The 57,671-nt window shown below is 56.1% G+C and carries 51 protein-coding genes (1 of these 51 running past the window's edge); 33 read left to right on the top strand and 18 right to left on the bottom strand.

The features are described from left to right. Positions 1 to 196, bottom strand: partial view of a 3-mercaptopyruvate sulfurtransferase gene (gene sseA / locus GV764_RS20580; RefSeq protein WP_161661848.1) — the beginning only. 650 nt of this gene lie to the left of the window's left edge; the window shows 196 of its 846 coding nt (coding positions 1-196); it begins with the start codon at positions 194 to 196; its stop codon lies off the left edge, out of view. Between the two features lie 220 nt (positions 197 to 416). Here sseA and GV764_RS20575 point away from each other — a divergent pair, with 220 nt between their 5' ends. The 11 genes from GV764_RS20575 to GV764_RS20525 all read left to right on the top strand — a co-directional run bounded on the left by GV764_RS20575 (position 417) and on the right by GV764_RS20525 (position 17,256). Beyond that, entirely contained in the window at positions 417 to 5,381 is a 4,965-nt protein-coding gene (locus GV764_RS20575) for an alpha-2-macroglobulin family protein (RefSeq protein ID WP_161661846.1), read from the top strand. A 10-nt stretch (positions 5,382 to 5,391) separates the two neighbouring features. Continuing rightward, a complete protein-coding gene (gene pbpC, locus GV764_RS20570; RefSeq protein ID WP_161661844.1) occupies positions 5,392 to 7,713 on the top strand; it encodes a peptidoglycan glycosyltransferase PbpC in 2,322 nt (773 codons plus the stop codon). A gap of 161 nt (positions 7,714 to 7,874) precedes the next feature. After that, complete coding sequence (gene ndk / locus GV764_RS20565) at positions 7,875 to 8,306, top strand: nucleoside-diphosphate kinase (protein WP_125294119.1); 432 nt, start codon at positions 7,875 to 7,877, stop codon at positions 8,304 to 8,306. A gap of 162 nt (positions 8,307 to 8,468) precedes the next feature. After that, positions 8,469 to 9,635: a dual-specificity RNA methyltransferase RlmN gene (rlmN, locus tag GV764_RS20560; RefSeq protein ID WP_161661842.1), complete on the top strand. Its 1,167-nt coding sequence runs from the start codon at positions 8,469 to 8,471 to the stop codon at positions 9,633 to 9,635. 376 nt (positions 9,636 to 10,011) lie between these two features. After that, a complete protein-coding gene (rodZ, locus tag GV764_RS20555) occupies positions 10,012 to 11,031 on the top strand; it encodes a cytoskeleton protein RodZ (RefSeq protein WP_161661840.1) in 1,020 nt (339 codons plus the stop codon). A gap of 27 nt (positions 11,032 to 11,058) precedes the next feature. After that, a complete protein-coding gene (gene ispG / locus GV764_RS20550; RefSeq protein WP_161661839.1) occupies positions 11,059 to 12,174 on the top strand; it encodes a flavodoxin-dependent (E)-4-hydroxy-3-methylbut-2-enyl-diphosphate synthase in 1,116 nt (371 codons plus the stop codon). A gap of 105 nt (positions 12,175 to 12,279) precedes the next feature. Then, complete coding sequence (gene hisS, locus GV764_RS20545; protein ID WP_161661837.1) at positions 12,280 to 13,554, top strand: histidine--tRNA ligase; 1,275 nt, start codon at positions 12,280 to 12,282, stop codon at positions 13,552 to 13,554. Positions 13,555 to 13,589: 35 nt separating this feature from the next. Beyond that, positions 13,590 to 14,210, top strand: coding sequence for a YfgM family protein (locus GV764_RS20540; RefSeq protein ID WP_161661835.1), 621 nt, complete (start codon positions 13,590 to 13,592; stop codon positions 14,208 to 14,210). Between the two features lie 10 nt (positions 14,211 to 14,220). Then, positions 14,221 to 15,402, top strand: a complete 1,182-nt coding sequence (bamB, locus tag GV764_RS20535; protein WP_161661833.1) for an outer membrane protein assembly factor BamB — start codon at positions 14,221 to 14,223, stop codon at positions 15,400 to 15,402. 121 nt (positions 15,403 to 15,523) lie between these two features. Next, positions 15,524 to 16,996: a ribosome biogenesis GTPase Der gene (gene der, locus GV764_RS20530; protein ID WP_161661831.1), complete on the top strand. Its 1,473-nt coding sequence runs from the start codon at positions 15,524 to 15,526 to the stop codon at positions 16,994 to 16,996. Between the two features lie 44 nt (positions 16,997 to 17,040). Then, positions 17,041 to 17,256, top strand: coding sequence for a zinc ribbon domain-containing protein (locus GV764_RS20525; protein WP_161661829.1), 216 nt, complete (start codon positions 17,041 to 17,043; stop codon positions 17,254 to 17,256). Positions 17,257 to 17,260: 4 nt separating this feature from the next. Here the strand turns inward: GV764_RS20525 and xseA are convergent, their stop codons facing one another. Then, positions 17,261 to 18,643: an exodeoxyribonuclease VII large subunit gene (gene xseA, locus GV764_RS20520; RefSeq protein WP_161661827.1), complete on the bottom strand. Its 1,383-nt coding sequence runs from the start codon at positions 18,641 to 18,643 to the stop codon at positions 17,261 to 17,263. Positions 18,644 to 18,812: 169 nt separating this feature from the next. On the opposite strand from xseA, the gene guaB reads away from it, so the two are divergent. The 4 genes from guaB to GV764_RS20500 all read left to right on the top strand — a co-directional run bounded on the left by guaB (position 18,813) and on the right by GV764_RS20500 (position 23,957). Then, complete coding sequence (gene guaB, locus GV764_RS20515) at positions 18,813 to 20,279, top strand: IMP dehydrogenase (protein WP_161661825.1); 1,467 nt, start codon at positions 18,813 to 18,815, stop codon at positions 20,277 to 20,279. Positions 20,280 to 20,347: 68 nt separating this feature from the next. Next, the gene (gene guaA / locus GV764_RS20510; RefSeq protein WP_161661824.1) at positions 20,348 to 21,925 is read left to right on the top strand and encodes a glutamine-hydrolyzing GMP synthase; all 1,578 of its coding nucleotides are present in this window, start codon (positions 20,348 to 20,350) and stop codon (positions 21,923 to 21,925) included. 307 nt (positions 21,926 to 22,232) lie between these two features. Further along, complete coding sequence (locus tag GV764_RS20505) at positions 22,233 to 23,441, top strand: tyrosine-type recombinase/integrase (protein WP_161661821.1); 1,209 nt, start codon at positions 22,233 to 22,235, stop codon at positions 23,439 to 23,441. Positions 23,442 to 23,726: 285 nt separating this feature from the next. Next, positions 23,727 to 23,957, top strand: a complete 231-nt coding sequence (locus GV764_RS20500; protein ID WP_000410046.1) for a helix-turn-helix transcriptional regulator — start codon at positions 23,727 to 23,729, stop codon at positions 23,955 to 23,957. 424 nt (positions 23,958 to 24,381) lie between these two features. Here the strand turns inward: GV764_RS20500 and trbL are convergent, their stop codons facing one another. The 4 genes from trbL to GV764_RS20475 all read right to left on the bottom strand — a co-directional run bounded on the left by trbL (position 24,382) and on the right by GV764_RS20475 (position 27,382). After that, the gene (trbL, locus tag GV764_RS20490) at positions 24,382 to 25,698 is read right to left on the bottom strand and encodes a P-type conjugative transfer protein TrbL (protein WP_236651918.1); all 1,317 of its coding nucleotides are present in this window, start codon (positions 25,696 to 25,698) and stop codon (positions 24,382 to 24,384) included. Between the two features lie 187 nt (positions 25,699 to 25,885). Further along, positions 25,886 to 26,677 (bottom strand): P-type conjugative transfer protein TrbJ, encoded by a 792-nt coding sequence (gene trbJ / locus GV764_RS20485; RefSeq protein WP_045325993.1) that lies wholly within the window; start codon positions 26,675 to 26,677, stop codon positions 25,886 to 25,888. A 268-nt stretch (positions 26,678 to 26,945) separates the two neighbouring features. Further along, positions 26,946 to 27,170 (bottom strand): hypothetical protein, encoded by a 225-nt coding sequence (locus GV764_RS20480; RefSeq protein ID WP_045325992.1) that lies wholly within the window; start codon positions 27,168 to 27,170, stop codon positions 26,946 to 26,948. A gap of 2 nt (positions 27,171 to 27,172) precedes the next feature. Further along, on the bottom strand, positions 27,173 to 27,382 hold the full coding sequence (locus GV764_RS20475) for a TraC family protein (RefSeq protein WP_000101767.1): 210 nt from the start codon (positions 27,380 to 27,382) through the stop codon (positions 27,173 to 27,175). Positions 27,383 to 27,868: 486 nt separating this feature from the next. Between GV764_RS20475 and GV764_RS20470 the strand changes: the two genes are divergently transcribed. The 7 genes from GV764_RS20470 to GV764_RS20440 all read left to right on the top strand — a co-directional run bounded on the left by GV764_RS20470 (position 27,869) and on the right by GV764_RS20440 (position 32,953). Then, the gene (locus GV764_RS20470; protein ID WP_161661819.1) at positions 27,869 to 28,243 is read left to right on the top strand and encodes a plasmid mobilization protein; all 375 of its coding nucleotides are present in this window, start codon (positions 27,869 to 27,871) and stop codon (positions 28,241 to 28,243) included. A gap of 168 nt (positions 28,244 to 28,411) precedes the next feature. Further along, the gene (locus GV764_RS20465) at positions 28,412 to 28,723 is read left to right on the top strand and encodes an addiction module antidote protein (protein WP_161661817.1); all 312 of its coding nucleotides are present in this window, start codon (positions 28,412 to 28,414) and stop codon (positions 28,721 to 28,723) included. A gap of 106 nt (positions 28,724 to 28,829) precedes the next feature. Next, complete coding sequence (locus tag GV764_RS22260) at positions 28,830 to 29,069, top strand: type I toxin-antitoxin system ptaRNA1 family toxin (protein WP_032195649.1); 240 nt, start codon at positions 28,830 to 28,832, stop codon at positions 29,067 to 29,069. Positions 29,070 to 29,292: 223 nt separating this feature from the next. Next, a complete protein-coding gene (locus GV764_RS20455) occupies positions 29,293 to 29,868 on the top strand; it encodes a recombinase family protein (protein ID WP_109554998.1) in 576 nt (191 codons plus the stop codon). 12 nt (positions 29,869 to 29,880) lie between these two features. Further along, positions 29,881 to 32,037: a DEAD/DEAH box helicase gene (locus GV764_RS20450; protein WP_032195647.1), complete on the top strand. Its 2,157-nt coding sequence runs from the start codon at positions 29,881 to 29,883 to the stop codon at positions 32,035 to 32,037. A gap of 3 nt (positions 32,038 to 32,040) precedes the next feature. After that, the gene (locus tag GV764_RS20445; RefSeq protein WP_032195646.1) at positions 32,041 to 32,709 is read left to right on the top strand and encodes a DUF2290 domain-containing protein; all 669 of its coding nucleotides are present in this window, start codon (positions 32,041 to 32,043) and stop codon (positions 32,707 to 32,709) included. A gap of 16 nt (positions 32,710 to 32,725) precedes the next feature. Further along, complete coding sequence (locus tag GV764_RS20440) at positions 32,726 to 32,953, top strand: hypothetical protein (protein ID WP_032195645.1); 228 nt, start codon at positions 32,726 to 32,728, stop codon at positions 32,951 to 32,953. Positions 32,954 to 33,557: 604 nt separating this feature from the next. Here the strand turns inward: GV764_RS20440 and GV764_RS20435 are convergent. Continuing rightward, positions 33,558 to 33,749: a YfgG family protein gene (locus GV764_RS20435; RefSeq protein ID WP_161661815.1), complete on the bottom strand. Its 192-nt coding sequence runs from the start codon at positions 33,747 to 33,749 to the stop codon at positions 33,558 to 33,560. 352 nt (positions 33,750 to 34,101) lie between these two features. On the opposite strand from GV764_RS20435, the gene GV764_RS20430 reads away from it, so the two are divergent. Next, on the top strand, positions 34,102 to 36,339 hold the full coding sequence (locus GV764_RS20430; protein ID WP_161661813.1) for a bifunctional diguanylate cyclase/phosphodiesterase: 2,238 nt from the start codon (positions 34,102 to 34,104) through the stop codon (positions 36,337 to 36,339). Here the strand turns inward: GV764_RS20430 and ppx are convergent. The 4 genes from ppx to purM form a co-directional block, all read right to left on the bottom strand. After that, positions 36,336 to 37,883 (bottom strand): exopolyphosphatase, encoded by a 1,548-nt coding sequence (gene ppx / locus GV764_RS20425; protein WP_161661811.1) that lies wholly within the window; start codon positions 37,881 to 37,883, stop codon positions 36,336 to 36,338. The genes GV764_RS20430 and ppx overlap by 4 nt on opposite strands. A gap of 3 nt (positions 37,884 to 37,886) precedes the next feature. Next, positions 37,887 to 39,947 carry a polyphosphate kinase 1 gene (gene ppk1 / locus GV764_RS20420; protein ID WP_161661809.1) on the bottom strand — a complete coding sequence of 687 codons (2,061 nt, stop codon included), beginning with the start codon at positions 39,945 to 39,947 and terminating at the stop codon, positions 37,887 to 37,889. A gap of 223 nt (positions 39,948 to 40,170) precedes the next feature. Beyond that, a complete protein-coding gene (gene purN, locus GV764_RS20415) occupies positions 40,171 to 40,812 on the bottom strand; it encodes a phosphoribosylglycinamide formyltransferase (RefSeq protein WP_161661807.1) in 642 nt (213 codons plus the stop codon). Then, positions 40,812 to 41,849: a phosphoribosylformylglycinamidine cyclo-ligase gene (purM, locus tag GV764_RS20410; RefSeq protein WP_161661805.1), complete on the bottom strand. Its 1,038-nt coding sequence runs from the start codon at positions 41,847 to 41,849 to the stop codon at positions 40,812 to 40,814. The genes purN and purM overlap by 1 nt, the downstream gene beginning before the upstream one ends. Positions 41,850 to 42,072: 223 nt before the next feature. On the opposite strand from purM, the gene upp reads away from it, so the two are divergent. The 3 genes from upp to GV764_RS20395 all read left to right on the top strand — a co-directional run bounded on the left by upp (position 42,073) and on the right by GV764_RS20395 (position 44,891). Continuing rightward, the gene (gene upp / locus GV764_RS20405; RefSeq protein WP_002463640.1) at positions 42,073 to 42,699 is read left to right on the top strand and encodes a uracil phosphoribosyltransferase; all 627 of its coding nucleotides are present in this window, start codon (positions 42,073 to 42,075) and stop codon (positions 42,697 to 42,699) included. Positions 42,700 to 42,805: 106 nt separating this feature from the next. Further along, positions 42,806 to 44,092 (top strand): uracil permease, encoded by a 1,287-nt coding sequence (gene uraA, locus GV764_RS20400; protein WP_161661803.1) that lies wholly within the window; start codon positions 42,806 to 42,808, stop codon positions 44,090 to 44,092. A 97-nt stretch (positions 44,093 to 44,189) separates the two neighbouring features. Further along, on the top strand, positions 44,190 to 44,891 hold the full coding sequence (locus GV764_RS20395; protein ID WP_236651919.1) for a DnaA inactivator Hda: 702 nt from the start codon (positions 44,190 to 44,192) through the stop codon (positions 44,889 to 44,891). A 32-nt stretch (positions 44,892 to 44,923) separates the two neighbouring features. Here GV764_RS20395 and arsC read toward each other — a convergent pair whose 3' ends face one another. Further along, a complete protein-coding gene (gene arsC / locus GV764_RS20390; protein WP_161661801.1) occupies positions 44,924 to 45,280 on the bottom strand; it encodes an arsenate reductase (glutaredoxin) in 357 nt (118 codons plus the stop codon). Between the two features lie 11 nt (positions 45,281 to 45,291). Next, positions 45,292 to 46,755 (bottom strand): beta-barrel assembly-enhancing protease, encoded by a 1,464-nt coding sequence (gene bepA, locus GV764_RS20385; RefSeq protein ID WP_161661800.1) that lies wholly within the window; start codon positions 46,753 to 46,755, stop codon positions 45,292 to 45,294. 209 nt (positions 46,756 to 46,964) lie between these two features. Here bepA and GV764_RS20380 point away from each other — a divergent pair, with 209 nt between their 5' ends. Next, a complete protein-coding gene (locus tag GV764_RS20380) occupies positions 46,965 to 48,032 on the top strand; it encodes an AI-2E family transporter (protein WP_125294141.1) in 1,068 nt (355 codons plus the stop codon). 50 nt (positions 48,033 to 48,082) lie between these two features. Here GV764_RS20380 and bcp read toward each other — a convergent pair whose 3' ends face one another. After that, a complete protein-coding gene (bcp, locus tag GV764_RS20375) occupies positions 48,083 to 48,553 on the bottom strand; it encodes a thioredoxin-dependent thiol peroxidase (RefSeq protein WP_161661798.1) in 471 nt (156 codons plus the stop codon). After that, entirely contained in the window at positions 48,553 to 49,125 is a 573-nt protein-coding gene (locus tag GV764_RS20370) for a glycine cleavage system transcriptional repressor (protein WP_201743287.1), read from the bottom strand. The genes bcp and GV764_RS20370 overlap by 1 nt, the downstream gene beginning before the upstream one ends. Before the next feature lie 145 nt (positions 49,126 to 49,270). Here GV764_RS20370 and dapA point away from each other — a divergent pair, with 145 nt between their 5' ends. From dapA to ypfH, 6 genes are all read left to right on the top strand, one after another. Continuing rightward, complete coding sequence (gene dapA, locus GV764_RS20365) at positions 49,271 to 50,149, top strand: 4-hydroxy-tetrahydrodipicolinate synthase (protein ID WP_125294144.1); 879 nt, start codon at positions 49,271 to 49,273, stop codon at positions 50,147 to 50,149. A 16-nt stretch (positions 50,150 to 50,165) separates the two neighbouring features. Beyond that, complete coding sequence (gene bamC / locus GV764_RS20360) at positions 50,166 to 51,200, top strand: outer membrane protein assembly factor BamC (RefSeq protein WP_161661794.1); 1,035 nt, start codon at positions 50,166 to 50,168, stop codon at positions 51,198 to 51,200. A gap of 116 nt (positions 51,201 to 51,316) precedes the next feature. Continuing rightward, entirely contained in the window at positions 51,317 to 52,030 is a 714-nt protein-coding gene (gene purC, locus GV764_RS20355) for a phosphoribosylaminoimidazolesuccinocarboxamide synthase (RefSeq protein ID WP_125294146.1), read from the top strand. Positions 52,031 to 52,162: 132 nt separating this feature from the next. After that, the gene (ypfJ, locus tag GV764_RS20350) at positions 52,163 to 53,026 is read left to right on the top strand and encodes a KPN_02809 family neutral zinc metallopeptidase (protein WP_161661793.1); all 864 of its coding nucleotides are present in this window, start codon (positions 52,163 to 52,165) and stop codon (positions 53,024 to 53,026) included. 26 nt (positions 53,027 to 53,052) lie between these two features. Then, entirely contained in the window at positions 53,053 to 55,077 is a 2,025-nt protein-coding gene (locus GV764_RS20345) for a GNAT family N-acetyltransferase (RefSeq protein ID WP_161661791.1), read from the top strand. Positions 55,078 to 55,149: 72 nt separating this feature from the next. Continuing rightward, entirely contained in the window at positions 55,150 to 55,848 is a 699-nt protein-coding gene (ypfH, locus tag GV764_RS20340; RefSeq protein WP_161661789.1) for an esterase, read from the top strand. A 40-nt stretch (positions 55,849 to 55,888) separates the two neighbouring features. Here the strand turns inward: ypfH and GV764_RS20335 are convergent, their stop codons facing one another. Genes GV764_RS20335 through GV764_RS20325 form a run of 3 tightly spaced genes read right to left on the bottom strand, consistent with a single transcriptional unit; the run spans position 55,889 to position 57,592 of the window. After that, positions 55,889 to 56,080 carry a YpfN family protein gene (locus GV764_RS20335; RefSeq protein ID WP_125294150.1) on the bottom strand — a complete coding sequence of 64 codons (192 nt, stop codon included), beginning with the start codon at positions 56,078 to 56,080 and terminating at the stop codon, positions 55,889 to 55,891. 23 nt (positions 56,081 to 56,103) lie between these two features. After that, a complete protein-coding gene (dapE, locus tag GV764_RS20330; RefSeq protein WP_161661787.1) occupies positions 56,104 to 57,231 on the bottom strand; it encodes a succinyl-diaminopimelate desuccinylase in 1,128 nt (375 codons plus the stop codon). Between the two features lie 4 nt (positions 57,232 to 57,235). Continuing rightward, entirely contained in the window at positions 57,236 to 57,592 is a 357-nt protein-coding gene (locus GV764_RS20325; RefSeq protein ID WP_161661785.1) for an ArsC family reductase, read from the bottom strand. Positions 57,593 to 57,671: the final 79 nt, after the last annotated feature.

The raw sequence follows: 57,671 nt of genomic DNA, 5'->3' as shown, positions 1-57,671 counted from the left end.
GCAAGGGGCTGGTGCGATCGGACAGCGCTTCGATATCAAAAAACAGCGCGCCGGGCAGATGCTCCGCGCGGTATTCGCCCGCCACGTCGCGCTGCTGCTGGCCGGGAGGGGCCATGCGCGCATCAAGAATTTGAATTTCTGGATCGGAAAGGTGCTCAGCGAGCCAGTCGCCCGCAACAAAAAAAGAGGTGGACATGGAGCCTCCGTGTCAGTGCTGAGAGGGCAAATTGTCGGTGTTTTTAGTGTGTGTCACAAGCGGCCACCTCTCAAGTCGCGATACGAGTCCCGTAATAGCACTATAATTCTGAAAATCTGCCGTTTGCTACGTGGTCGACATTCTTGCTTTGTATTCACGCCGCGAACGCATAATACTTGCTTCCTCACAACAGGAAGGCCGAAAGGCCAGGGATTCGAGAATGATACGAGCACGCCACGCCGCGCTTGCGGCAGCCTTATTAGCCATGCTGGCAATGGCAGGTTGCGATGATAAACCGGGTGAAAAGGCAAGCGAGCCTGAGCCCGCGCCCGCTCAACAATCGCAGGCCGCAACCACCGTCGCCGCCAAACCCGACAGCGCGAAACTGGCCCAGCTTGCCGGGCAAAGCGCCGGGAAACCGTTAACGCTGATTGACGCCTCCGAAGTCCAGCTGGACGGCGCGGCGACGCTGGTGCTGACGTTTTCGGTTCCTCTCGATCCCAACCAGGATTTCTCCCGCACCGTGCATCTGGTGGATAAAAAGAACGGCAAAGTGGATGGCGCCTGGGAGCTGGCCCCTAATCTGAAAGAACTGCGGATGCGCCATCTGGAGCCGAGCCGCACCCTGCTGGTAAGCGTGGACAGCGAGCTGAAAGCGCTCAATGAAGCCACTTTCGGCATCAACTGGGAAAAGACCCTTGAAACCCGCGATATCGAACCGAGCGTCGGTTTCGCCAGCCGGGGCTCGCTGCTGCCCACCAAAGTGGTGCAGGGCCTGCCGGTGATGGCGCTGAATATCGATAACGTGGACGTGAATTTCTTCCGCATTAAGCCAGAATCGCTTGCCTCGTTCGTCAGCCAGTGGGAGTACCGTAATTCGCTGACCAACTGGGAATCAGACAAACTGCTGCAACTGGCGGACCTGGTGTATACCGGCCGTTTCGACCTGAACCCGGCACGCAATACGCGTGAAAAACTGCTGCTGCCGCTGGGGGACATCAAACCGCTCCAGCAGCCTGGCGTCTATCTCGCCGTGATGAATCAGGCCGGGCGTTACAACTACAGCAATGCCGCCACGTTGTTTACGTTAAGCGATGTCGGCGTGTCGCTGCATCGCTTCCATAACCGTCTCGACATCTTCACCCAGAGCCTGGAAAACGGCGCACCCCAGGGCAGCGTCGACATTCAGTTGCTGAGCGAGAAAGGCCAGACCCTGGCGCAGGCGAAAACCGACGGCGACGGCCATGCGACGCTGGAGACGCCGAAAGACGCCGCGCTGGTGCTGGCGCGTAACGGCGAACAGACCACGCTGCTGGATCTCAAACTCCCGGCGCTGGATCTCTCTGAGTTCGATATCGTCGGCGAAGCAGGGTATGCGCGACAGTTCTTTATGTTCGGCCCGCGCGATCTGTATCGCCCGGGCGAAACGGTGATCTTCAACGGTCTGCTGCGCGACGGCGACGGTAAACCGGTTGATGACCAGCCGATCAAGCTGGAAGTGGTAAAACCCGACGGCCAGGTGGCGCGGACCCAGGTGGTGCAATCGCGCAACGGGCTGTACCAGTTTAGCTGGCCGCTGGCCCAGACCGCCGCCACGGGCAACTGGTCAGTGGTCGCCCATCTCGGCGATAACCAGCCGCGCGGCTGGCGTTTCCAGGTCGAAGATTTTATGCCGGAGCGTATGGCGCTAACCTTAACGCCGCAGAAAACGCCGATTTCCCCGAAAGATCCGCTTAATATCCCGGTGGAAGGCCACTATCTCTACGGCGCGCCGGCGTCCGGCAATGCGTTACAGGGCCAGATTTTCCTGCGTCCGCTGCGCGAAGCGGTCGCCACGCTGCCGGGTTTTGAATTCGGCGATATCGCCGAAGAAAACCTCAGCCGTAGCCTGGATGAAGTACAGTTGACCCTGGATGAACAAGGGCATAACGAGGTGACGCTCGACAGCCAGTGGCAGGATGCGCGCTCGCCGTTGAAAGTGATTTTGCAGGCCAGCCTGCTGGAGTCCGGCGGACGCCCGATTACCCGTCGCGCCGAACAGCCGGTATGGCCTGCCGCCAGTCTGCCGGGCATCCGTCCGCAGTTTGCCGCTAAAGCCGTGTACGACTATCGCAGCGACACCACGGTGAATCAGCCGATGGTGGATGAAGGCAGCCAGGCCGGGTTCGACATCGTCTATGCCGATGCCCAGGGCCAGAAGCTGGCGGTGAATGATTTGCAGGTGCGGTTAATCCGCGAGCGCCGCGACTATTTCTGGAACTGGTCGGAAGGCGACGGCTGGCAGTCCCAGTTCGATCAAAAAGATCTGGTGGAAGGCGAACAGTCGCTGAATCTGGCTGCAGGTGAAACCGGCAAAGTGAGTTTTCCGGTGGACTGGGGCTCTTATCGCCTGGAGGTGAAAGCGCCGAATGACACCGTCAGTAGCATCCGCTTCTGGGCAGGCTACAGCTGGCAGGACAACAGCGACGGCAGCGGCTCGCCGCGCCCGGATCGCGTGACGCTGAAGCTGGATAAACCGTCCTACAAGCCTGGCGACACCATCAAACTGCATATCGCCGCGCCTGCCGCCGGTAAAGGCTACGCAATGATTGAATCCAGCGACGGCCCGCTGTGGTGGCAGGCTATCGACGTGCCGGAAGGCGGCATGGACCTCGACATTCCGGTGGATAAAAAATGGCATCGCCACGATCTCTACGTCAGCACGCTGGTGATCCGCCCCGGCGACAAGTCCAAATCCGCGACCCCGAAACGCGCCGTCGGTATTTTGCATCTGCCGTTGGGTGATGAAAACCGTCGTCTGGCGGTGACGCTGGATGCCCCGGCAAAAATGCGCCCGGACCGCAATCTGGACGTGAAGCTGAAGGTGAAACCTGATGCGCAGGGCAATATCCCGGCGCAGGTTAACGTGCTGGTTTCCGCCGTGGACAGCGGGGTGCTGAATATCACCGATTACCGTACCCCGGATCCGTGGGAGGCGTTTTTCGGCAAAAAAGCGTATGGCGCGGATATCTACGATATCTACGGCCAGGTGATTGAAGGGCAGGGACGGCTGGCGGCGCTGCGTTTTGGCGGCGACGGCGATGAACTGAATCGCGGCGGCAAACCGCCGGTTAACCACGTGACCATCGTGGCGCAACAGGCGCAGCCGGTAGTGCTTAACGATAAAGGTGAAGGTACGGTTCAGTTGCCGATTGGTGATTTCAACGGTGAACTGCGGGTGATGGCCCAGGCCTGGACGGCGGACAGCTTTGGCAGCAGCGAGGCAAAAACTCTCGTCGCCGCGCCGCTGATTGCCGACATCAGCATGCCGCGCTTCCTGGCGGGCGGCGATGAATCGCGGCTGGCGCTGGACGTCAGCAACCTGACCGATACGCCGCAAAACCTCACCGTTTCCCTCTCTGCCAGCGGGCTGGTTTCGCTGCTGGACACCCCCGAGCTGAAAGTCAGCCTCAACGCCGGGGCGCGTAAAACGCTGTTTATTCCGGTGCGCGCCCTTGAAGGCTTCGGCGATGGCGAAATCAACGCCCAAATCAGCGGCCTGAACGTGCCGGGGGAAACCTTCGCGCCGTCGCAAAAACAGTGGAAAATCGGCGTGCGTCCGGCGTTCCCGTCGCAAACTGTTAACAGCGGGGTGATGCTTAACCCGGGCGAAAGCTGGCAGGTTCCGGCGTCGCATATCGACGGCTTCTCACCGGGTACGCTGGAAGGACGTCTGCTGCTGAGCGGCCGTCCGCCGCTTAACCTGGCGCGCTATATCAGCGAGCTGAAAGCCTATCCTTACGGTTGCCTGGAGCAAACCACCAGCGGTCTGTTCCCGTCGCTGTACACCAGCGCGGCGCAGCTTAACGCGCTGGGCATCAAGGGCGAAAGCGACGAGCAGCGCCGCACGGCGATTGATGTCGGCATCGCCCGCCTGCTGGAAATGCAGCGTGAGGACGGTGGGTTCAGCCTGTGGGATAAAACCGGTCCGGAAGAGTACTGGGGTACGGCTTATGTCACCGATTTCCTGATGCGGGCAACCGAGCAGGGTTATAGCGTGCCAGCGGATGCGCTGGAGCGCGCCAACAACCGCCTGCTGCGCTATTTGCAGGATCCGAGCCTGATGGCGCTGCGTTACAGTGATAACAGCGCCGCCAGCAAGTTCGCGGTGCAGGCCTATGCAGGGCTGGTGCTGGCGCGGCAGCAAAAAGCGCCGCTCGGGGCACTGCGCGAACTGTGGAACAAACATAACGCCGCCAGTTCCGGCCTGCCGCTGGTACAGCTTGGCGTGGCGTTGAAGTTGATGGGCGACGCGTCCCGTTCCCGTGAAGCGATTAACGCGGGTCTGGCGACACCGCGTAACGACCGCGCTCAGTGGATTGGCGACTACGGCAGCGAGTTACGCGACAGCGCGCTGGTGCTCAACCTGCTGGAAGAGAACCAACTGATGGCGCAGCAGCAGGCGGGATTACTGCAAACCCTGTCCGATCAGGCTTACGGCCAGCGCTGGTTATCGACGCAGGAGAGCAATGCGCTGTTCCTGGCTGGTCGCAGCTGGCAAAACCAGCCCGCCGCCTGGCAGGTGCAAAGCTCGCTGTCCGGCGAACCGTTGCAGGGTGATAAAGCCCAGGCGTTTACTCTGAATGCCGATAAACTCGCGGCGCTGCATCTGACCAACACCAGCGACAGCCCGGTGTGGGTGCGGCTCGACAGCGTGGGCTATCCGCAAAGCGCGCCCCAGCAATCCGGCAAGGTGCTGAGAATTGAACGTCACTTCATTGCCAGCGATGGCACCACCAAATCGCTCGATAATCTGCGCAGCGGCGAACTGGTGCTGGTGTGGCTGGATGTCTATGCCAGCAAAACCGTGCCGGACGCGCTGGTAGTGGATCTGCTGCCTGCGGGCCTGGAGCTGGAAAACCAGAATCTGGCTAACGCCAGCGCCAGTCTGGGTGAAACCGGCGGCGCGGTCAGCGATCTGGTGAGCCGGATGCAGCAGCAGGATATTCAGCATGTGGAGTTCCGCGATGACCGCTTTGTCGCGGCGCTGCCGGTGAACGAAGGCGAACACGCCACGCTGGTCTATCTGGCGCGCGCGGTGACGCCGGGTAAATACACGGTGCCGGTGCCGCAGGTAGAATCGATGTACGTGCCCGCATGGCGAGCGACCGGCAGAAGTGCAGGGACGTTAACCATCGCACCGTGAGCAAGCTTTTGTGATCGTCTCAAAACTAAAAAAATGCGCCTGCGTGATTGCAGGCGCATTACTGTTATTCGCGCTGGCGCTGTGGGCGGCGGACCGCATTTGGCCGCTGCCGCTCAAAGAGGTGAACCCCGCCCGGGTGGTGGTAACCGAAGCGGGCACGCCGCTGTGGCGCTTTGCCGATGATGAAGGCATCTGGCGCTATCCCGTCACAATCGAAGATGTTTCCCCCCGCTATCTGGATGCGCTGATCCACTATGAGGATCGCTGGTTCTGGAAGCATCCGGGTATCAATCCGTTTTCTGTTGCGCGCGCCGCCTGGCAGGGCGTCACCGCCGGACGCGTGGTGTCCGGCGGCAGTACGCTCACCATGCAGGTCGCCCGGCTGATTGAGCCGCATCCCCGCACCTTTCTGGGTAAAACGCGTCAGGTGTGGCGCGCCATGCAGCTGGAATGGCACCTGTCGAAACGCGAAATTCTCACGCTCTATCTCAACCGCGCGCCGTTCGGCGGCACGCTTCAGGGCGTTGGCGCAGCAAGCTGGGCTTACTTCGGTAAATCACCCGCCTCGCTGACGCCTGCCGAAGCGGCGTTACTGGCGGTGCTCCCGCAAGCGCCGAGCCGCCTGCGTCCTGACCGCTGGCCCGAACGCGCCCAGGCATCGCGCGATAAAGTGCTGCGCCGTCTGGCGCAGTATCATGTCTGGCCGCAAAAAGAGGTAACAGAAGCGCTGGAAGAGCCGGTCTGGCTGGCGCCGCGCCAGATGCCACAGCTTGCGCCCCTGCTGGCGCGCTATCTGGCGGCGCGCAGCCGCGAGACTAAAATCGTTACCACCTTAGACGCGGGCCTTCAGCGCCAGCTGGAAGAACTGGCGTTGAACTGGAAACCCCGCCTGCCGCCGCGCGGCTCGCTGGCGATCCTGGTGGTGGATGCCAGCACCATGAAGGTGCGCGGCTGGGTGGGTTCAGCGGATATCGCCGATGTGAACCGCTTCGGGCATGTGGATATGGTGCTTGCCAGCCGCTCGCCGGGATCGGTGCTTAAACCTTTTGTCTACGGACTGGCGCTGGACGAGGCGCTGATCCATCCCGCCTCGCTGTTGCAGGACGTGCCGCGCCGGTTTGGGGATTATCGTCCCGGCAACTTTGACAGCGGCTTTAACGGCCCGGTCAGCATGAGCGACGCGCTGGTGCGTTCGCTGAATCTCCCGGCGGTGCAGGTGCTGGAGGCCTATGGCCCGAAGCGTTTCGCCGCGAAATTGCGCAACGTGGGTCTGACCTTAACCTTGCCCGGGGGCGCGGAGCCGAACCTGTCGATTATCCTCGGCGGCGCCGGGGCGCGCTTATACGACATCGTCGCCGCCTACAGCGCCTTTATGCGTCAGGGCAGGGCGGCGCAGCTGCGATTAACGCCGAATGATGCGCTTGAAGATCGCCCGCTGATGTCGCCGGGTGCGGCATGGATTATCCGCCGTATTCTGGCGGGCGAGGCCCAGCCGCTGCCCGACAGCGCGCTGCCGCTGGTTGTGCCGTTCGGCTGGAAAACCGGCACCAGCTATGGCTATCGCGATGCCTGGGCGGTGGGTATGAGCCCGCGCTATATCATTGGCGTCTGGACAGGTCGACCGGACGGTACGCCGGTGCCGGGGCAATCAGGCTTCGCCAGCGCGGTGCCGCTGCTGAATCAGGTGAATAATCTGGTACAGGCCAGTTCCGCATTACAGCAAGCCCGATTACCTGTCGATCCGCGCCCGGCGTCGGTCACTGCAGGGACTATTTGCTGGCCCGGCGGGCAACAGCTTCCGGCAGGGGATAGCAACTGTCGCCGCCGCCTGGCGACCTGGCTGTTGGACGACAGCCAGCCGCCGACGTTGCTGGCGCAGGGGCAGGAGCGCATGACCGGAACCCAGTATCCGCTGTGGGTGAACAGTAAAGGGCAGCGCGTCGCCGCCGATTGTCCGGAGGCCCATGCCGAAACCCTGATTATGTGGCCGCTGCCGCTGGAACCCTGGCTGCCCGTCGCTGAACGACGCGCCGCGCGTCTGCCTGCCGCCTCGACGACGTGCCCGCCGTTAACCCGCGACGGCGCGACGCCGCTGCTGCTCACCGGGGTGCGCGACGGCGGCATTATCAAACGCGTGCCGGGGCAAAGCCGTTTACCGCTGCGGTTAACGACGCAGGGCGGCGAGGGGCCGCGCTGGTGGTTTTTAAACGGCGAAGTGCAATCAGGGCATGGGGACGTGTTGACGCTGGAGATCGATAAAGCCGATGACTATCAGGTGCTGGTGATGGATGAGTTCGGGCAAACCGCCGTGGCCCGTTTTACTGTCCAGTAGTGTACAACCTGCTGACGCAATGGCATTGTGTTGCGAGCTGTCGCACTATTTTAAAAAAATGTTACTTATTCCCATAGGCAATACGCGGGATGCTCATTATAATCGCCGCCAATTCGAAAGCCGGGTTTCCGGCGTAAACAGAACAACATACAGAGGTTATCATGGCTATTGAACGTACTTTTTCCATCATCAAGCCGAACGCGGTGGCAAAAAACGTTATTGGCAACATCTTTGCTCGTTTTGAAACAGCAGGCCTGAAAATTGTTGGCACCAAAATGCTGCACCTGTCTTCCGAAAAAGCAGGCGGTTTCTATGCTGAACATCAGGGCAAACCGTTCTTTGATGGCCTGGTGGCCTTTATGACCTCCGGCCCGATCGTTGTGACCGTGCTGGAAGGTGAAGACGCAGTGCGTCGTCACCGTGAAATCCTTGGCGCCACCAACCCGGCGAACGCGCTGGCAGGCACCCTGCGCGCAGATTACGCGGACAGCCTGACCGAAAACGGCACCCACGGTTCCGATTCTGTTGAATCCGCAGAGCGCGAAATCGCTTACTTCTTCGGTGAAGGCGAAGTGTGCCCGCGCACCCGCTAATCACGCCGCGAAAGTTTATTTTTGTGATGCCGCTTACAGTCGTGGCATCACGACGCTGAAGTTTGTACAATACTGCGCCCCGGGACGAGCCAACGTTCCGGGGCGCTTCTTTTTTCAACCCACCATGGGCCATAACGTGTAACAACGAGGCCGGAAACTATTATGTCTGAGCAAATTGTCACTTCCGAAACGTCGGTAACCGTCGTTTCAGCTAAATCAGAAAAAACCAACCTGTTGGATCTCAATCGTCAGCAACTGCGTGAATTCTTTGCCAGTCTTGGCGAAAAACCGTTCCGCGCCGATCAGGTGATGAAGTGGATGTATCACTATTGCTGCGATGATTTTGATGAGATGACGGATATCAACAAAGTCCTGCGCAACAAGCTGAAAGAGATCGCCGAAATCCGCGCGCCGGAAGTCGCCGAAGAGCAGCGTTCCGCAGACGGCACCATCAAATGGGCGATTAAAATCGCCGATCAGCTGGTGGAAACCGTGTATATCCCGGAAGAAGACCGCGCCACGCTGTGCGTTTCCTCTCAGGTCGGCTGCGCGCTGGAGTGCAAATTCTGCTCAACCGCTCAGCAGGGCTTTAACCGTAACCTGCGCGTGTCGGAAATTATCGGCCAGGTGTGGCGTGCGGCAAAAATTATCGGCGCGCAGAAGAAAACCGGCGTGCGCCCTATCACCAACGTGGTGATGATGGGTATGGGCGAGCCGCTGCTCAACCTGACCAACGTGGTGCCCGCCATGGAAATCATGCTGGATGATTTCGGTTTCGGGCTGTCGAAGCGCCGCGTCACGCTCTCCACCTCCGGCGTGGTTCCGGCGCTGGATAAGCTCGGCGATATGATTGATGTGGCACTGGCCATCTCCCTGCATGCTCCCACCGATGAAATTCGCGACCAGATCATGCCGATCAACAAGAAGTACAACATCGAGACGTTCCTGGCGGCGGTACGCCGCTATCTGGAAAAATCTAACGCCAATCAGGGGCGCGTAACGGTGGAATATGTTTTGTTGGATCATATCAACGACGGCACTGAACATGCACATCAGCTGGCGGAATGCCTGAAAGATACGCCCTGCAAGATCAACCTGATCCCGTGGAACCCGTTCCCGGGCGCGCCGTATGGACGCAGCTCCAACAGCCGTATCGATCGTTTCTCCAAAGTATTAATGGAGTACGGGTTTACCACCATCGTGCGTAAAACCCGCGGCGACGATATCGACGCGGCCTGCGGACAGCTGGCGGGAGAAGTGATCGACCGCACTAAACGTACGATGCGTAAGCGTATGCAAGGTGAACCTATTGAGGTGAAAGCAGTCTGACTGGCATCGATGTCTGGTTTGCAACCGGCAAATTGGGCACGGGCTACAAAAGGCGCGTTTTTACCCGAACGTGAAGAAACGTATTCTCTCAATAATTACGGTGCGTTTCTTCTCGCTTTAAGGCAGTATGTAGCGTCTCAACAACAGTTTAGACACGCATCAATTCTGGATTGCGTCGTCAGCCACGGACAGTTGGTCAAAAGGTGTCTATGTTTAACTGACCAAACGGCATTCTTGAGTCGGCATTGTGAAGCCATGTCGTCCAGCCAGGGCGAATGCTGAGCGTTGCAGCCTTAAAAGATTGATTTCGCGGTGCGGGTAGGGTGACCTGCCAGCGCCTGGTTCCTTACTTAAACAGTTCCAGCAGTTGTAGCGAATGAATACTGAAGCCACTCACGATCACAATGCACCACAAACCACCGGCGAACGTCTGCGTTCGGCGCGTGAACAACTCGGTCTTAGCCAGCAAGTCGTGGCAGAACGTTTATGCCTGAAAGTATCGACTGTCCGCGATATCGAAGAGGACAAAGCGCCCGCTGAACTGGCGGCGACTTTCTTGCGTGGCTACATCCGCTCTTATGCACGTCTGGTGCATATTCCCGAAGAGGAACTGCTGCCGATGCTGGCGCAGCAGGCACCGGTGAAAACCGCGAAAGTGGCGCCGATGCAAGGTTACGCCCTGGGCAAACGCCGTAAAAAACGCGATGGCTGGCTGATGAGCGTCACCTGGCTGGTGTTGTTCGTCGTGGTCGGCCTGACGGGCGCCTGGTGGTGGCAGAACCACAAGGCCCAGCAGGAAGAGATCACCACTATGGCCGATCAGTCCACGGCGGAGTTGAACGCCAATCCGTCTGCCGGGCAGGCCGTGCCGCTGTCGACCGAATCCGCGGCGAACGATGATGCCGCCGCGGCGCTTGCCAATAACGACAGCCAACCGGCGACCGCCCCTGCGGAAGTGAATACTGATAACGGCGTGGCGACCACCCCCGCGCCGGACGCGTCGCAAAACGCGGTCGTTTCGCCGAGCCAGGCAAATGTCGATACCGCCACCGCCGCGCCGGTTACGCCGCCGACTGCCACTGATAGCGCCAGCGCGCTGCCGGTTGACCAGGCGGCGACGGCTCCTGCCGCCGATTCCAATGCGCTGGTGATGAATTTTACCGCCGATTGCTGGTTAGAAGTCACCGACGCTACCGGTAAAAAACTGTTCAGCGGCCTGCAGCGTAAAGACGCCAGCCTGAACTTAGCGGGCCAGGCACCGTATAAATTAAAAATCGGCGCGCCTGCCGCGGTACAAATCCAGTATCAGGGCAAACCGGTCGATTTAAGCCGTTTTATCAGAACCAACCAGGTTGCGCGTTTGACCCTCAATGCCGAACAATCAGTAACGCAGTAAGCAGACGGGCAACGGGGGAGATTTTTCATGCATAATGAAGCGCCCATTAAGCGTAGAAAATCCAAACGGATCTACGTGGGCAATGTGCCGGTAGGCGACGGCGCGCCAATCGCCGTCCAGTCAATGACCAACACCCGCACCACAGATGTGGAAGCGACGGTCAATCAAATTAAAGCGCTTGAGCGCGTCGGGGCCGATATCGTTCGCGTGTCGGTTCCTACCATGGATGCCGCTGAAGCCTTCAAACTCATCAAGCAGCAAGTCAACGTGCCCCTGGTGGCCGATATCCACTTTGATTACCGTATCGCGCTGAAAGTGGCGGAATACGGCGTGGATTGCCTGCGCATCAATCCAGGCAACATCGGCAGCGAAGAACGTATTCGCAGCGTAGTTGACTGCGCGCGTGATAAAAACATCCCGATTCGCATCGGCGTTAACGCCGGATCGCTGGAAAAAGATCTCCAGGAAAAATACGGCGAACCGACGCCGCAGGCGCTGCTGGAATCTGCAATGCGTCACGTTGAGCACCTTCATCGCCTGAACTTCGATCAGTTCAAAGTGAGCGTGAAGGCCTCCGACGTCTTCCTGGCGGTGGAATCCTATCGACTGCTGGCGAAAGAAATTGAGCAGCCGCTGCATTTAGGCATCACCGAAGCGGGCGGCGCGCGCGCGGGCGCAGTGAAATCCGCCATTGGCCTGGGGCTGCTGCTGTCAGAAGGGATCGGCGATACCCTGCGTATCTCGCTGGCCGCCGATCCGGTGGAAGAGATCAAAGTCGGTTTCGATATTCTGAAATCGCTGCGTATCCGTTCGCGCGGAATTAACTTTATCGCTTGTCCAACCTGCTCGCGTCAGGAATTTGACGTGATCGGCACGGTGAATGCGCTGGAACAGCGTCTGGAAGACATCCTGACGCCGATGGATGTGTCGATTATCGGCTGCGTGGTCAACGGACCGGGCGAAGCGCTGGTCTCCACGCTGGGCGTCACCGGCGGCAACAAGAAAAGCGGCTTTTATGAAGACGGCTCGCGCAAAGATCGTCTCGATAATGACGATATGATCGCCCAGCTTGAAGCGAAGATCCGCGCCAAAGCCAGCATGCTGGACCAAAGCCGTCGCATTGATGTGCATCAGGAAAAATAGGGCAAGCCAGGCTTTCCCGTGTATGATTGAACCCGCTCGCCGCCTCGATTTTTCGGGTGCGGCCTGATTCCGGGTTCATTTTTTGTATTTAATAAGAGAATAAACGTGGCAAAGAACATTCAAGCCATCCGTGGCATGAACGATTACCTGCCGGGCGAAACCGCCATTTGGCAGCGTATTGAAGGCGCACTGAAACACGTGCTTGCCAGCTATGGCTACAGCGAAATCCGCTTGCCGATTGTAGAGCAGACCCCGTTATTCAAACGCGCTATCGGTGAAGTCACCGACGTGGTTGAAAAAGAGATGTATACCTTCGAAGACCGCAACGGCGATAGTCTGACGCTGCGTCCGGAAGGCACCGCGGGTTGCGTACGCGCCGGCATCGAGCATGGTCTGCTGTACAATCAAGAACAACGTCTGTGGTATGTCGGGCCGATGTTCCGCCACGAACGTCCGCAAAAAGGGCGTTATCGCCAGTTCCATCAGTTGGGTGCGGAAGTGTTTGGCCTGCAAGGGCCGGATATCGACGCCGAACTGATTATGCTGTCCGCGCGCTGGTGGCGTGCGCTTGGCATCGCGGAGCACGTTTCTCTGGAACTTAACTCCATCGGTTCGCTGGAAGCGCGCGCCCGGTATCGTGAAGCCCTGACGGCTTTCCTGGAACAGCATAAAGACCAACTGGATGAAGACTGCCAGCGTCGCATGTATACCAACCCGCTGCGCGTGCTGGATTCCAAGAACCCGGACGTGCAGGCGCTGCTGAACGACGCCCCTGCACTGGGTGATTATCTGGATGACGAGTCCCGCGAACACTTCGCCGGGCTGTGCGCGTATCTGGATGCGGCGGGCATTGCCTATACCGTTAACCAGCGTCTGGTGCGCGGTCTGGATTACTACAACCGCACGGTATTCGAGTGGGTGACCACCAGCCTGGGTTCCCAGGGCACCGTGTGCGCCGGCGGTCGTTATGATGGTCTGGTTGAGCAGTTAGGCGGTCGTGCTACCCCAGCCGTTGGCTTCGCGATGGGCCTGGAACGTCTTGTTTTACTGGTTCAGGCAGTTAATCCGGAATTTAAAGCGCAAAGCGTTGTCGATATTTACCTGGTTGCCTCGGGTGCGAACACGCAAACGGCAGCGATGCTGTTGGCGGAAAGCGTACGTGATGCGCTGCCAGCCTGTAAGCTAATGACCAACTACGGCGGCGGCAACTTCAAGAAGCAGTTTGCGCGGGCAGATAAGTGGGGCGCGCGCATCGCACTGGTTCTGGGTGAAAACGAAGTCGCCGCGCGTCAGGTGGTGGTGAAGGATTTGCGTTCGGGTGAACAGCAAACGGTCGAACAAAGCGACCTGGCTGATCACTTACAGGCGCTACTGGGTTAACTTCCCCGGTAATTTATCGTAAGGAGAAGGGCTGCGTGGAAATTTATGAGAATGAAAACGACCAGGTCGACGCGGTAAAGCGTTTCTTTGCTGAAAATGGCAAAGCGCTGGCCATCGGCGTGGTGTTAGGCATTGGCGCGCTGGTGGGCTGGCGTTACTGGACCGGGCATCAGGCCGAATCCGTGCGTGCGTCATCGCTGGAATATCAAACGGCGATATCAAACATTCGTGCGGACAAGCCGCAAACCCTGGCCGCTGTGGAAACGTTCGCGGCGGAAAATCAGAATACCTATGGCGCGCTGGCGTCACTGGAACTCGCGCAGCAGTTTGTTGATAAAAACGATCTTGCTAAAGCGGAAGCGAATCTGCAGCAGGGCCTGAAAAACACCAGCGACGAGAATTTGCAGGCGCTGATTAACGTGCGCCTGGCGCGTGTGCAAATCCAGCAAAAGCAGGTTGACGCGGCGCTAAAAACGCTCGACACCGTGAAAGGCGAAGGCTGGGTGGCTATTGTTGCCGATCTGCGCGGCGAAGCGCTGTTGAGTAAAGGTGACAAGCAGGGCGCGCGCGACGCATGGAGCAAAGGGGTAGAAAGCAATACTTCTCCGGCGCTGCGTGAGATGATGCAGATGAAAATCAATAATTTGTCCGTCTGAGAGGGACCCGATGCAATTGCGTAAATTACTTCTGCCAGGGCTGCTTTCCGTTACGCTGCTGAGCGGCTGTTCGCTGTTCAGTGGCGAAGAAGATGTCGTGAAAATGTCTCCGCTGCCGACGGTTGAGAACCAGTTCAACCCTGAAACGGCCTGGAGCACCTCCGTAGGCAACGGGATTGGCGATTTCTACTCGAATCTGCATCCTGCTTTCCAGGATGACACCGTCTATGCTGCCGATCGTCGTGGCATCGTGAAAGCGGTGAGCCTGAGTGATGGCAAAGAACAGTGGTCGGTTGATCTTTCTGAAAAAACCAGCTTCCTGTCGGCAAATCGTTCGGCGCTGCTTTCCGGCGGCCTGACGGCGGCGGGGGGGCACGTTTACGTCGGTAGCGAAAAAGCGCAGGTTTATGCGCTGAATAGCGCGGATGGAACTATCGTATGGCAAAGCAAAGTGGCGGGTGAAGCGCTGTCACGTCCGGTTGTCAGCGACGGTTTAGTATTGGTTCACACCAGTAACGGTATGCTGCAGGCGCTGAACGAAAGCGACGGCGCGGTGAAATGGACCGTGAGCCTGGATATGCCTTCGCTGTCGCTGCGCGGTGAATCCGCGCCTGCGGTTGCTTTCGGCGCGGCGATTGTCGGCGGCGATAATGGCCGCGTGAGCGCGGTGCTGATGCAGCAGGGCCAGATGATTTGGCAACAGCGTATCTCCCAGGCGACCGGCGCAACCGAAATCGATCGTCTGAGCGACGTGGATACGACTCCCGTTGTCGTGAACGGCGTGGTTTACGCGCTGGCTTACAACGGCAACCTGAGCGCGCTGGATCTGCGTTCCGGCCAGATTATGTGGAAACGTGAACTGGGTTCGGTGAACGATTTCGTGATCGATAATGGTCGCATTTACCTGGTGGATCAAACCGATCGCGTGCTGGCGTTGAATACCGAAGGCGGCGTAACGCTGTGGACGCAACCTGCGCTGCAGTATCGCAACCTGACTTCGCCGGTCCTGTATAATGGTAATCTGGTGGTCGGTGACAGCGAAGGCTATCTGCACTGGATGGATACCAGCGACGGACGTTTCGTGGCGCAGCAAAAAGTTGACGGTTCCGGGTTCCAGACCGAACCGGTCGTCGCAAACGGCAAGCTGCTGATCCAGGCGAAAGACGGCACCCTGTACGCCATTACGCGTTAACGGCGCGCAGCGTTTTACCGCTTAAACGGCTCCTGAAACCCTCAGGGGCCGTTTACTGTTTTCTGAACCCGCTGAGATTTCAGCGGTTTTTATACTGATTTATCGTAATGAGGCTTTAACAATGGTACCTGTGGTCGCGCTTGTCGGGCGCCCTAATGTCGGAAAATCCACCTTATTTAATCGGTTAACCCGCACCCGTGATGCGCTGGTGGCGGATTTCCCGGGGCTGACTCGCGATCGTAAGTATGGTCGTGCTGAGGTGGAAGGCCGCGAGTTTATCTGTATCGATACCGGCGGTATTGATGGCACTGAAGACGGCGTAGAAACCCGTATGGCGGAACAGTCGCTGCTGGCGATTGAAGAAGCGGACGTGGTGCTGTTTATGGTGGACGCCCGCGCAGGCCTGATGCCAGCGGATACCGCCATTGCCAAACACCTGCGTTCGCGTGAAAAACCTACCTTCCTGGTGGCCAACAAAACCGACGGGCTCGATCCCGATCAGGCCGTCCTGGATTTCTACTCGCTGGGCCTGGGCGAAATTCACCCGATCGCTGCTTCACACGGTCGTGGCGTGACCAGCCTGCTGGAACACGTGCTGATGCCGTGGATGGACGAACTCAATCCGCCGGAAGAGGTGGATGAAGACGCTGAATACTGGGCGCAGTTCGAAGAGCAGGAAGAGGGCGACGAAGAGGAAGAAGAAGCCTTTAACCCGCAGGATCTGCCGATTAAGCTGGCAATTGTCGGGCGTCCGAACGTGGGTAAATCCACACTGACTAACCGCATCCTCGGTGAAGAGCGTGTGGTGGTGTACGACATGCCGGGCACCACCCGCGACAGCATTTACATCCCGATGGAGCGCGACGAGCGCGAATACGTGCTGATCGACACCGCAGGTGTGCGTAAGCGCGGCAAAATCACCGATGCGGTGGAAAAATTCTCGGTAATCAAAACGCTACAGGCGATTGAAGACGCCAACGTGGTACTGCTGGTGATCGACGCGCGCGAAGGTATTTCCGATCAGGATCTGTCGCTGCTGGGCTTTATCCTGAACAGCGGCCGCTCGCTGGTTATTGTGGTTAACAAATGGGATGGCCTGAGCCAGGAAGTGAAAGACCAGGTGAAAGAGACTCTGGATTTCCGCCTGGGCTTTATCGACTTTGCGCGGGTGCATTTCATCTCCGCGCTGCACGGCAGCGGCGTCGGCAACCTGTTTGAATCAGTGCGCGAAGCCTATGACAGCTCCACGCGCCGCGTCAGCACCGCAATGCTGACCCGCATCATGAATATGGCGGCAGAAGACCATCAGCCGCCGCTGGTACGCGGTCGCCGCGTGAAGCTGAAATACGCCCACGCGGGCGGTTACAACCCGCCGATTGTAGTGATCCACGGCAACCAGGTAAAAGATTTGCCGGATTCCTACAAACGTTATCTGATGAACTACTTCCGCAAATCGCTGGATGTGATGGGGACGCCGATCCGCATCCAGTTTAAGGAAGGGGATAACCCGTTTGCCAACAAGCGCAACACCCTGACGCCGAACCAGATGCGTAAACGTAAGCGCCTGATTAAGCACATCAAGAAAGGTAAATAACCAGACGGGGCCAAAAGGCCCCGTTTTGTCATTGAGGAGTGATGATGGACATTCAATGCCCCCACTGCCAACAGCCGGTTGAGGCGACGGTCACCGTTGCGCACTGCGCGCACTGTCAGCAGGATATTAATCTGGAAGCCCGCTGCCCGGACTGCCATCAACCGTTGCAGGTGCTGAAAGCCTGCGGCGCGGTGGATTATTTTTGCCAGCACGGCCACGGGCTGATTTCGAAAAAACGCGTCGAATTCGTGCCGGTTTGACGGTCTAGTCTTTGGCGGGTGTTTTACGCTTACGCGGCGCTTTCGCTGGCTGAATGCCGGTCACCTGGCTTTCGATCAGGCCATCTTCCACCCGCGTAGTCAGTACGTCGCCCGCCTTCACCTGTTTGGTTTTCTTCAGCACTTTGCCGTCGGTGGCGGTGGTAACGCTGTAGCCGCGCGCCAGCGTAGCCAGCGGGCTGACGGCTTCGAGTTGCGCAATCGCGGTGCCGAAGCGCTGCCTGGTGCCGCCTAACCGTGCAGTAATGGCCTGGGAAAGCCGGTATTCGAGCTGCTGAACGCGGGTTTGCGCACGATGGATCCGCCCCTGCGGTTGTTGCTGATACAGGCGTTGCGTCACGCGCTGCTGCTGTTGCGTTCCCTGACGCAGCCGGTTTTCAACGGCATTGTTCAGCCGCTGGCGCAGGCGTTCCAGTGTGGTTTGTTGACGCGCCAGCCGCAGCTGTGGATGTTGCTGTTGCAGGCGATGGTGCAGCCGGGTAAACCGCTGCTGAATACTGGCGAAGAAATAATCCATTGCCATTTCCAGGCGCTGCTGCTGGCCCTGAATTTGCCGCAGCAGTTCCTGCTGATTACGACTTACCACTTCCGCCGCTGCCGACGGCGTCGGGGCGCGTAAGTCGGCGATAAAATCGGCGATGGTCACATCGGTTTCATGGCCTACCGCGCTGACGATGGGGATACGGCTGGCGAAAATCGCCCGCGCCACGCGTTCATCGTTAAAGCTCCACAAATCCTCCAGCGAACCGCCGCCGCGCCCGACGATCAGTACGTCACACTCCGCACGCTGGTTGGCCAGTTCAATGGCGCGCACGATTTGCGCCGGGGCGTCGTCGCCCTGAACCGCCGTGGGATAAATCACTACCGGCAGCGACGGATCGCGCCGTTGCAGCACATGCAAAATATCGTGCAGCGCCGCGCCGGTTTTCGAGGTGATGACGCCAATCTGGTGCGCCGGGGAGGGCAGGGGCTGTTTATGCTGAGCGTCAAACAGGCCTTCCTGCGACAATTTTTGCTTGAGCTGCTCAAACTGCTGTTGCAGCAGGCCCACACCCGCAGGCTGCATGCTTTCAACGATGATTTGATAATCGCCGCGCGGCTCGTAGAGCGTGATATTCGCCCGCACCAACACCTGTTGCCCGTGCTGAGGACGGAAGGTGACGCGGCGGTTGCTGTTGCGAAACATTGCGCAACGCACCTGGGCACCGTCATCTTTCAGCGTGAAGTACCAGTGGCCGGACGCGGGTTGGGTGAAGTTAGAAATTTCACCGCTGATCCACACCTGGCCCATTTGCTGTTCCAGCAGCATCCGGACGGTCTGGTTTAATCGGCTGACAGTATAAATTGCGGGGGATTGGCTTAGCGACATGTGAGCTGGATCAAATTCTAAATCAGCAGGTTATTCAATCGATAGTAACGCGGACAGAGACGATAGCAAGTTTTTTTATCAAAAAATGGTAGATGCAAACGGTTACGCTCTGTATAATGCCGCGGCAATATTTTATCTGTTCTCATTCACCCAGGTTGAGATATTGCCCATGCTACGTATCGCTAAAGAAGCACTGACGTTTGACGACGTTCTCCTCGTTCCCGCTCACTCCACCGTTCTGCCGAATACTGCTGACCTGAGCACGCAGTTAACCAAAACCATCCGCCTGAATATTCCTATGCTCTCTGCGGCAATGGATACCGTGACTGAGGCTCGCCTGGCCATCGCGCTGGCGCAGGAAGGCGGTCTTGGCTTTATCCACAAAAATATGTCGATTGAACGCCAGGCCGAAGAAGTGAAGCGCGTTAAAAAACACGAAAGCGGCGTCGTTACCGATCCGCAAACCGTGCTGCCGACCACCACTCTGCGTGAAGTGAAAGAATTAACCGAACGTAATGGCTTCGCCGGTTATCCGGTGGTCACCGCCGACAATGAGCTGGTAGGCATCGTTACCGGTCGCGACGTGCGTTTCGTTACCGATTTGAGCCAGCCGGTCAGCGTGTATATGACGCCGAAAGAGCGACTGGTCACCGTGCGCGAAGGCGAGTCACGCGACGTCGTGCTGGCGAAAATGCACGAAAAACGCGTTGAAAAAGCGCTGGTGGTAGACGGCAGTTTCCATCTGCGCGGCATGATCACCGTAAAAGATTTCCAGAAAGCAGAGCGTAAACCGAACGCCTGTAAAGATGAGCAGGGCCGTCTGCGCGTCGGAGCGGCAGTAGGCGCGGGCGCGGGCAACGAAGAGCGCATCGACGCGCTGGTTGCCGCGGGCGTTGACGTTCTGCTGATCGACTCCTCGCACGGTCATTCCGAAGGCGTGCTGCAGCGCATCCGCGAAACCCGCGCGAAATACCCGGATCTGCAAATCATCGGCGGTAACGTGGCGACAGCGGCAGGCGCACGCGCGCTGGCGGAAGCGGGCGTGAGCGCGGTGAAAGTCGGTATCGGCCCTGGTTCTATCTGTACCACCCGTATCGTCACCGGCGTGGGCGTACCACAAATCACCGCCGTGGCGGACGCGGTTGAAGCGCTGGAAGGCACCGGTATTCCGGTTATCGCCGATGGCGGCATCCGTTTCTCCGGCGATATCGCCAAAGCCATCGCCGCTGGCGCAAGCGCGGTAATGGTTGGCTCCATGCTGGCGGGCACCGAAGAGTCCCCGGGCGAGATCGAACTCTACCAGGGCCGCTCTTATAAATCCTACCGTGGGATGGGCTCCCTGGGCGCGATGTCCAAAGGATCTTCCGACCGTTACTTCCAGAGCGACAACGCCGCCGACAAACTGGTGCCGGAAGGTATCGAAGGCCGCGTGGCGTATAAAGGCCGCCTGAAAGAGATTATCCACCAGCAAATGGGCGGCCTGCGTTCCTGTATGGGCCTGACCGGCTGTGGTACTATCGACGCGCTGCGTACCAAAGCAGAGTTTGTACGCATCAGCGGTGCGGGTATCCAGGAAAGTCACGTCCACGATGTGACCATCACCAAAGAGTCCCCGAACTACCGTATGGGCTCCTGATTTTCTTCGCCCGACCTCGCGTCGGGCGATTTATTTCATCTGTTTCACTTGCCTCGGACTAAGCGTCAATGACAGACAATATTCATCAACATCGCATTCTCATCCTCGATTTCGGTTCTCAATATACTCAACTGGTGGCGCGTCGCGTACGTGAGCTGGGCGTGTATTGCGAGCTGTGGGCATGGGATGTTACTGAAGCACAGATTCGCGAATTTAATCCTAACGGCATTATTCTTTCCGGCGGCCCGGAAAGCACCACCGAAAACAACAGCCCGCGCGCGCCGCAGTACGTGTTCGAAGCGGGCGTTCCGGTTCTGGGCGTTTGCTACGGTATGCAGACCATGGCGATGCAGCTTGGCGGCCATGTTCAGGGTTCTGATGAGCGTGAATTCGGCTATGCGCAGGTTGAAGTTAAAACCGACAGCGCCCTGATTCGCGGCATTGAAGATGCCCTGAGCGCAGACGGCAAACCGCTGCTGGACGTGTGGATGAGCCACGGCGATAAAGTTACTGCTATCCCCGACGATTTCGTGACGGTCGCCAGCACCGAAACCTGCCCGTTCGCCATTATGGCTAACGAAGAAAAACGCTTTTACGGCGTACAGTTCCACCCGGAAGTGACCCACACCCGCCAGGGCCTGCGTATGTTAGAGCGCTTTGTGCGCGACATCTGCCAGTGTGAAGCGCTGTGGACGCCGGCGAAAATCATCGACGATGCGGTAGAACGCATTCGCCAGCAGGTGGGCAACGATAAAGTGATCCTTGGCCTGTCCGGCGGTGTGGACTCTTCCGTGACCGCGATGCTGCTGCACCGCGCCATCGGCGATCGCCTGACCTGCGTGTTCGTCGACAACGGCCTGCTGCGCCTGAATGAAGCTGAGCAGGTAATGGACATGTTTGGCGATCACTTCGGCCTGAACATCGTTCACGTTCCGGCGGAAGCGCGTTTCCTGGATGCGCTGGCAGGGGAAAACGATCCGGAAGCCAAACGTAAGATCATTGGACGTGTGTTCGTTGAAGTGTTCGACGAAGAAGCGCTGAAGCTGGAAGACGTGAAGTGGCTGGCGCAGGGCACCATCTATCCTGATGTGATCGAATCCGCCGCCTCCGCGACCGGTAAAGCACACGTCATCAAATCGCACCACAACGTGGGCGGTCTGCCGAAAGAGATGAAGATGGGCCTCGTTGAGCCGCTGAAAGAGCTGTTCAAAGACGAAGTGCGTAAAATCGGTCTCGAACTGGGCCTGCCGTTCGACATGCTGTACCGTCACCCGTTCCCGGGGCCGGGCCTTGGCGTGCGCGTGCTGGGCGAGGTGAAGAAAGAGTATTGCGACCTGCTGCGCCGTGCCGATGCGATCTTTATCGAAGAGCTGCGTAAAGCAGAGCTGTACGACAAAGTCAGCCAGGCGTTTACCGTGTTCCTGCCGGTGCGCTCCGTAGGCGTCATGGGCGACGGCCGTAAATACGACTGGGTCGTTTCCCTGCGTGCGGTGGAAACCATCGACTTTATGACCGCGCACTGGGCGCATCTGCCTTACGATTTCCTGGGCCGCGTGTCTAACCGTATCATCAATGAAGTCAACGGTATTTCCCGCGTGGTCTATGACATCAGCGGCAAACCGCCAGCGACCATTGAGTGGGAATGATCCCGCGTCCGGCATAGACTGGCACCAAAGAGCATTAAGAAACCCCTAAGCCCGCGTAATTGCGGGCTTTTTCGTTCTTGGCGTGGCACTATCTGGCAAATTTTTGCATCGCCAAGCACCCCGTTTCTATGGCATGGTAGATGGTACGATTTGAACCTGATGCCATGTTCGGCACTCGATACCATGCCGCCTCTGGTGGGGTGTTCATGGTATTGAATTTATGTAACCAATTGTCATTAAAGAAGTTTTTTGAGGATATGTGGGGCTTTTTGAGCATGGTATTTTTGAGAGGAAACCCAACCCGACCATGCTGACTGATACCAAGCTGCGCAACCTCAAGCCAAAGGACAAGCTCTATAAAGTGAATGACCGTGACGGCCTCTACGTGGCCATCACGCCTGCGGGTTCGATTTCATTCCGCTACAACTACTCGATCCACGGCAGGCAGGAGACCATCACCTTCGGCCGTTACGGTGTCGGAGGGATCACGCTAGCGGAAGCCCGCGAACGGCTGGGCGAAGCCAAGAAGATGATCGCCGCAGGGAAATCTCCAGCCAAGGAGAAGGCGCGGGACAAAGCCCGCGTCAAGGATGCAGAGACATTCGGCGCGTGGGCCGAGAAATGGTTGCGCGGCTATCAGATGGCGCCCAATACCCGAGACATGCGCCGCTCGGTCTACGAACGCGAGTTAAAGCCGAAATTTGCCAACCAAAAACTGGTAGAGATTACCCATGAGGACTTGCGAGCGCTGACAGACGCCATCGTAGAACGAGGCGCACCGGCAACAGCGGTGCATTCGCGAGAGATCGTCTTGCAGGTCTACCGCTGGGCCATCGAGCGCGGCCAGAAGGTCGAGAACCCGGCCGATCTGGTGCGCCCCTCGACCATCGCCAAGTTCGAGCCGCGAGATCGAGCACTGACGCCCGATGAAATCGGCTTGATGTACCAGTACATGGAGCGCATTGGCACCACGCCTTCCATTCGGGCGGCCGCCAAGCTGCTGTTGCTGACGATGGTACGCAAAAGCGAACTGACTAACGCAACGTGGAGCGAGATCAATTTCACCGAAGCGCTTTGGACAATCCCCAAGGAGCGGATGAAGCGCCGCAACCCCCATTTGGTGTTCCTGTCTAGGCAGGCGCTCGACATTTTCATAGCTCTGAAAACCTTCGCGGGCGGCTCGGAGTACGTGCTGCCATCGCGCTATGACTCGGACTTGCCGATGAGCAGCGCCACGCTCAATCAGGTGCTCACGCTGACCTATCGTCTGGCCCAGAAGGAAGGGCAGTCGCTTGGCAAGTTCGGACCGCATGACCTGCGGCGCACAGCCAGCACGCTTCTACATGAGGCGGGCTATAACACTGACTGGATCGAGAAGTGCCTTGCGCACGAACAGAAGGGCGTTCGTGCCATCTACAACAAGGCCGAGTACCGCGATCAGCGCCGGGCGATGCTCCAAGATTGGGCCGACATGATCGACGAGTGGACAATCAGGAAGACCCGCCCCAAGAACTGATTCGGAGCCTTGAGACCTGTATTTTGTCGCGAAATGCCCACTTCGGTGGGCTTTTTTTTGTCCGCAAAACGTATGAATTCCCGGACGCGATAAATTGGCTTTAAGTGCCTATTGCAAACCTAATTAAAACAGCGGTTTGCGTTATCAAGATTGTCCGTCAAATGTTGGGTTTTTGGACTATAAGTAATTGATTTAATTTAAAAAATATGAATTTGGATGCTGGAATTTTCCGGAATTGTGTAGCAATAATTAAACCTCGGATGATGACAAAACGAGGTATTCGGTGTGGAAAAAGAATTAAGGAGAGCAAGTAAAGTTCTCATTAGCAAAAAGCAACTGCTGGAGATGATTCCGCTGTGCGAGCGCACGATCTACAACTTTGAAAAGCAGGGGAAATTTCCTCAGCGCATTGCGCTCAGTAGCCGCAAGGTCGTGTGGGATTTGGCGGAGGTCGAGGCATGGATTGATGCGTGCAAACATTCCAGCCCGGCCCCTCGTCCCGGAATGGGGGCCTGAATTGTGGCGGCCAACTTGCAGGCGACATTTACGAGTAGACCGCTTGTACTGGGCTTAATACAGCTCCGGTTGGGCCGTGCATGAGTAGCCGAAACAGCGGTCTTAAGCCCATAGGCGCGGTAATAGGCGACTCTGGCGGGCTACTGGAACGCCTTGAAAATATCAGGAAGCGGAACAGTGACCGAACTCCGGCTGCTGAACGCGGTAGACCGTCTAACGTCTCGACCGTGCATGAACAGATGGAAAGGGCAAAAGAGCGGGACAAAGCGTTGTCACTTGTCCGCAAGCCTCCACAAGGCGACGCTCAGCCAGATTTTTTTGCGCCCAGCCTCTATGACGTGGGCGGCCGCGACAATCGCAGCGTCATGGATGTGGCCGTGTTCCGTTTATCCAAGAAGGACAAGCGAGCCGGAGAACTGATCCGCTACGACCTGCCGGATGGATACGTGGAAGTGTCCGCACCACCCTTCGCAGCTTTTCCGACCTGTTTGGCGGCTTGCTTCAAGCCGCTGCCTGATTCTTGGCTAGCAGGCGAAGCGGCCGCCGACACTGGATTCGCCGATCCTGACGCGGCACCACCCCCGACGCGAGAACCTGCGGCCTTTGCGGTCGCACCGCTGCTCCCTCCTGTGGTTGCGCCAATTCCAGCACTGCCGACGCCCGTCGCACCACCGATGCCTCCTGCGGTACTGCCGCCTGCCATGCTGGCGTTCAATGCGGAGGCCAGTCCACCACCCGCGGCACTGGCAGCGCCTCCGCCAGTTCCCGCGGCTCCTAGTGCTCCAGCAGCCGGGGCTGCTGCCCCTGCTGTTGCAACAGTAGCGATTGCGGCCGCCGCACCGGCTGCACCGGCTGCGGCCATGCCCCCAATTGCAGAGCCGCCACCCATCGACGTGCCGCTAATCATGCCACCGATCAGTTCAGGGATGGTTTTGGTCAGGTAGGCGCACACCAAAGACAGGCCGACCAAGGTCATCAACGACGCTTCGTCGTTGGTGTAGGCTGCCGACCATTCTGCGGAAACCTGCATGATCAGCCCCACAATCAGAGTCAGGACAAACAGCTTGGCACCTACTGCAACGGCATAGCGAATGGGAGCCAGTGCATATTCGCGTGTCCATTGAGAGCCACCGAAACCCATGAACAGGACGGCGGCATTGATAATGACGTAGGCCTCTACGAGCGTCACGAACACCAGAGCCGCTATGAACGTAAAGCACATTAGAACGATCAATGCAGACACGGCCACTACAACCGATGTGATTGGGCTAAACATCGACACACCGGCCGTCAGCACCTGCCGTGAAAAGTCCACAGCAGTTGAGAACATATCCCCCGGCATCAGCTCCGCACTACCCAACCCTGCCGCGTGCGCCCCGGCCTGCCGGAAGCTGTTGACGATGGCCCCGCCCCACTCGGTCGCGTGCTCGAGCATCGCATAGAAGAACCCTATCACGAGGATGAATTTCACCAGCTCATGGAGGATGTCTCCCAGTTCAGCTCCGCGTATGACCAAAGGAGCAAAAGTCCAAACTAACTGGATGACGGCAAGGCATCCCAAGAGCCACAAGGCGTAGTCATGCAGGCGCGGTGCCCATTGGTTTGAAGCGTTCTGAATCAGCCGCAGAAGGCTGTTCATAGACGTGTTGCTCTGCGCCAAATCGACCCCGGCAGCCATCGCACTAGTTGCAGATAGCAAGAGCGCCGCGCCGACAAGTGCGAAAACGGTTGAACGTCGCATAGTCAGAACCCCTCAGACGGGCCGCGAGTGTTTGGGCGGCTGCGGAATTGGTCATCCTGATGGCCATTGCCGACCGCTGCGCATTCCGGCGCGGCGGTGTTCGTGACGACTACGGCCGTCATTGCCGACCCACCAAGGGCCGAGACGAGGCAGAGGGCGGCAATCAGCGCCTTAGAAATCATCATGGTTAGAACCCCTCAGACGGGCCGCGTGTATTTTCACGGCTGCGGAATTGCTGTTCGGAGGCATCGCTAACGGACTGTCGTTCGTTTTGCTGCGCCATGTAGTTGCCTTGCAGGGTGATTTGTGTGGCCACCAGATCGCGCAGCTTCTGGAGCTGCTGCACATTCTGCGCCGCAATCTCGTTCCCTGCTTGAATGGCCTGCTGCCGACCAACGGCCGACTGCGAACGGTTTACCAACTGATCCAGCATTGCGTTTTCATCGCCGAAAGTGCTGGTATTTACGCCTGCGGCCTGCAAGGCCGTGCGGGCGTTATCGAAGCCGGATTTCGACCAATCCCGATAGCGCTGCGGAATGTTGTTCTGTCCTTGGCCAATCGAGTTCAGATAGCTGTCATAGCCCTTGAACTGTTGGCGGAACTGTTCATCTAGATTGCTAATGTTACGGCCGAGCGATTGCGCCGAGCTATAGACGCTCACTACACGCTGAAGGTCGCCAGTGATGGTGTTGAACATGCGGCTGGGCAGTGACATGCCCTGCTTAATCATGTTGTCGTACTGCTGGATCTGCGTCTGCAACTGCTGCGCGGTGTTTAGTTGCGTGTTGACCGCTTCGGCGTACTCGTACATCTGCTGATAGAACGTCGAGCAGTTCGAGCAGTAGATGGCATAGGCCGGAGCCGGTGCCATGTAGAGACTTACACCAAGGCCTGCGCTTGCCATTGCCAGAGCGAGCGCCGCGCCTCGACCGAATTTTCGGGCGGCATAAGTCGACGTTTTTTGCGATTCCATTTCCATACCGAATACCTCATTTTGTCATCGTCCGAGGTTTGATTATTGACCGATATGGAGCGGTTTTAAATATGCGGATAATCTTGTATCCGCATAAAATTCAATGATTTATGTCCGTAAACTGTCCGCCAATCTTCACAGATTGTTTCTCAACAGTATGATTTTGATCGCGTTTTTCTTGACGAGCGGACGGGGCTTGGCTGTCCGTTTTGATACGTTTTGCGGACAAAAAAAAGCCCACCGAAGTGAGCTTTTGATAAGGCGGTGCACGGCGTCAGTGGGCCGTGTAATAGGGATTCTGTACGCGATAGAGGTCACGCTCCGGTTCAGGGATGTGTAGCGTTTCAAGGTGCCAATCTTCGAGTAAAGAAGCCAGCTCGGCCGCTATGCGCTGGGCTTCCATAACGCTCTTGCTAGGCCGCCCACTGGCTCGACCGAGGCAGGCTTGCAGTTCGTTGAGTTGATTGGCCAATGCGCTGATGCGGTGAGCTGTCTTCATGATCAATTCCCCTTGCTGATCCTTTCCACTATTTTGTCGAATTCTTCCCGGACTTGATCGTCCGTCAGCTCAAGATTAACCAATCCTGACTTTATTGCAATTCTTCCGATTCTTTCTGCTGCCTCATTGTCGAGTTTTGCCAATCTGGCTTTCGCCATTTCAAGCTCCGAAAGGGCATCAGAACGGCGCTCTGCGAGGGTTTTTCGTGCCATGATTACTCCGTTGTTTCTTGATGATCGAGTTTCGAAAAAAGCGCGTAAACGGAGGCTATGTTCTCACCCGAGTCGAGCAATTTACAAGACTTAGATTTGGCTGGTCTAGTTGATGGTCTCTCAAAGCCCCCTCATTTGGGTGTCAGTCCGTCCTTGATGCTCATGAACTCATTCGGAAACGCGTTTTTATGCGAATGTACGCGATTCTATGCGATTAGAAGAATTGATTAATGCGATGCTACGCGAATGTATGCGAATTAGCGCGAATGTACGCGATTACGCCATATTTTACTGGCGATTCTGCTCCAGTCGCATAGAATCGCAGAGAGGTAGCGGGCAGGATGTGTGTTGTACGGGTACGGGCAAGCCCGTCCCCATCCACCACCTCCCCTTACTCGCCTGCGGCTCGACTGCATCTTGCTCTGCGAGGCACACAGACGCTGCCGCGTTCAAGTGCGTAATTGTCCACAATAGGAGTTGATCATCATGAGCGAAGTGATGGCACCAAAAGATACGGCGGCGCGGCGGCGTGGTAAGCCCATAGAAGTCTGGGTAACGGATGAGGAAAAAGCTGCCATTACAGAGCTAGCTGACCAAACTGGCTTGTCTCGTTCCGCTTACTTGCGCGCCGTTGGTCTGAACAGACCGGTCGGAGCACGAGCCGATCTTGAGGCAGTGCGCGAGTTGGTGAAGCTGAATGGCGATCTTGGCCGGGTAGCTGGCCTATTGAAACTCTGGCTCGAGGAAAAGCGCGGTCAAGGTGCAAAACCCATAGACGTCGAGCGGATGATGATCGATTTCCGCGAATTGCAGGTAGGGATTCGAGAGCAGATGAGTGCTATCGTCTTTACTCGGAAATGACAAACGGCCCATGCGGGCCGTTTCGGTTTTTCGCTTTTGATACTTATTCGAGGATGGCCGGGTTGTGCGGCCCCTTGTGGTGGTGCTTTGTGGGGGCGACAAGAGCAGCCAGGAGCGAGATATTGCCATAGCCAAGACCATTGCAGTGCAGTGGACGGAGTGACCACGATGGAAGTCAAATTCAGCTGCTATGACACAGCGGACTATCTGAAGACCGAGGCTGATATTACGGCCTATCTGGATGCTGTGATGGAGGACGGCGCCCCATCACTGAACGCGGCGGCGCTTGGAGACTTTACCCGCGCCCGCAACCTTAGCCAGCTTGCCCGCGAGGTGGGAATGAGTCGCCAAGGACTGGACAAGGCTCTTTCAGGCGATGGCGACCCTAGCTTCGCAACCGTGGTGAAAGTCACCCAAGCGATTGGTCTGCGGTTCACGTTCAAGCCGACTCACGGCGGGCCCGCACCGGCCGGGCACTGATAGCCTGCGGGCTGCGTTTTGGATTGCGCAATCCAAAGCGAGGCGCTGAAATTGTCTTGGATTACCGCATGGTTTATTGTGATCGGGGAAAGGAGGACGGCACCAAATGAAAGACAGATCGCACGACACGGTGATGGCTGAGTGCTTCCGCGCTGATCCGCACTATGCAGCAGAGCTGCTGGCCGAGGTCCGCCGCGAGGGCAATCCGGCCGAGCTAGCCATTCTGTTGCGGCAGATGACCACGGCTTCGGTAGATGTTGCGGGACTGGATGACACCGAAACGGACCGGGCGACTAGCGCAGATTTTGAGGAAGCTATGAGGGCCCTACGTCAAGCATGTGGCTGATGATGTTTTGAGGTAATGCGCAAATGAAGGAGGGGGGCCAGTGGCCGCCTTTTTACTTCTCATTGGGGACCAGTCTCGGCCCTACTGGTGGTGTATCGTTGCAACCGTCATGTTCGGAAAACGGTGGTTTTCTGAACGGATGAAAACATCGCAATTTTTCATCGTGAGAACCGCTTGAAAGTGTTAACATATCCGTCAAGTTTTCAATGTCCTGGTTGCGTCCATGAATCAACGTATAGGGTACGTTCGCGTATCAACCGACGACCAGCACCTGGACCTACAGCGCGACGCGCTTCAGCAGGCCGGATGCGGCGTTATCTACGAAGAAGCGGCTAGCGGCAAGAACACGGCTCGACCAGAGTTTGAACAGTGTCGCAAGGCGCTTCGGGCAGGGGACACCCTGGTGGTTTGGCGGCTGGATCGTCTCGGGCGCAGCCTGCCCGACCTAGTGCGGATAGTGGCTGAACTTGAGAAGTGCGGCGTTGGACTCGAGAGCTTGACGGAGAAGATTGAGACAGGCAGTGCAGCGGGCAAGCTGGTTTTTCATGTTTTCGCAGCGCTAGCCGAGTTCGAGCGCGGCTTGATCCGAGAGCGGACGCAAGCTGGTCTGATCGCAGCTCGTGCTCGTGCTCGTGGCCGGGCCGGTGGTCGTAAGCCTAAGCTGGATGATCAACAGGTGCGGGAGATCAAGGCTCTTTTGCGCGATCCGGACATGCGGGTTGCCGAGGTGGCTCGACGTTATGATGTTTCTCGCACCACCCTTTACAAGTACGTCGGTATTGTTACGCCGCGCCAATGAGGATTGGAAATAATGACTGAAAGATTGAATATCACGCGTGGTGTAAACAAGAAGCCGGTTGCTACCGACGCCTTGGAGCAAAGTCTCGATATATTGCGGGACTTACAGGGTGACGTCTTTACAGGCTATCCGTTGATCGCTACGCCAGATGGAAAATATTCGATTGATGCTACTTTGGTGAGCCCATCGAAGGGCATTGTTTTATTCGATTTGATCGAAGGGCCAGACGTTGGTGAGTATGCAGAACGTCAAGACGATTTGGCAAACAAGATTGAAGCGCGATTGAAGTTGCACCGTGAGCTGGTCAAGGGGCGTCAGTTGCTGGTGCCACTGTCAGTGATTTCATTTGCTCCAGGAATAAATAATATAGAGGCTGTAGCCGTAGAGAACTATCCCCTCGTGAATGAGCACGGCCTTGCTGCTGCTCTTAACGAACTGAATTGGGTCAATGGGAATAATGATCTATACAGGATGACGCTCTCGGCTATCGAGAGCCTCAGCAGCATTAGGAAAAGTCGCTCTAAGCGTGAGGTTCATCGCTTAGATTCGCGAGGAGCTAAGCTCAAGCGTCTAGAAGATTCCATTGCGACGCTCGATCATCGGCAGAATAAAGCTGTTATTGAGACAGTGGATGGCGTTCAGCGTATTCGAGGATTGGCTGGATCTGGAAAAACCATTGTGCTGGCGCTCAAGGCTGCCTATTTGCATACGCAGTACCCAGATTGGCGCATTGCTGTAACTTTCCATACCCGCTCTCTGAAAGGGCAGTTTCGCCGTTTAATTAATAACTTCTGCATAGAACAGAGTGGTGAAGAGCCAGACTGGACGAAGATTCGTATTATCAATGCCTGGGGGGCTCCAGGTGGGGATGCTAGGGATGGTATTTACTATGAATATTGCCGAGCAACGGGAACAGAGTTTTTAGATTTCAGTAACGCATCTGGCAGATTTGGAGGAAATGAGCGAGCTTTTGATGGAGCTTGCCAGGCTGCACTGGCAAATGCTTCTGATGCTGCGCATCTTTACGACGTGATTCTTGCGGATGAAGCGCAAGATTTTGCCCCCAGTTTTTTGAAGCTTTGTTATTCAATGCTGAAGCCGCCAAAGCGATTAGTTTACGCCTACGATGAGCTTCAGAACCTCTCTGGAACTTCTCTTCCTCCGCCAGAAGAAATTTTTGGCAATGATGCGGCTGGACGGCCTCTAGTTACGTTTGGTGATGACCGTAGGCGAGATGTGATTCTGCAGAAATGCTACCGAAACTCTCGTCCTGTGTTGGTGTCGGCCCACGGTCTTGGCTTCGGCATTTACAGAGAAGCTCCGCAAGGAGCTCCGACCGGATTGGTCCAGATGTTCGACTATCCGGCGCTATGGGAAGAGATCGGATACAAAGTTAAGAGTGGGCAATTGGCGAAGGGTCAGCATATCGTTCTTGAACGTACAACGGAAACTAGCCCGAGATTTTTGGAAGAGCATTCAGATATTAACGATCTCGTCCAATTCATCAAGTTTGATGATGAGGCGCAACAGAACGCATGGTTAGTTCAGCAGATCCAGAGCAATTTGACAGTGGACGAACTTCGCCACGACGACATCATTGTTATTCACTCAGATCCTCGAACTGCTCGTAGCAGTACTGGCCCAATCCGTAGGAAGCTCTTCGAAGCGGGAGTTCAGACCCATTTGGCCGGTGTAGATACGGATGCGGACGTATTCTTCCGAACAGATACTCCGTCAGTAACTTTCACTGGAATTTACCGTGCTAAAGGGAATGAGGCTGGCATGGTTTATGTCATCAATGCTCAGGATTGCAATGGTTCCGGTCCAGGTCTTTCTAGTTTGCGAAATCGCCTTTTCACGGCGATCACTCGGAGTAAGGCATGGGTACGTGTGATAGGTTATGGGCCGCGTATGCAGGAGCTGATTGAGGAGTTTAATGCTTTGAAACAGAGTGGCTTTGTCTTGGATTTTACATATCCAGATGAGGCCCTGTTGAGCAAGTTGCGCATTGTTCATCGTGATTTGTCACCACAAGAGCGGCAACGTCTTGAGAAAAGAAAGAGTCAACTTGCTGATCTGCTGGGTGATTTGGAGAGTGGTGAGCTGCATCCGGAAGACCTTGATGACATAACTCGCGAGAAGCTAAAAAAACTCCTCGGGGGGGCATGAATTATGGTGCTGACCCCGAATGCTATCAAAAAAGATATTGATGGATTAATTTCTGATTTGATAGAAAAAGGCGTTTGTGATGATTCAAATTTTTCTGCGATTCGACCGCATGGCCGTATGGTTGATGTTACCTTCAGCGGTTCAGAGCATGTCTCCATTGCATTGGGCGATATCGAATACGCCGAGATTTATCGCGAGCTAGCAGATAAGCGTTCATTCAACATGAAGCTGGTCGATGGCGCATTGCTTCAGATAATGTACCGAGTGGAAGGTGCTGTTCTGCTACAGCACAGGCTTGCCTTTTACCCTTCCCCAAGTCTGTTGCCATTTCAAGATGATCCGGATGCGTACATGCGCGACGAACTGTTCATTGAGATTGTTCAACGCAGAATTGTTCCATTTCCGTTACGTTTTGATTTTGATGCGCGAGAAGGTGTTCATGTCGATGCTGTTCATCCCAAAAGCCATCTTACGCTGGGCGATGTAAAAGGTTGCCGTATTCCCGTATCAGCGCCAGTGACACCACGTTGGTTTGTTGAATTTATTTTGCGCAATTTCTACCAAACGGAGAGGCATGATTTCATTAGCGGCCTGCCAAGGCACCAGATAAAATTTCCAGCGTCTATCACTCCGAATGAGATGGGACTTATGCACATGTTCATTCCATACTAAACAAAGAGGATAGGACATGAGAGGATTGAAACTAGAGAGTTACGCAGAGCCGTTCTTCATCACTCAGGAAATTGAGACGGAGCTGATCGCGACGGGCTATGAGTTTGAGCCGCCGCCCGTTGCCTGCACTGGGCGTCTGCGCGACGTGCTGGAGCGTATGAGCGATGCTGAGCTGGCATTGCAGCCGAGGATTGCCGACCAGGAGCGCAAGCATCGACAGAACAAGCCATTTTCAGTCGGCTAATTTTGGCATGGTATTTTTCGTGGCATTGCTCAGATATATTTTTTTAAGTGATTGTAAATAAATAGGGTTTTTTTACCATTTACAATCGAGTGGGAATGATTTACAGCTAGTTTATAACGAATCATTTCTGACCAACGTGCAAAAACCCTCTGTTTACCAGAGGGTTTTTTATGTACGGGTATTCTCGCATAATCATCTCGTTATAAATTTATATCGCGGAGAATTGATCACGTCCTGCTGAAAACGCGCATGGACACCATAAATAAACCGTAAAATTGCCCGGCATGAAAATATATGGAAAGCCCTGGACTCAGGAGGATCTGGAAATATTAAGCGTTATGCTTGTCGATTTTACTATGACGCCTTAAGAAATATCGACGTATCTGGGTAGCGATCCTCGTGCTGTTGCCAACCGCATAAGCTATAACGATAAATAACAAACAGCAAATGAAGAGAAAATCTCAAGGGGTTGTGATGCTAACAACGTGCTTAACAGGCGTGAATCTGGTGTTTCGCCTGATTGCTGTTAACGATGCTGTTCGCTCGCGAACGCGTAACACAAATCAGGCAGGTCAAAACCAGCCGAAAGACAATCACGGGAAACTTAGCGCTGCTGCGGGGTATCGATACTCAGGCTGATTTGCTGAGACTCAATTTTGTTCTGATGGTGGTACCAGGCGCCGATAGCGGAGTAAACGAAGCGGCCAAAGAGGAACAAGAAACTAATTAGCAAAATAATGCGAGTCATTCGATTGTTGAATCGGTGTCGTTTTCGCATACTGGTGGCCTGACTCACGCCATTTTCCTTCAGGTTTACCCGTCAACCGCGGGCGACAGGCTTATTAAGTCATAGCCGGGGGAAGAGGTCAATTAATCATCACGTAAAATTTATGTCAGGATGATTAACTATGGTTATCAATGTAATCATGGTATTTATCATGTGTATTGTAAGTGATTAATTAAAAAAAAATACTTGCCCACTGGCCGGGCTTTTCCTTGTCATTTGACCCACATCAATTGTCGGTTTGTTAACCTAACTAAAATTTGCGTCTCTTCTGCTTGTGCTAAGCGCATCTGGCAGTATTAACGGTTGGTTGGATGCCTGCCTTCTTTTCCCTCTGGATAATGGGAGTATTTTTCGGGCATCTATGCATTTGGTAACCTTCTATCATCGAAATAAAGACAAATGGTGGTGTTTGCCACTGTTTCTCCCTCTGCTTTTACTCCCCCTTGCCCGGCTGGCGAATACCTATGCGCAGACAGGTGAGGGCACAGTGGTGCTCTATTTTCTGCCGCTGGCCCTGATGGTTAACCTGATGTTGTTTTTCGGCTGGGCGGCATTACCCGGATTGGTTCTGGCGATTTTGATTAACTATCGCCACCATGTCGGGGCGCTGGATCTGTCAGTCACCACCTTCCACTTTTTACTCTCGACGATCGTCAGCTGGGGTGGATACCGAATTTTTGAGACACGCCGTTTCGCCATCTCCTATGGTCCAGGTAACGTGAATGTTCAGCGTCTGTTCTGGCTGGTATTCTGCAACGCCTCAATATTTATGATGTTCTATCAGTTCGCCAGTTTTTTCGGCCTGTATGATACGACGGCCAACCTTGTAGGCGAAAATCCCTTCAATATTCGGGCACTGGTGAATTATCAGGGCGTATTAGTAGGGTGTCTGACAGGCGCACCACTATGCTACCTGGTTATCCGAACCCTGCGCCATCCGCGCTATTTACGCGCCTGGTTTTCGCAAATGAAGCGCCAGTGCGATGCGCGGGTTAAACGAACGGAAGTGATCGTTTGGTTTAGCGTGACGATGGGGTTAGTGTTGTTACTGCTGTCCACGCCTGAAAAAGAAAATAATTCTGTATTCGCCACCAGCTATACGCTTTCCCTGTTGCTGCCGGTCATGCTGTGGGGAGCAATTCGCTTCGGATATCTGTTTATTACCCTGGCCTGGAGTCTGTTATTGCTGCTGCTGTGCCGGTATTACGAACGTTACTTACCCCTCTCGCCAGGGTATGAACTGCAAATTGTGATCTGCTCGTCCTGCTATTTTGTCTATTCACTGACAATTATGCTGATGGGCAAAGTCGCCACCTGGCAGCGGAATATTCATAACCGTGGCCGCCGTCTGGCCTTTATCGACCCGCTCGTCCATATGCCTAATCTGCGAGCGTTGAATCACGATCTGGGTAACTATCCCTGGTCGATGCTGTGTTTCTTGCGGGTTCCGGAACTGGAATTATTAGGACGTCATTATGGCGTCAGTTTACGTATTCACTATAAACAACAGCTTGCCGCCTGGCTTAGAGAAGTATTACATGAAGATGAGCTCACCTATCAGCTATCGGGGCATGACCTTGTTATTCGATTAAGCACGCATAATCATGAAGAGCGCATCGCGATCCTCCACGAAAAGGTCAATGCGTTTCGCCTGATATGGGACGGAATGCCAATCCAGCCACAGGTGGGTATAAGTTACTGTTTTCTGCGCTCGCCGGTTAACCATTTACATATCCTGCTGGGTGAAATGAGCTCGATGGCCGATTTATCACTCTCAACCCATCACCCGGAAAGCCTGCAGCGACGGGGTGGAAGCCAGCTACAGCGGGCAGTAAAAATCAAAGTCGAGATGATGAACCGCCTTCAGATGGCGCTGGATAACGATCGCTTTGCGCTAATGATCCAACGCGTGGACGGCGTGCGCGGTGATTGCTATTACGAAGTGCTGCTGCGCATGATGGATGAAAACGGCAGCGTATTTCAGCCCGGAGAATTCTTACCAGTAGCGCATGAGTTCGGTTTATCGTCGCGTATTGACCTGTGGGTACTGGAAAAAACGCTACGTTTTATTGACCAACATCGTGCCGCGTTACCCGGTTTTCGCTTTGCCATTAACTTAACACCCTCCTCGGTTTGCCGGGTGCCGTTTGCCGGCGAGGTTAAAACGATGCTGGCGAAATACCAGGTAGAGCCGTGGCAGCTTATTTTTGAAGTCACCGAGAGCCAGTCATTGTCGAATATCGAGCAAGTCAACCTGACGCTGAGCACGTTACGCAATCTCGGCTGCCGTATCGCGATTGATGATTTTGGCACCGGTTACGCCAGCTATGCCCGCTTTAAAAACGTTACCGCTGATATTTTGAAAATCGACGGCAGTTTTGTGCGTAACCTGCTTTCCAGCAGTATGGATTACCAGATTGTCGCGTCGATTTGTAATTTAGCGCGCATGAAAAACATGCAGGTGGTGGCGGAATATGTTGAAAGTGAAGACATTCGCGATGCCCTGCTGACGCTCGGAATCGATTATCAGCAGGGATATTTGATTGGTAAACCGCAGCCCATCGACAGTCTGGTTAACGTGCAATCAGCAGTGAATTAGCCGTTGGCCGCCGCGTCGGTGATCTGCTCTTCTTCAATCAGCAGTTTCCATCCGGTTACGGATTCCCAGTACTGCTGTTCGCGTTCAAGATCCAATAGCACCAGCGCGTTCTGATTAAACCAGCCGTTAGGGAAACGCAGCGTCCAGTGGTTGTCGTCGGTTTCCAGCACCAGAGTTGGCGGGGTGGTCGTTGACTGGCGCTGGTTATTCAGCAAGACGCCTAAGCGGAACAGTTGGATCAGCGGCAAATACTGCTTTTTCTTGAACAAGGCGAAGCGCGGTAGCTCGTCCAGTTTGATTGCTTTACGGTGATAGCGGACCAGGGTTGCCATCAGCATTTGCTGTTCCTGATTAAAGCCCGGCAAGTCGCTGTGCTGCAGAATATAGGCGGAGTGGCGATGTAGCCCGCTATGGTTGATGCTCAGCCCCACTTCATGCAGCAACGCCGCCCATTTCAGCAATGCCGAAAGCTGCGGGTCGGCAAGTTTTGGTTGCTGCGCCTGCCACTGATCGTACATCAGCGTAATGGTATCCAGCACCCGATGCGCCTGATCGCGATCGATATGGTATTGGTTCGCCAGGCTCTGCGCCGTGCGGCTGCGAATATCCTGATGGCGGAAACGGCCCTCCATCTCATACAGCACGCCTTCACGCAGCGCGCCATCGGAAAGACGCAGCTCGCGGATGCCCAGTGCGTCAAACACGCCGCATAAAATCGCCAGCCCCGGCACAAAAACCGCCTTACGCTCTTCCGACAGGCCCGGCAGGCTCAGGGCGTTAAAAGATCGATGTTTTAATACCTCGGCGCACAGTAATTCCAGGCGGTCTGGTGTAATCAGGCCATCTTTTTCTCCCATCTCCAGCAACACTTCATGGGCTGCTTTGATTGTGCCGGAGGCGCCAAGGGCCACATTCCAGCCCTGAATGCGGAACTGCCAGGCGAGGTTTTCCAGTTTCTGTACCGCCGCCAGCCGCGCGCGGCGGAAATTTTCCGGGCTGATAGCGCCGCCGGGAAAGAACATTTGCGCAAAGCTCACGCAGCCCATACGGCGGCTTTCCACCAGCCGTGGTTCGAAATCTTCGCCGATCACCAGCTCCGTCGAGCCGCCGCCGATGTCGATCACCAGCTTGCGGCCCTTTTCCGGCTGGGTATGCTCCACGCCCATAAAAATCAGCCGCGCTTCTTCATTGCCGGAAATGATCTCAATAGGATAGGGGATGACCTCTTTGGCACGCTTGAGGAAATCTGGCGCGTTCTGCGCCTGGCGCAGCGTGTGGGTCCCGACGATACAGACGTTTTCCGCAGAAAAACCCTGCAAACGCTCCGCGAACAGCGACAGGCAGTTCAGGCCGCGTTCCATGGCCTCTTCGCTAAGGATATTGTTTTCATCCAGACCATCCGCCAGGTGGACGCGCTGTTTAAGCCGTCCGATGATCTGCATCGCGCCATCCACCACGCGGGCAATCACCATATGGAAGCTGTTGGAGCCAAGGTCGACCGCAGCGAACTCCTGCGGTCGGGGAGCGTTTTGAGTTATCGGCATAGATTATTCTGGCTGTTCGAGTGATTTGATGTATTCGTAAATCGCTAGCTGGCCGCGCAGTTTACGGCGGTTGCCGCGCGGAACATAGCGGTTACTCAGTTCTTTGTCGATGTAGCGTGCTTTTACCGTATCGTTGAACAGCAAATCAAGGATATCGAGAATGCGCTGTTTCAGCCGAGGGTCGAGCAGCGGCGCCGCCACCTCGATACGGTAATCGATATTACGGGTCATCCAGTCGGCGGAAGAGAGGAAGACCTTTTTATCGCCGCCGTTTTCAAACACGTAAACCCGGTCATGCTCCAGGAAACGGTCAACGATGCTGATGACTTTAACGTTGTCGCTGATGCCTTCCAGCTGCGGTATCAGCGAACACATGCCGCGGATCAGCAGGTTTACCGGCACGCCGGAGCTGGACGCCGCATACAGGCGGTCCACCAGGCCCTTATCGACCAGGTTGTTAAGCTTAAGGGTGATACCGGAGGGCAGACCGCTCTGGGCGTTGGCAATCTCTTTGTCGATCATTTCATACAGCAGGCGGCGCGAGTTTTGCGGCGACACCAGCAGATAATCGAAGGTAACCGGACGATACGGGTTTTCAATAAAGTTAAATACCCGGCGTACTTCATTCGTGATGCGCGCATCGGCGGTGAGTAACGAATAATCGGTGTAAAGCCGGGCTGTTTTCTCGTTAAAGTTGCCGGTGCCGATATGAGCGTAACGCACCACATCCTCGCCCTCTTTACGGGAAATGAGGAACAATTTGGCATGAATTTTCAGCCCCGGCGCGGAGAAGATAACATGTACGCCCGCTTCGGTCAGGCGTTTCGCCCAGTGGATATTGGCTTCTTCATCGAAACGCGCCTGTAGCTCAACCACCACGGTCACTTTTTTGCCGTTGTGCGCCGCATGGATCATCGCGTCGATAATGCGCGAATCTTTGGCCACGCGATAAATATTGATTTTTATCGCCAGCACGCTGGGGTCGAACGACGCCTGGCGCAGCAGTTCCAGCACGTGCTCAAAAGTGTGATACGGGTAGTAAAGCAGCACGTCGCGCTCGCGAATGGCGTCGAAGCCGTTGCGGAACTTATCAAACCAGATATGGCGCAGGCGCGGCAGCGGTTTGTTCACCAGATTGGCTTTGCCCACGTTCGGAAAGCTAATGAAATCTTTGAAGTTGTGATAGCGGCCGCCGGGCACAATAGAGTCATAGCGGGAAATCGATAACTTCTGGCGCAGCATTTCCACCATGGCGTCGGGCATATCACGCTGGTACACAAAGCGCACCGGCTCTGCCGTCAGACGCTGTTTCAGGCTGGAAGACATCAGTTCCAGCAGGCTGGACTCCATCTCATGCACCAGGTCGTATTCGGCGTCGCGGGTCATCTTCATTGAATAAGCATTAAGCGCATCGTAATCGAAGAAGCCTTTAAAAATATCGTCCAGGCAGAAACGCAGAATGTTATCCAACAGGATCATCGGCTTGCGGCGGCGCGGCGTTTCCGGCGGCAGGTTCACGAAGCGCGGCACTTTATCCGACGGGATTTCCAGCAGCGCATAGCGTATTTCCTCGCCGCGAATGATCTCGACCGCCAGATAGGTGTAATCGTCTTTTAAAAACTGCACCAGGTCGGTATCGCGATACAGCAATATCGGGGTGATGTGCTGGCGCAAATAGTGTTTGAAGTAGTGGCGCAGCCAGCCCTGCTGATTTTGCGAAAGTTGACGTTCGTTGATCAGGAATATCTGGTTACGCGCCATTTCCAGCAGCAGATCGTTATACAGCCCATCAAATTCCTGATCGGCTTTAAGAACGCGCGACTGGATCTTGCCCAGCAAATGACGCGAATGGGAAGTGATGCCCTGTTCTTCGCTAATCAAAATGCGGCGCTTCAGTTCAGCGAAGCGAACCTTATAAAACTCATCAAGATTATTGGAATAGATCCCCAGAAAACGCATCCGCTCAATCAGCGGGTTGCTTTTATCCGCAGCTTCCTGCAGCACACGCTCGTTGAATGACAACCAACTGAGCTCTTTCTCGATGTAAAGTTTTTCCTGACCCATGACTACTGACACTCCGGTTATCTCACTCGGGACGTGGAAAATCCGTCTCGATACTATTATGGCGAGCTAAGACCCGCGATGTCCAACGATGCCACAAAAGTATGACAGCTACGTGAGCGCGGCGGCGCTAAGTGGTTTTTTCTGCTTCATTTATTCGTCATCACCCAAAAACAAAACAGGCCCGGTATTCACCAGGCCTGCTGTTTCTGAGCGCGTTCAGTTTTTACTCGTCGGACGCATAGCCCTGAGCAGGCAGCGCTTTGCCGTCCAGCCAGGCCGCGTTGCCGTGCATGGTCAGGCGGCCTTCCATAAACCAGCTGACCACCAGCGGATAAATGGCGTGCTCCTGGGCCTGCACCCGTGCCGTCACGTCATCTTCATCATCGCCTGCGAACACCGGCACGGTCGCCTGTAAAATCACCGGTCCGCCGTCCAGCTCATCGGTCACAAAATGCACCGACGTGCCGTGCTCTTCGTCGCCGTTTTCCAGCACCTGACGATGCGTATGCAGGCCGGGATATTTCGGCAACAGGGAAGGGTGGATGTTGATCAGCCGTCCGCGATAGTGCGCCACGAACGCCGGGCTCAGAATGCGCATATAGCCTGCCAGTACCACCAGATCCGGGGCGTAGGCATCGATTTCCAGCATTAACTTACGGTCGAACGCTTCGCGGCTGGCGAACTGGTCCGCCGTCAGCGCATGGGCGGGGATACCCGCCTCCCTGGCGCGTTCAAGGCCGAACGCGTCGGCCTTATTGCTGAATACCGCGCTAATGGTGCCGTTGATTTTCTTCTGTTGGCAGGCGTCGATAATGGCCTGCAGGTTGCTTCCGTTGCCGGAAATCAGCACCACAATGTGTTTCATTACTCAATAACCACGCGTTGTTCGGAATCAGAAGCCTTGATGATACCGATTTTCCACGCCTTTTCGCCACGCGCATTGAGTAAAGAAATCGCTTTTTCGGACTCGCTCGCAGGCAGGGCAATCACCATTCCAACGCCGCAGTTGAAGGTGCGATACATCTCGTGTTTGCTGACGTTGCCCGCGTTCTGCATCCAGTCGAATACCGCGGGCCACTGCCAGGAGGACTCGTCGATCACGGCCTGAGTATTGTCCGGCAGAACGCGCGGGATGTTTTCCCAGAAGCCGCCGCCGGTCAGGTGGGCAATGGCATGGACATCAACCTGCTCGATCAGCTCAAGTATGGCTTTCACGTAAATGCGGGTCGGCGCCAGCAGGTGATCCGCCAGCGGTTTGTCTTCCAGTTGGGTGGTCAGCGGGTCGCAACCGCTGACTTCAACGATTTTGCGCACCAGCGAATAGCCGTTAGAGTGCGGGCCGCTGGAGGCCAGGGCAATCAGCACGTCGCCGTCGGCGACTTTAGAACCATCGATAATCTCTGACTTCTCGACCACGCCCACGCAGAAACCCGCAACGTCATAGTCTTCGCCGTGGTACATGCCCGGCATTTCCGCCGTTTCGCCGCCGACCAGCGCGCAGCCGGACTGCAAACAACCTTCGGCGATACCGCTAATGACGCTGGCTGCGGTGTCCACATCCAGTTTGCCGGTGGCGTAGTAGTCGAGGAAGAACAGCGGCTCTGCGCCCTGGACCACCAGATCGTTAACGCACATGGCGACCAGATCGATGCCGATAGTGTCGTGACGTTTTAAATCCATCGCCAGACGAAGCTTGGTGCCGACGCCGTCGGTGCCCGATACCAGAACCGGCTCGCGATATTTCTGCGGCAGCGCGCACAATGCGCCGAATCCGCCCAGTCCACCCATCACTTCCGGGCGGCGAGTTTTTTTCACGACGCCTTTAATACGGTCGACCAGAGCATTGCCTGCATCAATATCAACACCGGCATCTTTATAGCTGAGAGAGGTTTTATCGGTCACTGCACAATCCCCACGCGGTTGCGGTAGTAAGAAAACGCGGCAATTCTAACAGTGCAGGCAAACGTTTGCGAGCCTCTTATTTAGTGCATTTAAAATCTTATGGCGTAGACTGATTCCCGTTCAGTTGATCCCGATCATGACCATTAGATATGGCGCAGCGGCGAAAAAGCGGTATAATCCGGCGATTTTTTTTGTGGCTGCCACCTTTCTGGGGAGAAAGAGTATGAAGATCGTGGAAGTGAAACACCCACTCGTCAAACACAAGCTCGGGCTGATGCGTGAAAATGATATTAGCACCAAGCGCTTTCGTGAACTGGCCTCGGAAGTGGGCAGCCTGCTGACCTATGAAGCGACGTCCGACCTCGAAACCGAAAAAGTGACCATCGAAGGCTGGAACGGCCCGGTCCAGGTCGAACAAATCAAAGGCAAAAAAATTACCGTGGTGCCGATCCTGCGTGCCGGTCTGGGCATGATGGAAGGCGTGCTGGAGCACGTACCGAGCGCGCGTATCAGCGTGGTAGGCATCTACCGTAACGAAGAGACGCTGGAGCCGGTTCCTTACTTCCAGAAGCTGGTTTCCAACATCGACGAGCGTATGGCGCTGGTGGTTGATCCGATGCTGGCGACCGGTGGCTCGATGATCGCAACCATCGACCTGCTGAAAAATGCCGGCTGTCACAGCATTAAAGTGCTGGTGCTGGTCGCCGCGCCGGAAGGTATCGCTGCGCTGGAGAAAGCGCACCCGGACGTGGAGCTGTATACCGCTTCCATTGACCAGGGATTGAACGAGCACGGATACATTATTCCGGGCCTCGGCGATGCCGGCGACAAGATTTTTGGTACTAAATAAATGCATTAACGAAAAAAGCCGACTTTAATAGTCGGCTTTTTTTTGGATTGTTCATCACCAAACCTTATTACATAAAACGCTAAAACAACACTCAGAGGAAAACACTATGACGCGCCGTGCTATCGGGGTAAGCGAAAGACCACCGCTGCTTCAAACCATCCCGCTTAGTTTGCAGCACTTGTTCGCCATGTTTGGCGCAACCGTGCTGGTGCCAATCCTGTTTCATATCAACCCGGCCACCGTGCTGCTGTTCAACGGCATCGGGACCCTGCTGTATCTGTTTATCTGTAAGGGCAAAATCCCGGCCTATCTTGGGTCGAGCTTTGCGTTTATCTCTCCAGTGTTGTTACTGCTGCCGCTGGGTTATGAACTGGCGCTGGGCGGATTTATCGTCTGCGGCGCGCTGTTCTGCCTGGTGGCATTGATTGTCAAAAAAGCCGGCACCGGCTGGCTGGACGTGATGTTCCCGCCGGCGGCGATGGGCGCGATTGTCGCGGTTATCGGTCTGGAGCTGGCGGGCGTGGCGGCGAATATGGCTGGCCTGTTACCCGCAGAAGGGCAGATGCCGGATTCCACCACTATTATCATTTCGCTGGTAACCCTGGGCGTGACGGTGTTTGGTTCGGTGCTATTTCGCGGTTTCCTGGCGATTATCCCGATCCTGATTGGCGTACTGGCGGGCTACGCGCTCTCCTTCGTGATGGGCGTGGTGGACGTGACGCCGATTAAAGACGCGCACTGGTTCGCGCTGCCGACCTTTTACACCCCGCGCTTCGAGTGGTTCGCTATTTTCACTATTCTGCCTGCGGCGCTGGTGGTGATTGCCGAACACGTCGGCCACCTGGTGGTGACGGCTAATATCGTGAAGAAAGACCTGATTCGCGATCCGGGCCTGCACCGTTCAATGTTCGCCAACGGTTTCTCCACCATGATTTCCGGTTTCTTCGGCTCCACGCCGAACACGACTTACGGTGAAAACATCGGCGTGATGGCGATTACCCGCGTATACAGTACCTGGGTTATCGGCGGCGCGGCGATTATCGCGATCCTGCTCTCCTGCGTCGGTAAACTGGCGGCGGCAATCCAGATTATCCCGGTTCCGGTGATGGGCGGCGTGTCGCTGCTGCTGTACGGGGTGATCGGCGCGTCCGGTATTCGCGTACTGATCGACTCCAAAGTGGATTACAGCAAAGCGCAAAACCTGATCCTGACCTCAGTGATCCTGATCATCGGCGTCAGCGGTGCGAAAGTACACATCGGCGCAGCGGAGCTGAAAGGCATGGCGCTGGCGACCATTGTCGGCGTGCTGCTGAGCCTGATTTTCAAACTGATCAGCGTACTGCGCCCGGAAGAAGTGGTGCTGGACGCGGAAGATCAGGAAAAAGCCTCCTGATCGTAGCAAACCGGGCGGATCTGCCGCCCGGTTCATTACGCTGCCGTTTCTGTGATAAACTCAACGCGATTTTACTCAGGCACTGGTTGAGGTCTCTCTGAACACACCGGCACAGCTCTCTTTGCCACTCTATTTACCCGATGATGAAACTTTCGCAAGTTTCTGGCCGGGTGATAATCCTTCTTTATTAGCCGCGCTGCAAAATGTGTTGCGTCAGGAGCACAGCGGTTATATCTACTTCTGGTCTCGCGAAGGGGCAGGGCGCAGCCATCTGCTGCATGCGGCCTGCGCCGAACTCTCGGCGCGCGGCGATGCGGTGGGCTATGTTCCGCTCGATAAACGCACCTGGTTTGTCCCGGAAGTGCTTGATGGTATGGAACAATTATCGCTGGTGTGCATCGACAATATTGAATGCATCGCGGGGGATGAACTGTGGGAAATGGCGATTTTTAATCTCTATAACCGCATTCTCGAATCCGGTAAAACCCGTTTGCTGATCACCGGCGACCGGCCGCCGCGCCAGCTTAATCTTCAGCTTGCTGATTTAGCCTCCCGCCTCGACTGGGGGCAAATCTATAAGCTTCAGCCGCTGTCGGATGATGACAAATTACAGGCGTTACAGCTGCGGGCGCGCCAGCGCGGGTTTGAACTGCCGGAAGACGTAGGGCGTTTTTTACTCAAGCGGCTGGACCGGGAGATGCGCACGCTGTTTATGACGCTCGATCAGCTGGATCGCGCCTCGATTACCGCGCAGCGCAAGCTGACTATTCCATTCGTGAAAGATATTCTCGGACTATAACCGCAGGCTGATGCGCCTGCGGTTAAGGCGTATTACAGGATCGCCAGCACCGAGGCCGGCGGGCGGCCAATACGGGCGTTGTCCCCGGTCACGACAATCGGGCGCTCAATCAGTTTCGGGTTTTCTACCATCGCGGCGATGAGCTGCTCTTCCGTCAGCGCCGGATCGCCGAGCTTTAACTGGCTATAAATCTCTTCTTTCTGGCGCATCAAGTGGCGCGCGCTGCTGTAACCCAGCTGTTTGAGCAATTGTTTGAGGGTGGCCGCGTCCGGCGGCGTCTCCAGATACAGCACCACTTCCGGCTCGACGCCGTTTTCTTTCAGTAAATTCAGCGTTTCGCGGCTTTTGGAGCAGCGCGGGTTATGGTAAATCGTGACCGCACGAGACATTCTTTCTCCTTTTACATTTTCTCATAAGGGCGGAATCGCATTTGCAGCTGGCGCAACTGGTCAATACGCGCATCGTAGCGCGCCTGTTGCAGGCTGCCGACTTTCACCTGGGAGCTGGCGCTGCTTAACAGCGAAATAGACTGATCGAGTCTGCCCAGCAACGCCATCACTTCCGCGCGCGCCGCCAGTTCCTGATCGCGGTTGCCGAGCGCGGCCTGCGCCTGTGCCAACAGGTCCCAACCGTTGGAATCATCCGGATGGGAGAAGGTATAGCGGTTAAGGATTTTTACCGATTCGCCGGGCTGTTTCGCTTCAAGGTAGGCGTTCGCCAGGTTGAGTTGCAGCACCGGGTTATTTTTCAGATCCGGCGCGTTTTTCAGGCGATTAACCGCGTCGCTGGCCCTGCTCAGCCCCAGGTCGATATCGGTAGCCAGGTCGAGATACCAGGGATTGCCGGGCTGGGCGGCGATCAGCGGCTGCAACAAGGTACGGGCTTCGGCGAAGTTTTTACCCACCATCGCTTGCAAAGCCTTTCCGTACGCGGCAGCGTGCTGTTCACGAATATTCCCCTTCGCCCATGCGTCAAGAATATCGCTGGTCAGCTGGTTGCGCCCGGAGTTGTACATCCCCAGCGTGCGCGCTTTCGCCATATAGAAATCTTCCGATGATTGCGCCACGACCGGGCGCATCTGATTAGCGCGGTTGCGGGCATCGGAAAGACGGCTTTCCGGCAGCGGGTGCGTCAGCAGGATTTCCGGCGGACGCGACGAATAGCGCGCCTGGTCGAGCAGTTTTTCCAAGAACGTGGGCATCGCCTGCGGGTCGAAGCCGGAACGCTGGAGCACCTGAATGCCAATACGATCAGCTTCCTGCTCGTTTTGCTGGGTAAAACTGATCATACCCTGCTGGGTGCCGGCCAGCGTGCCAGTCAGCGCCGCCATACCGGCCTGCGGGCTGGCCATAGCAAGCAGAATCGACCCCAGCGCGCCCACCCAGGTAAGCGGGGCATTGCGCTTTTGATCTTCCATCGCGCGAGCCAGATGGCGCTGGGTAACGTGAGAAATTTCGTGCGCCATCACCGAAGCCAGCTGGCTTTCATTATCGGCGTAGCGGAATAGCGCGGTGTGCAGCACCACGTTGCCGCCGAAGAAGGCGAAGGCGTTGATTTCGTCGTTATTGATCAAAAAGAAATGAAACGGCGTGCGCACCGAATCCGCGTGAGCGACCAGCCGCATCCCCAGACCATTAATGTACTGTACCAGCAGGGGGTCGTTGATCAGCGGTGCGCTGCCGCGCAGCTGGCGAACATAGTAATCGCCCATCTGCATTTCCTGACCAATGGAAAGGGTGCTGCCCGCCGACGTGCCCATATCGGGAAGTTCACTGGCGCTTTGCGCAAAGGCGGGAAGCGTCTGGCCTGCCATCATGGCGGTAATGAGCGTTGCAATCAGTGTCTTTTTCAACTGCCTGAACATAACCACGTCCTGTCTGTCTGGGATCACCTTTTGACCCGCGCGCCGCCGCTTTGTTCATTGCAGAACAAAAGGCCGGCTGAACGAGAAAAAGATATCTTAGTGAGCCTGAAGGCGATTGTCTTGAGGCGGCCAGAAAAAATGGGCTCTTTTTTTGTTTCGTTTAGATACAATCCGGATAGCGCTTTAGCTGGTATCTCAGGGAAAGAAAAATGCTCGATATGTTAATGCAGTGGTATCGCCGCCGGTTTTCCGACCCGGAAGCGATAGCGCTGCTGGTCATTCTGGTTGCAGGTTTCTGCATCCTGTTCTTTTTTCATAGCCTGTTAGCCCCGTTGCTGGTAGCCATTGTACTGGCGTTTTTGCTGGAGTGGCCCACGGTGCGCCTTGAGCGTATCGGCTGTTCGCGCACCCTGGCAGCGACGCTGGTTCTGGTGCTGTTTATCGGCATCGTGCTGGTGATGGCGTTTGTGGTGATCCCGGTGGCCTGGCAGCAGGGTATCTACCTGATCCGCGATATGCCGGGGATGCTTAACAAGCTGTCGGATTTTGCCGCCACTTTACCCAAACGCTACCCGGCCCTGATGGATGCGGGGATTATCGACGCCATGGCGGAGAATATGCGCGCCCGCATGACCGTGGTGGGGGATTCGGTGGTGAAATTCTCGCTGGCCTCGCTGGTAGGATTATTAACCCTCGCTATTTATCTGATCCTGGTGCCGCTGATGGTGTTTTTCCTGGTGAAAGACAAAGAGCAGATGCTGAATGCGGTGCGCCGGATATTACCGCGCAATCGCGGGCTGGCGGGCCAGGTATGGACCGAAATGAACCAGCAGATCACCAACTATATTCGCGGCAAAGTGCTGGAAATGGTGGTGGTCGGCGTCGCGACCTGGATTGGCTTTCGCATTTTTGGGCTCAATTATTCGCTGCTGCTGGCGGTGCTGGTGGGGCTGTCGGTACTTATCCCCTACATCGGCGCGTTTGTAGTGACCATCCCGGTCGTCTGCGTGGCGCTGTTTCAGTTTGGGCTGGGCACCGAGTTCTGGAGCTGTTTTGCCGTGTATCTGATTATTCAGGCGCTGGACGGCAATCTGCTGGTGCCGGTACTGTTCTCGGAAGCGGTGAACCTGCATCCGCTGGTGATTATTCTCTCGGTGGTGATTTTCGGCGGGCTATGGGGATTCTGGGGCGTATTCTTCGCCATCCCGCTGGCGACGCTGATTAAGGCTGTGGTTCATGCCTGGCCAGACGGGCTATCGGTGGAAGAGAACCCGTAACGCGCACAAAAAAGCCGACCTCGCGTCGGCTTTTTTACATCCAGAGCGGATTAACGGTTTTCGTTCAGCCAGGCCAGGATCACATCGTGGTGGTTGCTGGTTTTGAAATCGTCAAACACGTGTTCAACCACGCCGTTGCCGTCGAGCAAGAAACTGATGCGGTGAATGCCGTCATAGGTTTTTCCCATAAAGGATTTTTCGCCCCAGACGCCAAACTGTTCGCAGACATGGTGATCTTCATCGGAAAGCAGGGTGAAGTTAAGTAACTCTTTTTCCGCGAAGCGCGACAGTTTTTCCGGTTTATCGGTGCTGATCCCTAACACTTCAACACCGGCTTTTTTCAAATCGTCCATGTTGTCACGCAGTCCGCAGGCCTGCACGGTACAACCAGGCGTCATGGCCTTCGGGTAAAAATAAACCAGAACACGCTGTCCCTGGAAGTCGGTCAAATTTACTTGTTCACCGTCCTGATCGGGCAAGCTAAATTTTGGTGCGTTCTCTCCGGCTTTCAGTGGGTTCATTACGACACTCCGTCCTGTTCATCTTGCTGTTGATAGTTAACGACGTTAATACTGCCTTGCGCATTCAGTTCTGTACAGAGAGCTTTGAACGCTTGCTCGATTATTGTCGCATTATCCAGCGCGGGGCTGTGGGCGGTCATTTGAATATACAACTGGGCGCTTTTGCCGTTATCGGCAGGTTGGGTGCGCGACACCAGTTCGGCGATATTAAGATTATGCGCATCAAGCAGCGCGGTGAATCGCTCAATCAGATGCGGGGAGTCTTCCACTTCCACCTGCACCCACACCGTGGCGGGCATCGCCGGACGCGGGCGAGCGGTGGTGCGCTTCATCACAATCAGTAAATCAAGCTCCGCGCCTTTAAGCGGCAGCGTGGATTCAATCAGCGTGATCGCGTTCCAGCTCCCGGAAAGCAGCATGATAAACGTGAATTCGTCGCCCAGCATCGCCAGCCGGCTGTCTTCGATATTACAGCCGCAACTGCTGACGTGGCGGGTAATGGTATTCACGATACCGGAGCGGTCTGCGCCCAGCGCGGTAATAACAAGATAGTGTTGTGATGAGAGTGCCAAACGGATTCTTCCTGTGCCTCTGTGAATAATTATAAGGAAACCATAAAAAAAACCGCCATACAACAACCTGAACGCCCTTGTGCGCTTGCTTTTATAATGGCAGCAAACGTACCATTGAGTTTCTTGTTTGCACAGAGGATGGCCCATGTTCACGGGAAGTATTGTCGCGCTGATTACACCGATGGATCTCAAAGGTAATGTCTGTCGGTCGAGCCTGAAAAAACTGATTGATTACCATGTCGCCAGCGGAACCTCGGCGATTGTTTCTGTAGGGACGACCGGCGAGTCCGCAACCCTCAGCCATGATGAGCATGGCGACGTGGTAATGATGACGCTGGAACTGGCCGATGGCCGTATTCCGGTGATCGCCGGAACGGGTGCAAACGCGACCTCAGAGGCGATTAGCCTGACGCAGCGTTTCAACGACAGCGGCATTGTCGGCTGTCTGACCGTGACGCCATACTACAACCGTCCTACTCAGGAAGGTCTGTTCCAGCATTTCAAAGCCATCGCTGAAAACACCGATCTGCCGCAAATCCTGTATAATGTGCCGTCCCGTACCGGATGCGACATGCTGCCGGAAACGGTAGGCAGACTCTCGAAAGTTAAAAATATTGTCGGTATTAAAGAAGCGACAGGGAACTTAACGCGGGTTCACCAGATCAAAGAGCTGGTTTCAGACGACTTCATTCTGGTGAGCGGCGATGACGCCAGCGCGCTGGACTTTATGCAGCTGGGCGGCCACGGGGTGATTTCCGTTACCGCGAACGTTGCCGCGCGCGACATGGCTGACATGTGCAAACTTGCCGCAGCCGGCCAGTACCGTGAAGCTCGCGTGATTAACCAGCGTTTGATGCCGCTGCATCATAAACTGTTTGTTGAACCCAACCCGATCCCGGCTAAATGGGCATGTAAGGCGTTGGGACTTGTGGCGACCGATACGTTACGCTTGCCGATGACCCCGATCACCGACCATGGTCGTGACGAGGTTGCAGGCGCGCTTAAGCATGCTGGTCTGCTGTAAAGTTTAGGGAGATTTGATGGCTTACTCAGTACAGAAGTCGCGTGTGGCGAAAGTAGCAACCGTATCACTGGTGATGCTGCTCGCCGCCTGTAGTTCCGATTCGCGCTACAAGCGCCAGGTGAGCGGGGATGAGTCTTATCTGGATGCCGCGCCGCTGGCGGAACTTCATGCCCCGGCGGGGTTAATTCTGCCGGTTGAAAACGGCGACTATAACATTCCTGTGACCAACGGTAGCGGTCAGGTCGGTAAAGAACTGGATATTCGTCCGCCAGCACAGCCGCTGGCGCTGGTGACCGGCGCACGCACGCAGTTCACCGGTGATACCGCCACGCTGTTGCTGGAAAGCGGCCGCAGCGGTTCGCTCTGGCCGCAGGTAGTAAGCGCCGTTCAGTCTCATAACTATTCGATCGCTAAACGCGATGACGCGGCTCAAACCCTCAGCACCGACTGGGTACAGTGGAACCGCGCGGATGAAGATCAGCAGTATCGCGGTCGTTACCAGATCACCGTTCAGCCGCAGGGCTATCAGCAGGCGCTGGTAGTGAAACTGATTAATCTGGAGCAGGACGGTAAGCCTGTCGCCGACTCGGCGTCGCTCCAGCGCTATAGCGCGGAAATGCTCAACAGCATCGCCTCGTCGCTGGACAAAACCCAAACCGCTAACCAGAACGCGGCGGACAACCGTAACGCCAGCCAGATTGACGTGCAGAGCGCCGCCGATGACACCGGTTTACCCATGCTGGTGGTACGGGCGCCGTTTAACGTGGTATGGACCCGCCTGCCGGCAACCCTCGAAAAAGTGGGCATGAAGGTGACCGATTCGACCCGGTCAACCGGTAGCGTCGCCTTGACCTACAAGCCATTATCCGACGGTGACTGGCAGGATCTGGGCGCGCGCGACCCGGGTCTGAGCAGCGGTGATTATAAACTTCAGGTCGGCGACCTGGATAACCGCAGCAGCCTGCAGTTTATCGATCCGAAAGGACACACGCTGACTCAGTCGCAAAACGATGCGCTGGTGGCCGTATTCCAGGCCGCGTTCAGCAAGTAATAGCAGGGCCGGAGCACTCCGGCCTTTTTTATTAAGGCCACGCAATCGTGTGCGTCGCCGTAAGTAGCCATTTTTTTGCGTAAAACCTTTGAATCATCACACCTGGAGTAATAAAGATGCAAAAGCAAGCTGAGTTGTATCGCGGCAAAGCGAAAACCGTTTACAGCACGGAAAACCCCGATCTGTTGGTGCTCGAATTCCGTAACGATACGTCAGCAGGGGACGGCGCGCGCATCGAACAGTTCGATCGTAAGGGCATGGTGAACAACAAGTTCAATCATTTCATTATGACCAAACTGGAAGAAGCGGGCATCCCGACCCAGATGGAAGCGCTGCTCTCGGATACCGAATGTCTGGTGAAGAAGCTGGAAATGGTGCCGGTAGAGTGCGTGGTGCGTAACCGTGCGGCCGGCTCGCTGGTGAAGCGCCTGGGCATCGAAGAGGGCATTGAACTGAATCCGCCGCTGTTTGATATGTTCCTGAAAAACGACGCCATGCACGATCCGATGGTTAACGAGTCCTACTGCGAAACCTTTGGCTGGGTGAATAAAGAAAATCTGGCGCGCATGAAAGAGCTGACCTACAAAGCCAACGACGTGCTGAAAAAGCTGTTTGATGACGCCGGTCTGATCCTGGTGGATTTCAAACTGGAGTTCGGCCTGTTCAAGGGCGAAGTGGTGCTGGGCGATGAGTTCTCTCCGGACGGCAGCCGCCTGTGGGATAAGAACACCATGGACAAAATGGACAAAGACCGTTTCCGCCAGAGCCTGGGCGGACTGATTGAAGCTTATGAAGAAGTCGCGCGTCGTCTGGGCGTAAAACTGGACTGATCGCGCAATCGTTTACCGCTTCCGGGGCACGTATTCACGTGCCCCTGCCGATCTGGCTCCCTTTTCCTATGGAAATCCGCCCGTTAACCGCCTACGATCAGTCAATATTATTATAAAAGTTCGAGGTGGTTCATGCGTTGGCAAGGGCGTCGCGGCAGCGACAATATCGAAGACAGACGTAGCGACTCCCGTGGCCCGATGATGGGCGGCGGCGGTTTCCGTTTACCCGGCGGTAAAGGCGGCGTCGTGTTGCTGGTGATCGTGGTGATTGCCAGTTTCTATGGCGTGGATCTCACCTCGCTATTAACCGGCGGGCAACCCGTCTCCCAACAAACCAGCCGTTCTGTCAGCCCCAATGAGGATGAAGCGGCGAAGTTCACGTCGGTCATTCTGGCAACCACCGAAGACACCTGGGGCCAGATCTTTGAGCGCCAGGGCCGCACTTATCAGCAACCTAAGCTGGTGATGTATCGCGGCGCGACGCGTACCGGTTGCGGCACCGGGCAATCGGTAATGGGGCCGTTTTACTGTCCGGCGGACAGCACCGTGTATATCGATCTCTCTTTCTATGACGACATGAACAGCAAGCTGGGAGCGGAAGGCGACTTCGCGCAGGGCTATGTGATTGCCCACGAAGTCGGGCATCACGTGCAGAAGCTGATGGGCATTGAGCCGAAAGTGCGAGAAATGCAGCGCAATGCGTCAGAAGCGGAAGTGAACCGTCTCTCCGTGCGAATGGAATTACAGGCTGACTGCTTTGCCGGCGTCTGGGGTCACAGCATGCAGCAGCAGGGCGTGCTGGAAGCCGGGGATTTACAGGAAGCGCTGAATGCGGCGGAAGCCATTGGCGACGATCGCCTGCAACAGCAAAGCCAGGGGCGCGTCATTCCGGACAGCTTCACCCACGGCACGTCTGAACAGCGTTACACCTGGTTCAAGCGCGGCTTCGACAGCGGCGATCCGGCGCAGTGCAACACCTTCGGCAATAAACTGTAACCGGCGCATTGAGCAAGGAAGCCGATATGGAGCCTGTGACTGCTCTCACCGCCGCAATGGCGCGAGCGGGTATTCGACGTTTGCTGGTGCTGGCGGGTGAGAGCGCGTGGAGCAACGCTACCGTTCTCCAGCTTGCCGGCGTATTGCCTGCCCGCTGGCTGTGGGTAGGCGAACATCCCCTGTTCGAACTGCATTCTCCTTCCTCCAGCGTTCGCACTCTGTTAGGGCGTGAATTCGGCCATACCGTCTTTGATGCCAGGCAGGGGTTAGATGTCGAAGCCCTTGCCGTCGTCGCCGGTACGCTGAAAGCCGGAAGCTGGCTGGTGCTGTTGACGCCACCGTGGGAACAGTGGCCGCAACAGCCGGATGCCGATTCCCGCCGCTGGGCAGATAGCCCTTCCCCCCTTGCCACTCCGCACTTTATTGCCCGTCTGCAACGCGTCTTCGCGCACGATGGCGAAGTGGTGTGCTGGCATCAGCATCAGCCCGTTGACTTTACGCTTTCATTGCCGCGCCCTGACTGGCATCCGGCGAATGGCGCGCCGCTGCGCCAGCAGGCAGACATCCTTCACGCCTTGCAGAGTATGCAGCGTGGCGTCGCCGTGGTGACCGCGCCGCGCGGACGCGGGAAATCGGCGCTGGCCGGAATGCTGATCGCGGGCTGCACCGGCAACTGCATCGTCACCGCGCCGTCCCGTGCCGCCACGGATGTCCTGGCGGAGTACGCCGCCGATAAATTTCACTTCCTGGCGCCTGATGCGCTGCTTGAAATGACCCACACCGCACAGGCTCCGCAGGCCGACTGGCTGGTGATTGAAGAAGCCGCTGCCATTCCTGGCCCGCTGTTAAGCGCGCTGATTGCCGCCTGGCCGCGCGTTTTGCTGGTGACCACTGTTCAGGGCTACGAAGGCACCGGGCGCGGTTTTATGCTTAAGTTTTGCGCGGGAGTGCCTGGCATCCGGCAGTTCGCGCTGTCGCACCCGATCCGCTGGGCGGATAACGATCCCCTTGAACGGGTGCTGGATACGCTGCTGCTGTTTAAGGACGAGGACTTTGCTCGCGCCCCACAGGGAGACGTTCAGTTTAGCGCCCTTGGGCAGGAACAGTGGGAAACGGATCCCTCAGGGATGGCCTCGGTATACCAGTTATTATGCGGTGCGCACTACCGCACATCCCCCCTTGATTTACGCCGCATGATGGATGCGCCGGGCCAGCAGATTATCGCCGGAACGGCAGGGGATAAAACGGCGGCGGCGCTGTGGCTGCTGGAAGAGGGCGGGCTTAGCCCGGCGCTGAGCCAGGCCGTGTGGGCGGGCTATCGCCGACCGCGCGGCAATCTGGTGGCGCAATCTCTGGCGGCGCACGGCGGCGACCCCTTTGCGGCAACGTTAAAAGGCTTGCGGATCAGCCGGATCGCCGTGCATCCCGCCCGGCAGCGCGAAGGGCTGGGCCAGGCATTAATCAGCTGGGCGCGTCGCCATCATGCGCAGGACGTCGATTATCTCTCGGTGAGCTTTGGCTATACCGAAACCCTGTGGCGCTTCTGGCAGCGATGCGGCTTTACCCTGGCGCGCATCGGCAGCCACCGGGAAGCCAGCAGCGGCTGTTACAACGCCATCGCGCTGCTGCCGCTTACGCCAGCAGGCGCGGCGCTGGTTAGTCAGGAGCGGGCGCGCTTTGAGCGGGATGCGCCATTCCTGCAATCCTGGATTGAGGAAAAATTGCCCGTACAAGGCGTGATGGCGACTACGCTTAATGATGATGACTGGCGTGAACTTGCCGGATTCGCATTTGCCCATCGCCCGCTGGAAACCTGTCTGGGGAGCCTTAACCGACTGGTTATTGCCAGCCCGCAGTCACTTCCTGCGCTGCGAGGACGCCTCGACGCGCGCCAGTCCGTTTCATCGCTGTGCCGGACGCTGCGTCTGAGCGGGCGGAAGGCGTTACTGGCGCACTGCCGCCAGGAAGCGTCGCAGGCGTTATATCAGCTCGACCGTGCCCGACACGACGCGTTAAAAAATCAGGTTTTGCAATTGCAATTTTTCCACTGAGTTGTTCAGTGAAATGGCATGGTCATCGTTTTTCCGGAGCGTAGACTGTATCCACTAACCAGGGAGATAACCATGAATCATGACCACGTTGTTGTTCAAAGCCCAGCCGCACCCGCCAAACAGTTGCTGCTGTTATTTCATGGCGTGGGCGATAATCCGGTCTCCATGGGTGAAATTGGCCGTCATTTCGCGCCGCTGTTTCCTGAGGCGCTGGTGGTCAGCATCGGCGGGCCTCACCCGAGCGGTCCCGCGCCGGGGCGTCAATGGTTTTCCGTGGCGGGCGTAACGGAAGATAACCGTCAGCAGCGCATTGATGACATCATGCCGCTGTTTATCGAAACCGTGCGCTACTGGCAGCAGCAGAGCGGGGTCGATGCGGGCGCGACGGCACTGATCGGCTTCTCGCAGGGGGCGATGATGGCGCTGGAGAGCATCAAGGCGCAACCGGGCCTGGCGTCACGGGTTATCGCGTTTAATGGCCGTTTTGCCCGGCTTCCTGAGCATGTCACCACCGCGACCACGGTGCATTTAATCCATGGCGATGAGGACCGGGTCATCGAACTCTCCCATGCGGTGCGGGCTGAAGAGGCGCTGACCCAGGCGGGCGGCGATGTCACGCTGGACGTTATCGAGGATTTAGGCCACGCCATTAATGGCCGCAGCATGCAGGTGGCGCTGGATCATCTGCGCTATACCGTGCCGAAGCGCTACTTCGATGAGGCGCTTAGCGGCGGTAAGCCAAATGATGACGATATTATTGAGATGATATAAAAAAACCCTCGCAAGAGGGTTTTTCATTGATTAAGGCCGGTTACGGCTTTTTCTTCGGCCAGTCGTCTTCATCATCCCATTTATCGTTAAAGTCACGATGCGGGGGCAATTCCGGACGATTGTTCAAAAACTTCTTATGATCGATGCGCTTAAGGTCTTTGATGACGTTCAGCAACACGCCAACCAGGAAAACCAGTACCAGCACCCACCAGTATTTCGCGAGCAAATCCATGTAGTTCCTCCCGGAACGACTCGTCAGGCGACGAGTTGCTCCATAATGCGTTGATACATGCGGGCCAGCAGTTGCAGGTCGGCGGCGTTCACGCACTCATTGATTTTATGAATGGTGGCGTTAACCGGCCCAAGCTCCACAACCTGCGCACCCATTCGGGCGATAAACCGTCCGTCTGAGGTGCCGCCTGTGGTCAACAGTTGGGGTTTGATTTCATTATAGTGTGCAACCGCATTCACCACCGCATCCACCAGTTTGCCGCGCGACGTCAGGAACGGCTGGCCGGACAGCCACCAGTCCACGCTGTAACGCAGTTGATGGCGATCGAGGATCTCGATGACCCGCTGTTTAATCAGCTCGTCGGTCAGTTCGGTGCTGAAGCGGAAGTTAAACTGCACGAACAGATCGCCCGGGATCACGTTATTGCTGCCGGTGCCGGCTTTGATATTGGCAACCTGCATGCTGGTGGGCGGGAAGAAAGCGTTGCCGCGATCCCACTCAATGCCGACCAGCTCCGCCAGCATCGGCGCCGCGCGGTGCACCGGGTTATCCGCCAGGTGCGGGTAGGCTACATGGCCCTGCACGCCGTGAATGGTCAGGTTGCAGGTTAGCGAACCGCGTCGACCGTTTTTCACCACATCGCCCACCACCTCGGTGCTGGACGGCTCACCCACCAGGCAATAGTCCAGCCGCTCGTTACGCGCCATTAATTCTTCCACGACCTTAACGGTGCCGTTTTTGGCGCTGGCTTCTTCATCGGAAGTGATCAGAAACGCGAGGCGCCCTTTATGGTGTGGATGTTGAGCGACGAAGCGCTCTGCTGCGACAACCATCGCAGCAAGGGAACCTTTCATATCCGCCGCGCCGCGACCAAACAGCATGCCGTCGCGAATGGTGGGTTCAAACGGCGGATTGATCCAGCGGTCGGCATCGCCTGCGGGCACCACGTCGGTATGTCCGGCAAAGGCCAGCGTTTCGCCCTGACCGCGCCACGCCCAGACGTTTTGGGTATCGCCAAAATCCATCGATTCGACGGTAAAACCAATGGCGCGCAAGCGTTCGATGAGTAACGCCTGGCAGCCCGCATCATCGGGGCTCAAAGAAGGGCGACGAATAAGCTGCTGTGTCAGCTCAATAACCGGGCAGGACATAACACTACACCTCGTTGAAATACTGCTGATACTGAGTTTCATTGAAACCCAGCAGCATAGGCTTACCGGGCGCGCAGAGCAATGGGCGTTTGATCATTGCAGGCATTTCAATCATCAAGGCAATTGCGCCCGGCGCGTCGGTTACGGCGTGACGTTGGGCTTCATCCAGCTTGCGCCAGGTGGTGCCGCGGGTATTTAACAGAGCCTGCCAGCCCAGTTCATCGGCAAATTTATGCATCATTTCTGCATTAATCCCATCAACGCGATAGTCGTGGAATTGATAAACGATTTGGTGGCTTTCCAACCAGCGTCGTGCTTTTTTGACGGTGTCGCAGTTTTTGATGCCATGCAGAATGACCATATTGAGTCCTTTTGTAGTAATAGAGTTTATTAAATCAAATTTTTAGAATAATTAAATAGAATGAATGCCTGTCCTGCAA

It is taken from the genome of Atlantibacter hermannii, assembly GCF_009907385.1.
GTDB lineage: Bacteria > Pseudomonadota > Gammaproteobacteria > Enterobacterales > Enterobacteriaceae > Atlantibacter > Atlantibacter hermannii_A.
The sequence above is the reverse complement of the archived record's forward strand: the minus strand, read 5'-3'. Positions and strand labels throughout refer to the sequence as shown.

What these genes read in the sequence shown, in the direction of transcription:
- purN (WP_161661807.1), bottom strand. Translation starts at nt 40,812, where the DNA reads ATGAAACACATTGTGGTGCTGATTTCCGGCAACGGAAGCAACCTGCAG.
- der (WP_161661831.1), top strand. Translation starts at nt 15,524, where the DNA reads ATGGTACCTGTGGTCGCGCTTGTCGGGCGCCCTAATGTCGGAAAATCC.
- guaA (WP_161661824.1), top strand. Translation starts at nt 20,348, where the DNA reads ATGACAGACAATATTCATCAACATCGCATTCTCATCCTCGATTTCGGT.
- dapE (WP_161661787.1), bottom strand. Translation starts at nt 57,231, where the DNA reads ATGTCCTGCCCGGTTATTGAGCTGACACAGCAGCTTATTCGTCGCCCT.
- GV764_RS20475 (WP_000101767.1), bottom strand. Translation starts at nt 27,382, where the DNA reads ATGGCACGAAAAACCCTCGCAGAGCGCCGTTCTGATGCCCTTTCGGAG.
- GV764_RS20445 (WP_032195646.1), top strand. Translation starts at nt 32,041, where the DNA reads ATGGTGCTGACCCCGAATGCTATCAAAAAAGATATTGATGGATTAATT.
- ppx (WP_161661811.1), bottom strand. Translation starts at nt 37,883, where the DNA reads ATGCCGATAACTCAAAACGCTCCCCGACCGCAGGAGTTCGCTGCGGTC.
- GV764_RS20455 (WP_109554998.1), top strand. Translation starts at nt 29,293, where the DNA reads ATGAATCAACGTATAGGGTACGTTCGCGTATCAACCGACGACCAGCAC.
- bamC (WP_161661794.1), top strand. Translation starts at nt 50,166, where the DNA reads ATGGCTTACTCAGTACAGAAGTCGCGTGTGGCGAAAGTAGCAACCGTA.
- GV764_RS20325 (WP_161661785.1), bottom strand. Translation starts at nt 57,592, where the DNA reads ATGGTCATTCTGCATGGCATCAAAAACTGCGACACCGTCAAAAAAGCA.
- ppk1 (WP_161661809.1), bottom strand. Translation starts at nt 39,947, where the DNA reads ATGGGTCAGGAAAAACTTTACATCGAGAAAGAGCTCAGTTGGTTGTCA.
- GV764_RS20470 (WP_161661819.1), top strand. Translation starts at nt 27,869, where the DNA reads ATGAGCGAAGTGATGGCACCAAAAGATACGGCGGCGCGGCGGCGTGGT.
- upp (WP_002463640.1), top strand. Translation starts at nt 42,073, where the DNA reads ATGAAGATCGTGGAAGTGAAACACCCACTCGTCAAACACAAGCTCGGG.
- GV764_RS20335 (WP_125294150.1), bottom strand. Translation starts at nt 56,080, where the DNA reads ATGGATTTGCTCGCGAAATACTGGTGGGTGCTGGTACTGGTTTTCCTG.
- GV764_RS20345 (WP_161661791.1), top strand. Translation starts at nt 53,053, where the DNA reads ATGGAGCCTGTGACTGCTCTCACCGCCGCAATGGCGCGAGCGGGTATT.
- rodZ (WP_161661840.1), top strand. Translation starts at nt 10,012, where the DNA reads ATGAATACTGAAGCCACTCACGATCACAATGCACCACAAACCACCGGC.
- rlmN (WP_161661842.1), top strand. Translation starts at nt 8,469, where the DNA reads ATGTCTGAGCAAATTGTCACTTCCGAAACGTCGGTAACCGTCGTTTCA.
- bepA (WP_161661800.1), bottom strand. Translation starts at nt 46,755, where the DNA reads ATGTTCAGGCAGTTGAAAAAGACACTGATTGCAACGCTCATTACCGCC.
- GV764_RS20465 (WP_161661817.1), top strand. Translation starts at nt 28,412, where the DNA reads ATGGAAGTCAAATTCAGCTGCTATGACACAGCGGACTATCTGAAGACC.
- ypfH (WP_161661789.1), top strand. Translation starts at nt 55,150, where the DNA reads ATGAATCATGACCACGTTGTTGTTCAAAGCCCAGCCGCACCCGCCAAA.
- GV764_RS20430 (WP_161661813.1), top strand. Translation starts at nt 34,102, where the DNA reads ATGCATTTGGTAACCTTCTATCATCGAAATAAAGACAAATGGTGGTGT.
- dapA (WP_125294144.1), top strand. Translation starts at nt 49,271, where the DNA reads ATGTTCACGGGAAGTATTGTCGCGCTGATTACACCGATGGATCTCAAA.
- purC (WP_125294146.1), top strand. Translation starts at nt 51,317, where the DNA reads ATGCAAAAGCAAGCTGAGTTGTATCGCGGCAAAGCGAAAACCGTTTAC.
- GV764_RS22260 (WP_032195649.1), top strand. Translation starts at nt 28,830, where the DNA reads ATGAAAGACAGATCGCACGACACGGTGATGGCTGAGTGCTTCCGCGCT.
- guaB (WP_161661825.1), top strand. Translation starts at nt 18,813, where the DNA reads ATGCTACGTATCGCTAAAGAAGCACTGACGTTTGACGACGTTCTCCTC.
- bamB (WP_161661833.1), top strand. Translation starts at nt 14,221, where the DNA reads ATGCAATTGCGTAAATTACTTCTGCCAGGGCTGCTTTCCGTTACGCTG.
- ndk (WP_125294119.1), top strand. Translation starts at nt 7,875, where the DNA reads ATGGCTATTGAACGTACTTTTTCCATCATCAAGCCGAACGCGGTGGCA.
- GV764_RS20440 (WP_032195645.1), top strand. Translation starts at nt 32,726, where the DNA reads ATGAGAGGATTGAAACTAGAGAGTTACGCAGAGCCGTTCTTCATCACT.
- ispG (WP_161661839.1), top strand. Translation starts at nt 11,059, where the DNA reads ATGCATAATGAAGCGCCCATTAAGCGTAGAAAATCCAAACGGATCTAC.
- GV764_RS20575 (WP_161661846.1), top strand. Translation starts at nt 417, where the DNA reads ATGATACGAGCACGCCACGCCGCGCTTGCGGCAGCCTTATTAGCCATG.
- xseA (WP_161661827.1), bottom strand. Translation starts at nt 18,643, where the DNA reads ATGTCGCTAAGCCAATCCCCCGCAATTTATACTGTCAGCCGATTAAAC.
- ypfJ (WP_161661793.1), top strand. Translation starts at nt 52,163, where the DNA reads ATGCGTTGGCAAGGGCGTCGCGGCAGCGACAATATCGAAGACAGACGT.
- uraA (WP_161661803.1), top strand. Translation starts at nt 42,806, where the DNA reads ATGACGCGCCGTGCTATCGGGGTAAGCGAAAGACCACCGCTGCTTCAA.
- GV764_RS20450 (WP_032195647.1), top strand. Translation starts at nt 29,881, where the DNA reads ATGACTGAAAGATTGAATATCACGCGTGGTGTAAACAAGAAGCCGGTT.
- GV764_RS20505 (WP_161661821.1), top strand. Translation starts at nt 22,233, where the DNA reads ATGCTGACTGATACCAAGCTGCGCAACCTCAAGCCAAAGGACAAGCTC.
- GV764_RS20525 (WP_161661829.1), top strand. Translation starts at nt 17,041, where the DNA reads ATGGACATTCAATGCCCCCACTGCCAACAGCCGGTTGAGGCGACGGTC.
- GV764_RS20480 (WP_045325992.1), bottom strand. Translation starts at nt 27,170, where the DNA reads ATGAAGACAGCTCACCGCATCAGCGCATTGGCCAATCAACTCAACGAA.
- trbJ (WP_045325993.1), bottom strand. Translation starts at nt 26,677, where the DNA reads ATGGAAATGGAATCGCAAAAAACGTCGACTTATGCCGCCCGAAAATTC.
- GV764_RS20380 (WP_125294141.1), top strand. Translation starts at nt 46,965, where the DNA reads ATGCTCGATATGTTAATGCAGTGGTATCGCCGCCGGTTTTCCGACCCG.
- bcp (WP_161661798.1), bottom strand. Translation starts at nt 48,553, where the DNA reads ATGAACCCACTGAAAGCCGGAGAGAACGCACCAAAATTTAGCTTGCCC.
- arsC (WP_161661801.1), bottom strand. Translation starts at nt 45,280, where the DNA reads ATGTCTCGTGCGGTCACGATTTACCATAACCCGCGCTGCTCCAAAAGC.
- trbL (WP_236651918.1), bottom strand. Translation starts at nt 25,698, where the DNA reads ATGCGACGTTCAACCGTTTTCGCACTTGTCGGCGCGGCGCTCTTGCTA.